Genomic DNA, 57,224 nt, shown 5'->3' with positions numbered 1-57,224 from the left:
GTGGGCGGTGCGGTAGCCGTCGGCGGCGAGGGCGTCGAGGACCTGCTGGTTGCGGCCGGCGGCGGTGATGTCGGCCGTAGCCAGGCCGCGCTTGTGCAGTTCCGGCAGCAGCAGGCGGCCGAGGGCGCCGGTCGCGCCGATGACGAGGACGGACATGCAGGGTCTCCGTTCAGGCGTGTGGAGTCAGGGTGCAGCTGTTCGGCGACGTCGTCGCCGGCGCCGATCACGAGGGGCGGGCTGCCGGTCGCCGGTGGAGGCAGGGGACCGGCAGCCCGGTGGGCGCGTCGCCGGTCAGAAGCTCCAGGGGCCGAATCGGCCCCAGGCCACGAATGCGGCCAGCAGGAACAGCGCGGCGTTGACCGCGATGCCGGACGGCTCCTTGCGGCGGATGTGGGTGATGGCCGCCAGCGCCATGACGACCGCCAGGCAGGTCGCGGCGATCGGGGTGAGCACCGGGGCGATGCCGGTGGCCGCGGGCAGGATCAGGCCGAGGCCGCCGAGCAGCTCGGCGACACCGATGAGCCGTACGGTGCTGAGGGAGAAGTCCTCCACCCACGGCAGGTTGGGCGTGAGCTTCTCCTTCGGCTGCGTCGCCTTCATCACGCCGGCCAGGACGAACGCGGCGGCCAGGACGATTTGCACGATCCACAGGAACACGTTCATGAGCGGGGGTCTCCGAGGGGTGTGGTGATCAGGCGAGGGTGATGGCGATCTTGCCGCGGGTGCCGGCGGCAAACTCGCCGAACGCCGTGGGCACCTCGGTCAGGGTGAAGGTGCGCTCGATCGGCACGCTCAGGCGACCGGCGGCGAGGTCAACGGCGAGCCGTTCCAGGGTGGCCGGGGTCGGGTTGGCCATGACGAAGGTGGCCGCCGGGTGCTGGTCGGCGCCGTAACCGACGGTGCTGGCGATCCGGCCCTTCTCGGTCAGCAGCTCGGCCAGGACGGCGCCGTCGCCGGCCAGGTGCACGATCACGTCGACGCCCTCCGGGGCGGCTGCGTGGACCTGCGCGGGCAGGTCAGCGGTGTGGTCGACGACCTCGTGGGCGCCCAGACCGCGGACGAAGTCGGCTTCCTCGCCGGGCTTCGCGGTGGCGATGACCGTGGCGCCGGCCGCGGCGGCGTACTGGATGGCGATCGCGCCGACGCCGCCGGTCGCGCCGCTGATCAGTACCGTCTCGCCCGTCTGCGGGGCGGCCGCGTCGAGCGCGTTGATCGCGGCGGTGCCGGCCAAACCGACGGCGCCGGCGGCGGCCATGTCGACACCCTCGGGCAGCTTGGCGATGCCGACCGCCTCGGGAACGGTCACGTACTCACCGAAACCGCCGTCACCCAGGTACGCCTTGGTGACCACGCCGAAGACCTTGTCGCCTACGGCGAAGCGGGTGACACCCTCGCCGAGCGCCTCCACGGTCCCGGCGAAGTCCTTGCCCAGCACGACCGGGAATCGGTGCTCCATCATCCCGACGACGTAGCCGTTGGCGACCGACAGGTCGAAGCCGTTGATCGACGACGCCTGCACCTTGACCAGCACCTCACCGGCGGCCGGCTGCGGGGTCGGCACCTCGGCAACCTCGGGCTTCGCACCCTGTTCGGTAGTCACAACAGCCTTCATGTTCATCTCCTCCAGGGAAGTGGAAGCTTTCCTCCACTACGCCTACCGACCGTAGCATAGAAGTGGACGATGCCTTCCACTTGCCCGTATGGTGATCCGTATGACCTCGCCACCCGCACCCCGGACCCAAGGCGGCGCTGGCCTGCGTGTCGACGCCGAGCGCAACCGGCGGCGCATCGTCACCGCCGCCCGCGAGGTCTTCGCCGAGCTGGGCCTCGAGGTGCCGATGGAGGACATCGCCAAGCGGGCCGGAGTCGGCGTCGGCACCCTCTACCGCCGCTACCCGACCCGGGCGGACCTGATCGCCGCGGCCTTCGAGACCAAGATGACCGCGTACGCCGACGCCGCCCGCCAGGCATTGGCCGATCCGGACCCGTGGCAGGGATTCTGCGGCTACGTCGAGAAGATCTGCGCCATGCAGGCCGGCGACCGCGGCTTCACCACGGTGCTCACCATGACCTTCCCCACCGCAAAGCAGTTCGAGGCCGACCGCGCCCGCGCCTTCGCCGACTTCACCACCCTGATCAACAGAGCCAAGGCCGCGGGGAAACTGCGTGCCGACTTCGTCACCGAGGACGTGCCGATGTTCCTCATGGCCAACGCCGGCGTGCTCACCGCAACCGCGGACGCCGCCCCCGACACCTGGCGCCGGCTCGTCGGCTACCTCATCCAGGCCTGCGCCGCCCAGGCCGCGCAGCCGCTACCCGATCCGCCCGCACCCCGGCAGATGTACAAGGCCATGCTGCGCGCCACCCGCCACCAACGCGAACGGCCACGAACCAAGGAGCACCCCGCATGACACTCGAGCTCGGCGTCTACTCCTTCGGCAACACCCCGCCCACCGCAGGCGGCAACACCGCTCAGGCGATCCGCAACGTGCTCGAAGCCGTGCACGTCGCCGAACAGGCCGGTCTCGACTTCTTCGGCTTCGGCGAACACCACACCCCCTCGATGCCCCTGTCGTCCCCGACCTCACTGGTCAACGCCGCAGCAGCCTCCACCCCGCGCATCGGGCTCGGCACCACCGTCACGGTGCTGTCCACCGACGACCCGCTACGGGTCTTCCAGCAACTGGCCACCGCCGCAGCGATCGCCCCCGGACGCATCGAGGTAGTCGCCGGCCGCGGATCCTCCGACATCACCTTCCCGCTGTTCGACCTCGACGTCCGCAACTACGACATGCTCTACCGCTCCAAGCTTGACCTACTGATCGCCGCCAACGAGCACCACCGCGTCACCTGGAAAGGCCCCCACCGGCAGCGGCCCCTCAACGACGCGCTGATCGTGCCCCGCCCGGAACAGCCACTCAAGATCTGGCTCGGCACCGGCGGCAGCCCCGAGTCGGTACTGCGGGCCGTCGAGCTGGGCCTACCGATGTTCCTCGGCATCCTCGGCGGCACCGCAGAGCACTGGGCGCAGTACGGCACCGCCTACCGGAAAGCCTGGGCCGAAGTCGGGCATCCCGCCGAGACCGCCGACATCGCCGTCGCCGTGCACGGATTCGTCGCCACCGACAACCGGCAAGCGAAGGCCACCTACCTCGAGCACGAGCTGCGCATGTTCACCACCGGCGCCGCCGAACTCGGCCGCCCCGCGATGACACCCACCGGCAGGGGCAACAACTACGAGCCCGGCGGCATGGTCTTCGCCGGCGGACCCAACGAGATCGCCGACCGCATCCTGCACCTGCACCAGCTACTCGGACACAGCCGCCACATCCTGCAGATGGACGTCGGCGGCATGCCCCACGACACCTTCCTCAAGAGCATCGAGCTACTCGGCACCGAGGTCCTGCCACAGGTCCGCAAGGAACTCCGATAGCAACGACTGCCAGGGGCAAAGTGGCCGCCCCGGACGCCGCGAGTCACTCTTGCAGCTCGTCCCTCGCGTAGCCGAGCGGGCGCGGTCCAGGCTTGATCAGGTGCGCACATCTGCCGCTGGTCGCGCTGTCGCTGTCGAAGCGCGGACGGAAGCAGGTTTATGGTGGCCGGATGCTTGACCTGAGCAGGCTAGACCTGGAGGAGATCGCCACCGCGCTCGAGGACCAGACCGATTACGAGCACCGATGGCTGATCAACCCGCAGACCGGCAAGATCATGGTCTGGACGACGGACGGCGGCCTCGACGGACAAACGCCCGTCGACCTTGAGGACCTTGACCTGGTCGGCATCGACCCGCTGCCGTCCTACGTCTGGTATCAGGACATGGTCGACTTCGCCGAGGGGATCAGTGACGCGGTGGCCGGCCGCAGACTGGCGCGGGCTATCCAGGGCAAGGGTGCCTTCCGCCGGTTCAAGAACGAGTTGCACGAGGAGTATCCGCACCTGCTGCCGGCGTGGTACGCCTTCCGCGACGTGCGCGCAAGGCGGCGGGCGGTTGAATGGCTGGTCGACAACTCGCTGGTCGACGACGAAACGGGCGAGCGTTTCGTGGCCGAGCACCCGGATCCCGACCTTCCCTGAGCTGACGCCCGCGTCGCGCGACTTCCCGGACGACGAACGCACGCATCTGCCGCTGACAGTGTGGGGGTCAGACAGCGCTGCTGCCGGTGGGGCCAAGGTTGTGTGCGCCTAGACTTGGCGGCCGTAGGTGACGGTTTCTCGGACGAGCCGAGGCGCCTTCTCAGCAAGCTGTGGGTCGGGCCGCGCTTCCCAGCGCATCGTTGATAGTGGAGAAGGCCAGACGGAACGCCATCCAGGTCGTCGCCTCGAAGATCTCCTGGTCGTTGAGGCCCGCGTCGCGTAAACGGTTTACGTGGGCCTCGGTTTTGGCATTCGGATCCTGGATGACTTGGCGGGGCCAACCGGCGAGTGTGGCCTCCCGCTCGGGCACGTCACTATCAACGCCTTGCAGCACGCTTGCGGCGGTCGCCTCGTCACTGAGTTCGGCCAGCCTAGATCCCCACGCCGGCGCACAGTAGGCGTCGCCGCGGGCGGCGGCGGTGGCGGCAACCATCACGGCTACTTCCCTCGGCGACAGGCCTGACCCGGCCAGGAGTTCAGCGCGCAGGGCCTGGAAGGACGCCAGCACGTCAGGACGCCAGCACCAGACCCGAGTGAGGTTGTTGACGTAGCCATCGGACGTGACATCGGCTTTGTAGGCGGCAGCCACTGCCGGGCTCTTCGGTGGGTCAGCGAGGAACGCAGCCGGGCGGTCCATGGAGTTAGCGTGCTGCACCCAGCGACCATCCGAGGACCGATCAACGACAGTTCGGAAGCCGCCTTCTTGTCCCGCGAGTCGTGGGTCTCCTGCCGGCCAACGTCGCCGCCATCCGCGCGGCTGCATCGGCGAACACCGGTTGCCTCCGCGACCTGCTCGACCTGACGACCGCCTGGTCCTGGCCGGCGCTGTCGCCCCGACGCCCTCCACCGGCTGATTCCCTTCCCCGGCCCAGCCGCTCCGGTCGCCCAGGGCTCGACAGTGGTGGCGGTGACCGGCACGCCCGACCACCTGCGGACAACGGTGAAAGCCGACGACCTGCTGGCCCGGCTCAACGCCGGATGAGGCGACGAGCCGGCGATTCACGAGCAGGCGCCTCCAACAAATAGCCCTTCCGGGCGGTGCCTGCGTACCGCACGGCGCTGAAGCCGTCGGTAGTCGGGGAAGGTCAGGCCGAAATGCCCCCGAAGCAACGCCTGCCAGGACCAGGTGGCTGCCCGGCGAAACATCTATTGCGCACCCCCGCGCGTGCACTCTTGCCGGCGCTCGCGCTCAACGGCGACACGGTGTCATCGATGTACGCGACTACCTTGGCCGATCTTCACGGAAGGGCCCCCACCTCTTTACAAAGATGCCTGTCAATGGACATCATCCTTGGAGAAGGTCGATGCCCAACGACGGTCTCCCGGAGGCCCGCATGCCAGTACGACCGCTGTCCAGCAGAACCGCAGTAGTGCGGCGGTGGGCCGCGGCGACAGTCGCGGCCGTCGTCGCCACCGGCGCCCTGGTCGCCGTACATGCGGCGCCAGCGCTGGCCACACCGCCCGGCATCCCTTCCAAATCGACCGCCCAGTCGCAGCTCAACGCCCTCACCGTCAAGAGCGAGGGCTCGTTGACTGGATATTCCCGCGACCTGTTCCCTCACTGGATCACGATCAGCGGCACCTGCAACACCCGGGAGACCGTCCTCAAGCGCGACGGCACCTCGGTTGTCACCGACAGCAGCTGCGCCGCGGTGTCGGGTCGCTGGTACAGCCCGTACGACGGCGCCACCTGGCCGGCCGCCTCCGACGTCGACATCGACCACGTTGTGCCCCTCGCCGAGGCGTGGCGTTCCGGCGCCAGCAGCTGGACCACGAGCCGGCGGCAGAGCTTCGCCAATGATCTCAGCCACCCGCAGCTGATCGCCGTCACGGACAACGTCAACCAGGCAAAGGGCGACCAGGACCCGTCCACCTGGCAGCCGCCACTGTCGTCGTATCGGTGCACCTACAGTAAGATGTGGATCACGGTGAAGTACGGCTGGGGTCTGAGCCTGCAGCCGACGGAAAAGTCGGCCCTGCAGAGCATGCTGAACACCTGCGCCTCCTGACCCTGTCGCGGCTGATCGAGCAGCCGTGGCGGCGACGTGGCGCGGGGCGGCCAGGCCCGGTGCGAGAGCCTGGCCGCCCCGGACGTCGTCAGCGGAGATATCGGGCGCGAGCGCTCGCCCGTCTGTGACCGCTGGTCACGGTGGCGGAAGGACGTTGCCGTCGCGTGCCCACGTCTGGCTGCCGTCGGGCCAGACGACCGCCGGCTCGTCCTCGCCGTGCAACTGGCCCTGGCCGTTAACCCGCAGGAACGTGGGGTGTTCGCTCATGACCGCGACGTCGGCGAATGGCCACCAGGGCCCTGCCGCCAGCGCCACCTCCCTGCACCCTTCCCAGGCGGGATCAGGGGTGGTTCCGAGCAGCTCTCGGTAGGTGTCGATGGTGGCGAGGAGGAGCCAGTCGGGATAGAAGTTCCAGGCTGGTTCGAAGAACCGGTCGCGCGGGTTCAGGCAGTAGCGGACGACGGCGTTTCCCTCGTCGTCCTGGTCCACGATGCTGCTCCCGGTGTCCCAGAACCTGGCGGGCACCAGGGTGTAGCTGGCGGTGATGTTGCGGTCGACGCTCGCCCAGATCGGGGCATGCACCAGGTCGTACACCTTCCGCACCGCGTGCAGCACCGGTGTGAGAGCGGCGCCTTCGGGTTCGGTGACCGGGTTGCAGCGGTAGGGGTACTCCATGAGGTCGTAGCGGGCTTCGACGCCGTCGTAGCGCTGTTCGCCGTAGTAGCCCGTCCACTCCATGAACTGGTGGAAGTCCCCGTGGGCGGTGAAGCGGTCGAGCTTGCTGGTCTGCTCCCAGATCGGCGCCCGCGCGGCGGCGAGGGAGCGGTTGAGGTTGTCGCGCCGAACTGACGTGACGAGCGAGGTGTGCCCGTCGTCGATGACGCGATAGAGCTGTTCCATCGCGGCGGGGGGAGAGGGGCACCAGAGGAATCGGGAGGGTTCGGGGTGCCCTGCCGCTTGGTAGGCCAGACGGACGGCGGCCTCGGCACGCGCGTGGTCGGCGGGTTCGCAGGCGAGGGCCTGGCCGAGTGGTGGGTCGACGCGCTGCTGGAGCGTCGGCGGGAGCTGGCTGGCGCTCGTCCTGGGACGGATCATCCTGAAGCCGGCGACCCGCGCCGGGCAGGTGCAGCACGATGTTTACTGGCTCGAGTCCGACAGGTCTTCGGAGTCCTGGGCGTCGCCTCGTACGGCGGTCAGTCAATGCTGACCCGGACCGGTTCGCCATCTGAGGCCTGGACGGTCAGAGTGGCCCGACCGTCGGCCAGGCTCACCTCACCCCGGTCCGCGCGTACCGGCCGGTCGGTGGCGAAGACCGCGACATCCTCGGTCTGGGTCGGCCGGAGCAGCACCTCCGAGCCGCTCCGGGCTACCAGTTCGCAACTGCTCTCCAGCAGCGTGGCCGGTCCGACGCGGATTCCGGCGGGCAGCATCAGCCCGGCGCGTGCGCTGATGCGCAGGCGCCGGCCGGCCAGTACCGGCTTGTCCCGGTGCCACAGGCCGAACTCGATCGCCGACGGCGCGACGTTGACCAGGTGAAGCAGCCGCTGGCCGGACCGGTCCACGGTCGAGGTGAGCAGCAGCCCGGGGTCGCCTGCGTCGTGTCGGAGCCGGGGCCGCACCCCGAGCCGGTCCAGCGCTGCTCGCCAGAAGTCCAGGTGGCACGGGTAGTCGGTGGCGATCACCACGGCTCGGCCGGCGCCCGCGGTCACCTCGGCGCCGCACGGCCGGCCGGAGCCGACCTCGGTGAGCAGGCGTTCACCAGCCCCGGCCAGCAATTGGGCGTAACCGACCCGGACCTCGGCGGGGCCGGCCGCCCACTCGTGGCCCACCACCGACGGAAAGTAGTGTGGCCCGCCCTCCAGCCAGCCGTCCGGCCGTAGCCCGAGTGCGTCGGCCAGCAGGGTGCACGGCGTGCCGTCGTGGTCGCGGCTGGGTAGCGGTCCGTGCAGCAGCAGCCGGCCCCCGGCCCGCAGATGGTCGACCAGCCGCTGCTGGACGTCCGAACCGAGGGTGGGGGCGGTGGCCAGCACCAGCACCGGCGGCGTGCCGCCCGGCGCCTGTACTGCGCCGCCTGGGGCCTGCAGGTCCGCTGCGGGGAACGAGTAGCCGGCGAGCAGCAGCGCTCGCGCCAGCACGTCCCGCGCGCCCATGCCGCGGAACCGTTCCAGCTCGGCGACCTGCTTCGCCCGTTTGGTGGACGCCGGGTGGCGGTACTCGGTCAGGTAGTGGTCGGGAACGAATCCGAGGGCGAACCCATCGTGTTCCTCGTCGCCGTCGGCGAGCAGGTCGGCCACCCCACGTACGGCGTGCAGTGCCCGCCTTGCCGCGGCGTACGTCGGGTTGAGCCGCCCCTGCGGGCCGACCGGAGCGGCGAAGCCGTGCCGCTCGCCGGTGAACGCGATCCGGTCGTTGCCGTCGCCGACCGGCTCGGCCAAAGGCGGGTTGTGGCCGCCGGCGAAGAGGTAGAGGTTGAGCAGCCGGTTGCCCTGCGCTACACAGAGCCGGGTCTTCAGGTCGATCCCCTCCGGCGGGTAGAGCGTCGACAGGTCCTCGTCGTAGTCGCCGTTGCCGGCCTCGAACTCCAGGCAGGTGAGCGGCTGGTCGCGGTCGTTTGCGGCGGCCAGGAAGGCGTTGGACACGTACAGGTCGGCGACGTTGCCGACGGTCAGGTCGCCGAGGTAGTAGTCCGAGCCGGAGGTGAGCTGCGGCTGCCCCCGGTACGCCTCGAACAGTTGGCTGATCCCGATCGGGAAGGTGCGGCCCCGTCGTTCAGCGGTGCCGTGCACGTTGACCAGGAACGGCACGCCGGTCACCCCGTGCCGCTCGGCGCTGTGCCGCAGCGCCGCCACGTACCGGCGGTAGCGGTCGCGCATGTAGCGACCCAGGTCGTCGTGCAGCGCCAGCGACCGCTCCTCTGCCGGGGTGCGCAGGGCCCTAGACCACGCCGTCGGATCGGCCGGATCGGCACCGATCCGCGCCGCGGCGGTGTCCTTGCCGTACCGCTGGACGGTCCAGCGGGCCAGGTCGCCGCAGACGCCGTCGGTGAGGTCGGGGGAGTTGGTCACCCACGACAGCATCCCGATCTCGTTGTCGAGTTGGACCGCCACCACCGGTCCGCCGCGCGGCGCGAGCCGCTGCGCGATCAGTGGCATCACCTGGGCGTACCAGCCGTCGGCTGCGGCGAGGAACTCGGGCGCAAGGTAGTCGATCGTGCGCGTGCTGATCGTCGCGCCGTCCCAGGTGGTGGGGAGCAGATGCGGGTGCTCGTCGTACACGCGGTAGGGGATGCCCTCGTTCTTCAGCTCGGCCATGACGAACGGGCCGGGGCGGACCACGGCCCGCAGCCCGCGCTGGTGCGCGAGGTCGAGGAAGCCGGCCAGGTCGCGCTGCTCGTGGGTACGCCCGGTCAGGTCGACCGAGCCGTCCGGCAGTTCGTGCCATAGCCACGGCACGTAGGTGGCGACGGTGTTGCCGCCGCAGTCCTGGAGCTGGTCGAGCCGGTCTGCCCAGTCGGCCCGGGCGAGGCGGAAGTAGTGCACCTCACCGGCGAGCAGCAGCTCGGGCCGACCGTCGACGAGGATCCGGCGATCCCGGAGTAGTACTTCTGACATGTGGGGCAGAGCTTCCTACGCAGGAGATTGTGGACCCGAGGGTTGTGAAGTTCGTCCCGGCTGCCTATGGTCGCCTGAAACCGGTTTCTGTGATGCACGTTACGGATCGAGGAAGCGATGGGCAACAGCCGCATGAACGTTCGCGAGATCGCCAAGCTCGCCGGCGTCTCCGTGGCCACCGTCTCCCGGGTCTCCAACGGCACCGGACAGGTCTCCGAGGAGATGCGCCGCCGGGTGCTGGAGGCGATCGAGAAGCACGGATACCGGCCCGACCACCTCGGGCGGGCCCTGGCCGCCGGCCGGCACGGCGCCCTCGGCCTGGTCTTCCCCGGCCTGTCCGGCCCCTACTTCACCGAGCTGATCCAGGGCTTCGAGTCCGAGGCGGTGCCCTCCCGGGCCAGCGTGCACATCCTCTGCACGCACCTGCGCTCCGACTCCGACGACCAGGTGCTGGAGATGGGCCGCCGGGTGGACGGCGTCGCCGTCATGGGCGGCACCATCTCCGACCAGGCGCTGCTCCAACTCGCCAGGATGGTCCCCGTGGTGGTGGTCGCCGGCGAGGGACCCGGCGACATCCTCTCGGTACGCGCCGATAACGCCGGCAGCATGCTGGCACTCACCCGACACCTGCTCGCCGACCACGACCTACGCGAACTGGTCTTCGTCGGCAACCCGGCAGGCTCGCCCGACGTCAGCGAACGCTGGACCGCCTTCCGGCGGGCGCACCACGACCTCGGCGTCGAACCGCCCGCCGAGCCGGTTGCGGTCAGCATGCAGCAGGCCGACGGGGTGCTCGCCGCCGACCAGTTGCTGGCCGGCGACACGCCCCGGCACGCCGGGCTGGTCTGCGCCAACGACGAGATCGCCCTCGGCGTGCTGGTCGGCGCGCTCGGCCGGGGCCTGCGAGTGCCGCAGGACCTGGTCATCACCGGCTTCGACGATATGCCGGCCGCCGCCCTCGTCACCCCCTCCCTCACCACGGTCCGGCAACCCGTGCGCGAGCTCGCCGCCGAGGCGGCCAGGCTGATCCTGCATGCCGCCGACCAGGCCGGCAACGCCTCCGTGGGCGGTCTCGTGCTGCCCACCGAACTCGTCCTGCGCCGCAGTTGCGGCTGCCCGGTGCCCCCTACTGGAGGTACCGGCAGGTGAACCAGGTCCACCACCAACCCCTGGAGGTACGACATGAGAAGTAGGCGGTTAGCCGCCGCGGCCGCGGTCGCCTTGGCCGTTTCGGTCGCGCTGGCCGGTTGCGGCCGTGACTCGGGCGGCAGCCAGGAAGAGGCGAAGTCCGTCGGCGCAGGCAAGGCGAGCGGGGACATCACCGTCTGGGCGATGGGCACCGAAGGCGAGAAGCTCGCCGAGTTCGCCAAGGAGTTCTCCACCGAGAACCCCGACGCCAAGGTCTCCGTGACGGCGGTGCCCTGGGACGCGGCGCACCAGAAGATCGCAAGCGCGATCGCCGCGAAGCAGACGCCGGACGTGTCGATGATCGGTACCACCTGGCAGGGCGAGTTCGCCAAGTCCGGTGCGCTCGACCCGACCCCGCCGGAGCTGATCAAGAAAGACGACTTCTTCCCCGGCGCCTGGGACACCACGATCGTCGACAGCACCTCGTACGGCGTCCCGTGGTACGTCGAGACCCGGCTGATCTACTACCGCAAGGACATGGCCGCCAAGGCCGGGTTCCCGGACGGCCCGAAGACGTGGGACGACCTCAAGGCCATGGCCAAGGGCATGAAGGACAAGGCCGGCGCCAAGTGGGGCCTCAACCTCCAGCCCGGCAAGACCGGCAGTTGGCAGTCGGTCATGCCGTTCGCCTGGTCCAACGGCGCGGACGTGGCCAGCGCAGACAAGCTGAACTTCGACTCCCCGGAGATGACCGAGGCGCTCAGCTACTACCAGTCCTTCTTCAAGGAGGGCCTGTCCCCGACGGCGCTGCCGGATGGCGCGCTCGAGCCCGGCTTCGTCAAGGGTGAGATCGGCGCGTTCATCTCCGGACCGTGGCACATGGGCATCGTCGAGGAGCAGGGCGGCGCCGGCTTCAAGGACAAGTACGCGGTTGCGCAGATGCCGATGAAGAAGTCGTCGACCTCGTTCATCGGCGGCAGCAATCTCGCGGTCTTCAAGGACGCCAAGAACCGTGACGGCGCCTGGAAGTTCGTGCAGTGGCTGAGCAAGCCCGAGGTGCAGGTCAAGTGGTACCAGGCGGTCAAGGACCTGCCCGCGGTGCAGTCGGCCTGGAATGACTCGACGCTCTCCGGCGACACCTTCCTGGCCACGTTCGGCCAGCAGCTCAAGAGTGCCAAGGCGCCGCCGGCGATCACGACCTGGGAGCAGATCGCGGCCGCGTTCGACCTCGAGGTCGAGAAGCTGTGCAAGCAGAACGCGGACCCGGCCGCGACCGCCAAGGCGATCCAGGAGAAGGCGAGCGCCATCGGGACCGGGAGCTGACATGGCCGACGCCTCCGCGGCGACGGCACCGGCGCGACCGGTCGGGGCGACCAGCCCCGACCGGCCCGCCGGGTCGGTCCGGCGGCGGCAGCGCCTGCGGCGGGCGCTGACCGGCTGGGCCTTCTCCGCGCCGTTCACCGTGCTGTTCACCGTGTTCATGGCGCTGCCGGTGGTGGTCTCGCTTGCCATGAGCTTCACCGACCTGCGCTCCACCGACCTGCGTAACCCGCTGGCCGTCAACGTCGTCGGCATCGACAACTACACGCGCCTGTTCTCCGATCAGCTGTTCCTGCGGTCGTCGGTCAACACGCTCGTGTTCGTCGTCGTCGGGGTGCCGCTGACGATGGTGCTGGCCCTGGCCGCCGCGACGACGCTCAACTCTGGGCTCGTACGCTTCCGCGCGCTGTTCCGGGTCGGTTTCTACCTGCCGGTCGTGGCCAGCATCGTGGCGCTCTCAGTGGTCTGGCGCTTTCTGCTCGACCCGGAGGTCGGGCTCGTCAACAACCTGTTGCGACTGGTCGGGATCGACGGGCCGAACTGGCTGTACGACAGCAAGCTCGCGCTGCCGTCGCTGATCGTCATGGCGGCGTGGCGCAACTTCGGCTTCCTGATGGTGATCTTCCTGGCCGGACTCCAGGCGGTGCCGGCCGACCTCTACGAGGCGGCGACGCTCGACGGCGCGACGCGGTGGCAGCAGTTCCGCAACGTCACCCTGCCGATGCTGCGGCCGACGCTGCTCTTCGGCGGGGTGGTCACCGGCATCGGCTATCTCCAGTTCTTCGAGGAACCGCTTGTCATGACGCAGGGCGGCCCGCTCTCCTCGACGCTGTCGGTGTCGTTCCACATCTACAACCAGTTCGGCTTCGGCAACTACGGCTACGCGGCCGCCGGCAGCTACGTGCTTTTCCTTGCGATCGTGGCGCTGTCGGTCGTGCAGTTCCGCCTGCTGGGGGAGAGGAACTGACGATGGCCACGAAGGACACCGCCCTGCGTACCCGAGACCGGGTCGCGAAGACCGTGCTTTACGTCGTCCTGCTTCTCGGGCTGCTCGCCGTGGCCGGACCATTCGTCTGGATGGCCCTCTCGTCGCTCAAGCCGGAGCGGGAGATCCGCGACGTGCCGCCGACCTGGTGGCCCGAGACGGTCACGCTCGACAACTTCCGTGGGCTGTTCTCCCGGCTCGACTTCCCGCTCTACTTCTTCAACTCGGCACTGGTCGCGACCCTGGTCATGGTCGGCAACCTGCTGTTCTGCTCGCTCGTCGGGTACGCGTTGGCCAAGCTGCGATACCCCGGCAAGCGGGCGCTCTTCTTGGCCGTGCTCGGCATGCTCATGGTGCCCGGCATGGTGACCTTCGTCCCGCAGTTCGTGCTGGTCAGCAACATGGGCCTGACCAACACGTACGCCGGCCTGATCCTGCCGTTCCTCGTCGGACCGTTCGGCGTGTTCCTCATGCGGCAGTTTCTCCAGTCGATCCCCGACGAGCTCATCGAGGCGGCCCGGGTCGACGGCGCCGGCGAGTTCCGAATCTTCTGGCGGGTGGTGCTGCCACTGTGCAGGCCGGCACTTGCCACCCTCGGGATCCTCACGTTCCTCGCGTCCTGGAACAACTTCCTGTGGCCCCTCGTGGTCGCCACGACGGAGGACAAGTACACGTTGCCGGTCGCCCTCGCGCTCTACAGCGTCGGCGAGAACGAACGCAACTACGGCCTGCTCCTCGCCGGCGCGGTCGTCGTCGTGCTCCCGGTGCTTCTCGTGTTCCTGGTCCTCCAGCGGCACTTCCTGCGCGGCATCGCGACCACCGGAATCAAGTGATCCATCCCCCCAACCAGACAAGGAGAGCCATGCGACGCCTTCTCGCACCGCTCCTCGCGCTGGCGCTCGTCCTGACAGGCGGCTCGGCCGCCGGCGCGGCACCCGACGAGCGCGACCCCGACACCACCCTGCTCCGCTACGCCACAGACACGTGGCGGTCGATGGCCGCCATGACCGACCCCGGCACCGGCCTCATCGCCGACAACATCACCGGCGACCTCGCCGCCGACGGCCGCGCCACCTACACGTCCCCCACCAACATCGGCGGCTACATGTGGTCCGCGGTGGTCGCCAGCAGGCTCGGCATCATCTCGCGTCCGGAAGCCCGCGAACGGATCGCCAAGACCCTCGACACGCTCGCCCGGCTCAAGCACCACACCCCGTCGGGCATGTACTACAACTGGTACGACCCGCGGAACGGCTCAGTCGTCACGGTCTGGCCCGACAACGGCGACACCGTCTACCCGTTCCTGTCCAGCGTGGACAACGGCTGGCTCGCCGCCGCCCTCAACGTGGTCAAGGGCGCCGTGCCGGAACTGCGCGGCAAGGCCGACGCGATCCTGCGGAAGATGAACTTCGGCTTCTACTACAACCCGACGGCGACGACCCCGTTCGGGGCCAGCGGGCTGATCGCCGGCGGCTTCTGGGACGCGCCACCCCCGGGATGCTCGCGGCCGCGCGACGGCGTGTGGTTCACCTGCAACCACTACGACATCACGGTCACCGAACCGCGCATAGCGACGTACCTCGGCATCGCGATGGGCCAGATCCCGCCGAAGGCCTACTACAACACCATGCGCACCCTGCCAGCCACCTGCGACTGGAGCTGGCACGAGATGCAGCCCGTCGGCTTCGACACCACCTACGAAGGCGTTGCGGTGTACGAGGGCGCGTACCGGTACCGCGGCATCCAGTTCGTACCCAGCTGGGGTGGCGACATGTTCGAGGCCCTGATGCCCGACCTGTTCGTGCCCGAAGCGAGGTGGGCGCCCAACAGTTGGGGCCGCAACCATCCCGCGACGGTCGCCGGCCAGATCGAGCACGGGATGAATGACGCCAGGTACGGCTACTGGGGCTTCTCCCCGGCCAGCGACCCGGCCGGCGGTTACATGGCCTGGGGCGTCGACGCGATGGGCATGGACACCGACGGCTACCCGTCCGACGCCCAGCGCTCGAAGTACGACGCGGGATTCGGCGACTGCCGCCCGGCCGGCCCGGACCCCAACTACGGCGACGGCGTGGTGACCCCGCACGCGGCGTTCCTCGCTCTCCCGTACGCCAAGGCAGCGGTCGTCGACAACCTCGCCAGGCTCAAGGCCAACTTCGACTCGTACGGCCCCGGCGGTTTCTACGACGCCATCGCGGTCGGCAGCGGCACTGTGGCCAAGCGCCACCTGTCGCTCGACCAGGCCATGATCATGGGTGCGCTCGGCAACGAACTCGCCAACGACCTCGTCCACCGCGCGTTCGTCTCGCCGGAGTTCGAACGCCGGATCCGTCCACTGATCGCGAAGGAGACGTTCAACGTGCCGGCCAACCAGAACCTTCCGCAGCTGCGCGAAGCCGCTTCATGACATGAGCGACATCGCGACGCAGGCGCCCGCCCATTGACCCGGCGGCGCCGCCGGAGCTGGTCCATCCCGTTGATCAGGGAAGTAGAGCCCTCGGCCGCCCGCCGAGGGCCCTACTTCCCTGATCGAGCACGATCTTGTGCCGTGGTGCGAGCCTGCGGAACCGCGCGGCCGCAGACACATCCCGGCGTCGCTGGGACGGCGCCGGCCGGGGAAGACCCGCCTCAGGCCCCGCAGACCTGCACCAGCACCGCCCCGGGCTGCGGCACGTCCAGCTCGATCACCGCGGCCCCGGCCTCGGCAGCCGGCTGCACCTTCTCCACCGGCAGTTGGTCGACGGCACGCAACGCGACCCACTGCTCGTCCGTCGGCCACTCGGCAACCCCCAGCCGATCGGCGAGAGTGGTGATGTCACCATGCTCCCGGTCAAGCCGGGAAACCAGGGCGGGCCGGCCGGCCGCGCCCTCGATCACCAACCGAATCCGCCGGGCCAGCGCCGGGTCCCCGTCCCGCTTGTCCTGGTCGAGGGTGGCCACCCAGACCAGGATCGCCAGGCTGCCGTCGGCGCGCCGGCTGGCCCAGGTCTGCACCAAGCCGTCGGCACCGTCGCCGGCGGCCCGTACCGGCAGTTCGACCTCGCCGAGCTGGGCGAGCATCCGCAGGGCGTGGTAGCGCGGCTTGGCGATGCCGCCGACGGTGAGCAGGCCGAACCCGCCGTGCAGCAGCCTCGGCGGCCGGCCGAGTTCCTCGAAGTGGTCGCTGGCTACCCAGTAGGACAGCGCGTCCACCCTGCCGGCGGCCGACCGCATGCCGGTGAGCAGGAAGGTGCCGGCCGAAATGCCGTCGTTGACCGGGTGGAAGTGGGTGGGGGTGACGCCCCACTCGGTCCACAGGATCCGCGCATCGGGGAAGCCGAGGCGGGCCAGGGTGGGCCGCAGGTCCAGCGGCGGGCTGCCGTACGTGTGGGTGGAGACAAAGTCCACCGGTGCCCCGGACCGCACGGCATACTCCAGCAGCGCGTCCACCCAGCCGGCGGCCGCCGACGAGGGTCCACCCACCGGGATCCGCGGGTCGACGTCCTTGACCGCGCAGGCGGTCACGTCGTACAGCCGCATCCATTCTACGCGGCTACCGGTCCAGAAGACCTCCAGATTGGCCTCGTTCCACACCTCGAAGTCCCAACCGAGCACCTGCTCGCCGTACCGGTCAAGCAGGTGGGCCACCAGCGCCCGAACCAGCCCGGACCACCGGTCCCAGTCGCGCGGCGGGGAGATGATGCCGCGGTAAGTGAAGACGGTGCGGTCCGGGTCGCTGGCCAAGTCGCGGGGCATGAACCCGATCTCCACCACCGGCGTCATTCCGATGCCCAGGAGCAGGTCGTAGATCTGATCCACCCGGCTGAAGTCGTACACCGGCTCGCCGTCGACCTCGCGATAGACGCCGAGGTCGTCGTGCAGGATCGAGTGCGCCCGCACGGTGCTCACGCCGATCTCCTCGCGTACCCGGCGCAGCGCGGCCAGCAGTTCGGTGCCGATCTCCCGGCCGCCGGAGTATTCCTGGCAGAGCAGTTGGGACAGTCGCTCACTGCCGATCATCAGCTGCCAGGGCCGGTGCAGGGTGGTGCCCGCGGCGTCCGCGTCGAGGCGCAGCGTGACGGTGGGCGGTTCAGCGGCGGCCGGCAGCGCAGCCGCCGGGACTGGATCGCTCAGCGCGCCGGTCACGGTCACCTCAGGTACGGCGGCCACCGCGTACGCGTACCGCTCACCCGGGGTGCCGGTGGTGTCGACGTACCAGGTGTCGGGAACGGAGAGCACGTCTCCGCCGAGGTGATCCACCGGGGTGAACGGCCCGGACACCCGGTCGCCGTCCAGCGTCGCACGATGCACCAGGTAGCCGACCGCGCCGTCGACGGGCTCCCAGGAGAGGCGGACGTGTCCGTGGCCGGGGGTGACGGTGAGCCCGGCCGGCGGTGGCAGGTCGGGTAGAGCGGCCGTGCCGCCCTCATCGCTGCGCCGAGCGAGCCGGGCTTCCCAATCGGTCCGGGCGTCGGACGGCTCGGGTCCGCTGGCGTTCGTCACCGGGTACCTCCTGACGGTCGTGATTGAGCCGGTTCGAGGACTGTAACCGGTTACCGTCGGTCGTGCGATCCGCTGTCGGCGGCGGCTGACTCGCGCTGCGCACCCCGTAGCTGACAGGAAACGCCACCCGGGACTCGGTCCCTCGCAGCCGCTCGACTCGGCGGGCTGGAGCGCCAGCGAGACGTTGCGAGAGGCCGACGTTAAGAGCGGCCGGCAACAAGGGCCGCCGATCGAAGAGCATCAGGTGCTCGGTCAGATCCAGACGGCGACCCGGGATCGGGGCCGGTGCCCTGTTGAGGCTCGGCGCGATCCACACCGCGACCATGGACAGAGCCGCAGCATGCGCCATCGGGCGATGTGGCGCGGTGGCGTCCGGTAGCTGACTCCGAAATGCAGACGATTAACCCATCGGTGCTGCCGCCGAGCCGGAGGGCGATGAGTCTCTCCTCGGAGACGGCATCACGCTGCCGCCCAGGCCGTGCTGGCCAGGTTCGGACATCGCCTCGATCACAGATCGGGTCCAAGCCTAATCGCCGTGACGGCTGCGGGAGGACGATGCCGAGGCTTACCAGCTGCACCCGGGGTGCCCACATCGGCGCGTGTACCGCAAGCAACCCGCCGAGCGGCGCGCCGCCGGCGGTGCCAATACCGGCTGCGTCGCTCTGTCGCAGTTAGACGGTGTTGGTGTGAACCCGGAGTTCGAGACGCGCGGCCTTGACGGAAGGTCAGGTCCCTGTCCTCGGTGTGCTCCTGCAGGTTGTCAGCTGGTCGTGCCGTCCAGGAGACGGCGTAGCGCCTGCTCGGCGGTGGGGAACGCGAGTCGCAGTGTGTGGCTGGTGAGCCGGACTGCCCAGCAGGTGAGGGCGACGAGGTATCCGACGATGAGTGCGCCGTTGGTGTCGTTGGTGAAGACGATGGCGTAGCCGATTCCCAGGCCGGGTGCGGTGACGACGCGGATGGTGCGGCTTCGGCTGGTGGTCAGGGCGGTGGCGACGCCGAGGAGCGCGGCTCCGGCGCTGCCGATGAGGCCGGGCATGCCGGTCAGGTCGACGGGTGGGGTGATCGTGAGTGCTGCCCGCATGAGGTAGATGCCGGTGGTGGCGATGGTGGCGTGCAGGATCGCCGGCCGGGTGCGCCCGAGCCAGGCGGGAAGGTCGTTGGCGGGGATCCGGGGTGCGGTCGCGGCGATGACGGCGGCGCATACGGCGAGAGGCAGCGCCGAGGTGAGGGTCCATTTCAGGTACGGGCTGTAGTCGTATCGGACGGAAGTGCCGGTGGCCAGGCCGTAGAGGCCGGCGGCGACTGCGCCGCCGACGGCGGCGGCGAGGTATCCGCGCCGGATGAGGCCACCGGTCGCGGGCTCGGGCGCCGACGTGCTGTGTGATCCGGCGAGCCAGGTGGTGGGGGCGAGGTGTGCCACGGCGAATGCCATGAGCATGGCGAGGGCGCCGGCGGTGCCCAGTTGCGGTAGGGAGGTGCGGACACCGACGACCCGCAGGAACGTGGTGGTGATGTCCGCGGTGAAGATCGCTTGAAGGAGCAGGGTGAGTGAGCAGGCGCCGAGCAGGAGCGCGCTGGTCAAATCCCGGACGCGGAGGCGGACCCGCGGTAGGTGGGTGTTGGCGGCGGTGGGTGTGTGCTGCTGTGGTGCCGTGAGCGTCAGGGCGCCCTCGGCGAGGGCGTGGAACTGGTCGGCCAAGACTGCTGGTGTGAGGCCGGTGGCTGTGGTGAGCCGGTCTTGCAGGCCGGGCACTGCTTCGGCTTGGCGCAGGATGACGCCGCTGAGGTGTTGGCTGTCGATGTCGGCCGCGTCGAGGGTGTCCCGGACCGCGTCGTGAACCCTGTCGAGGAGGGGTTGCGCCGCGATGGCGACGTCGTCGTGGGTGATGACCGCGGGCTTGCGGGGTGCGGGGAGCAGCACCGGCGCGCGATCCTGCGTCATCAGGAGCTGTCTGGCCCGGCGGACGGATTCCAGCAGCGCCGCGCCGTCCTGGTGCTGCGTCTGCTGAGCGATCTCACCTCGCAGCGGGTCGTCGACCTCGGTGGCCGCGTCGACGATTCGCTGGGCGAGAACCTGGTTGAGGTCGCGGGGTAGGTCGATCGATCGTGTTGCCAGCTCGCGGTATCCGTCGGGGCTGATCTGAAGGATGGTCAGGGTGACCGGATGGCGGTCGGCCTGGCAGATCAGCAGGCAGGAGCCCTCAGGTGCGGTGAGCCCGTGGGCTCTCGTGTAGGCGGCGAGGGCTGCTGGTGCGGTGACCATGGCAGGGGCGGGCAGGTGAGCGCGGGCTGCCGCGTCGGCGAGTTGGGTCCGGCGGCGTGGTCCCCAGTTTGGTGGGATGGTGACGGTGAGGGCGGTGATCGGCTCACCGGCCTGACGGGCGGCCCGGTCGGCGACATGCCACAGCTGGGCGGCGAGCAGCTGCACGCCGTCGATCGGTTCGTCTGCTGCTGGTCTGCCGAGCAGCAGCTCCAGCGGGTCGCTGACGAATTGCTGGTTCGCCGGCGGTTGGGACGCTGCGGGCACTCCGACGTGGATGTGGCCGGTGGGGTCGAGGGCGACGCCGTGGGGCATGACGAGGCGGCCGTCGAGCATGACGGGGATCCGGGCGCCGGCCCGGTCGACGGTTGCGGCGATGGCCGACGAGTTGAGATCAATGGATAGTCGGCTGCCCCCGTTTGGCATGTGCGGCAGTCTCTCCCGGCGGGGGAGTGGATCGTCAACCTCGGTCCCGCGCAGTGATCTCTTGTGCGCGTATGGTGAGAACCCTTCTCCGCGAGGTGGCGATCGACAGCCATCCTCATGTATGCGGGAGGAAGGTCAGCATCGACGCGGATGGAGGCATAGTGCCGCAGGAGTCGGGGGACAAGGGCAATCGGCTAGCCGAGTATGCGCGTCCCACGGTCTACGCGCCGCACGAGTCGTCATCGCCTCGGCCCCCCGGACGGCGGTCGGCGGCCGCGGGCCGCGCAGTTCGCGCCGGCGCGGGGACCCTGGTCTTCCTGGTCGGCGTGCCAGCGCTGCTGTGGACCGTCGGCGGCGACCCTGGGCGACGGCTGCCGACGTGGCCGCAGGTCACCGCCTGGTTCAGCCAGCCGAGCGAACGGTTCAGCCCGCACGTGCTTACTGGCGCGGCCGTCTGGGTGCTGTGGCTGCTGTGGGCTGTGTTCGCGCTGCTTCTGCTCGCCGAGCTGTTCGCAGTGGTGACCCGGTGGCGGATCCCGGCGCTGCGGCTTCCGGCGCCGCTGCACCGGCTCGTGTTCGGCCTAGCCGGCACCGCCGCGATCGCCGTCACCTCCGTCGGATCCCTCAACACGGGGAAGGACGTTGACAGGTCTGCGGCCGTCGTCGCCTCCGCTGAAGGCGGCGGTGTGATTCCTCGGCAGGCCGCAGCGCGAGGTCCCGCGCTGATCCGGGTCGCAGACACCCGCTACCTCTACACCGTCGAGCGACACGACACCCTGTCCACAATCGCCAAGCAGTGGCTCGGCGACGCGGACAGATGGCCGGAGATCTGCAGCCTGAACAAGCACCGCCACTTCCCTCGAATCGGCGGCACCCTCCGCCACTGCGACCTCATCTACCCCGGCTGGGAGCTGCGGCTCCCCGCCGACGCCCGCCCACCGCAGACCGCCACACCGGCGACACCACCCGCTGCGCCGGCGCCGCCCTCACACTCGCCCGAGACCCTGTCGCCATCGCCCAGTGCCGCCGCAGACTCGCCGAATCCCACCGTGCCACCCGCCACTGCCGATCAGGAAGCAGCACCGATCCCCAGCAGCACGGCAACCCCGAGCGCCCTACAGTCCACCTCGCCTGCCCCGGCAGCGACCGCCGCCGCTACCGCGTCGGCGTCGCCTTCCGCCTCGCCAACTGTCGGTGACACGCAACGCCCGACCACGGCAACCGACGACCAGGGCGTGCAGCTATCACCGTCCAACTGGCTGCCCTGGTCACTAGCTGCCGCGATCAGCGCCACCGCCGCCCTGGTCTGGTCGCAACGCCGCCGTCGGTACACCGGTGAGCCCGAAGCCGACCCACCCACGCAACTGCCACCACCAGTGCTCCACCTGCGCCGCGCCGTGGCCCGCAACCCCGAACTTCCGCATCCGGACGACCACCACACCGAGCCGCCCGCACTCGTCCCCGACCTCGTGCCCATGCAACCCGGCGGAACCGGCATCGTCGGCGACGGCGCGCACGCCGCAGCCCGCGCCACCCTGGTCGCAGTCCTGGCATCCGGCGGCCCACACGAGACCGACGCCCGCGGCGAGGTCATCATCGACGCCGCCACCCTGCAAACACTGCTCGGCCCCGACACGGCCGCCCTCGACCCGTGGCCACGACTGCACGTCGCCAGCAGCACCGATGACGTGCTCACCGTGATCGAAGCCAAGCTCCTGCACCGCAGCCGCATCCTCGACGAACACGCCCTCACGGATCTGGACACCCCGCGCCAGCAGACCCCAGACGAGGAACCGCTGCCACCGATCATGCTCATCACCCAAACCCCGCCCGCAGGTGCCCACATGCGCGCCAAGACCGCACTCACCCTCGGCGCCGACCTGCACGTTTCCGCCCTGCTGCTCGGCGAATGGACCCACGGCCCTACCGTCGAGGTGGACCCGGAGGGCCACGCGACGCTCGTATCTGGTGAGGCGGCCGAGCCGATACCACCGCGCCTGCCCGTACTCGACCACAACATGGCGATCCAGATCCTCACGACCCTGCGCGAGGCGCAGACCGGCGAACCGCCAGCTGTTGCGTCACCCGCTATACCGCTCACGGCCGTCCCACTGCACGCCCACCGAACCCACACCAAGCCCGACCAGCCTGCCCCGGTCACCGCGCCCTCCGCCGAGATCATCACCCGCAAAGCACAGCTCCGGGTGCTCGGCGAGCCGCGGATCGACAACATCACCCAGCCCGGCCGGCCACTGCGCGCCAAGGCCCTCGAGCTCGCCGTGTTCCTCGCCTGCCACCCCGACGGAGTCACCACCCGCGAGATCGGCGAATACCTCGAACCCGACGCCCGCCTCAGCCAGGCCGACCAACGCGTACACACCAACGTCAGCAACCTGCGGCACGTCCTGGGCCGCGCCGGCACCGCGGACACGAAAAGCGCCTACGTCATCAAGACCGCTGGACGCTATCGAATCGACCCGGCCACCGTCGACGTCGACGTCTGGACGCTGCGCGACCTCCTGCGGACCGCGGCCATCGCCAGCGGCCCCCGCCGCCGCGACCTGCTCATCGCCGCCTGTGACCTCTACGCGGCGCCGCTGGCCGACGGTCAGGACTATGAATGGCTCCAGCCGCACCGCGAAGCCGTACGGCGCTGGGGAACCGAAGCCCACCTCCTGCTCGCCGACGACCTCATCGGCAGCGACCCGCAGGCCGCATCCGACCTGCTCGACAAGGCCATCGGCCTGGACCGCTACAACGAAGCCCTCTACACCCGCGCCATGCACGCCCGCCACGCCCTCGGCGACGCCGACGGCATCCGCACCCTGCTACGCGCCCTGAGCAAAGCCCTCGCCGATCTCGACGCCGAGCCCCAGGATGAGACCAGCGCCCTGGCCACCCAGCTTGGTGGCAGCTACCCGCAGCTGCCGCCGAACCAGCTTCACAACATGTGACGGGAGGGCGAAAGCGACAACCGAGCCGCCCTCGTGCCGACGAGCGTGCGCTCTGCCGCGGGCGAAGCAGCCTGGCGGTGATCGACCCGAGCCGTGAAACTCGCGGCATGGGATCCCAAGAGCCAGCGGCTCAACAGGAGCAGCTCAAGTTGCTCTACGCGGCGTTCAACCGCCGGGACATTCCTGCCGTGCTGGCAGCGCTCGCGCCTGACGTGTCGTGGCCGAACGGGTGGGAGGGTGGCATCGTACGAGGCCATGGCCAGGTCCGCGCCTATTGGAGGCGCCAGTGGGCGGAGATCGACCCCGTCGTGGTGCCCACAGCATTCCATACCGGGGACGACGGTCGTGTCACCGTCACCGTGCACCAGGTGGTGCGTACCCTGCACGGCTGTGTTCTCGCCGACCACGTGGTGAAGCATGTCTACCGGTTCGCTGACGGCCTCGTCGTGGATATGGAGATCCAGGATTGACGACCACACAATGGCGGGCTGTTCTGCCGCCGACCGGGCGCGGCCTGCTGATCGGTTTGTCAGTATCCGTGGCCGCCGATTGCGGCGCTGCCGAATCTTTCGTTGAGAATCCGGTGTCCTTGCGACCCCGGCCACGATCCGCCCGGGACGTCTAGGATGGCCTCGATGACCACTCCCGAAACGCAACCCGACGACGTCCCAACCGACGGAGCCCGGATCGAAGAGGCCCTGCGGCTGCTCTCCGGCGTGCCGGTCGGACTCGATGTCGCCGTCAAGCGGCTCAGCCGTGGCAGCGGTGTCTACGCCTGGTGGGCTGGTCCTTCGATCTTTCCCGACCTCCCCGGGCCGCCGAATGAAAGCACCCCGTCGCTACGGATGCTGTATCTGGGACGGGCGACCAGCCTGCGGGGCCGGATCCTGCGCAACCATCTGAGACGTTCGGGCAGCTCGACTCTGCGCCGTACATTGGCCGGGCTTCTTGCGTCCGAGGGATACCGAACGACCTGGACCGATCGGGTTGTCCTGGTCCCTGAGGATGAGGCACGGCTGACCGCGTGGATGTACGCGCACCTGCGCTTGACCTGGGCGGAGGACGCGGAGCCGGCGACCATCGAGGCCGAACTTGTCCGGCGTGAGCACCCGCCGCTCAACGTACACGGCGTCAACCCCGAGTACATCCAGGCGGCCGTGGTCGCCGCCAAGAACTCATACAACGCCAGCAGCCGCCCGGTCGAGCCCTCGCGAACGCTGTAACCGTTGCCCGGCACCCGTACGGGTACCGATGCGCGCTCATGCCGCCGACCGTGCGCTACGCACCGTCACGGCAAGCGGATCGAGCCGGCGCCCGGCCGTTCCGAAAGTAGGGCGTCGGTCGCGAGCCGAGGATCATAGGGTCCGATACCACGAAGATCATCGCAACCCGCCAGCCGTTCCCGCTGCACCTCACCGGCTGTAAGCTGCCGTCGTCGTCACGGACGTCCGAGACAGTGCTCGTCACCTCGCAGCGGTAGGAGATCTCCGGCAGATGACGTCGGGCAACGGTTGGCGCTGGTGGCTGAGCGTAGCCGGCGTTGGGTTGGGATCATTGCCGCTGTGGCAAGGTACGCCCCTGCTCGCTGTAGTGGCGGCGATCTGCGGCCTGACCATCGTCGGTGGGTGGGCATGGGGCACCCGTGCTGGACGTGCGACCGGCGTGACCCTTGGTGCCGGTTGGATCGCCGCACTGATCACCACGTTCGCCACCTCGCAATGGCCCCACAACCTGATTGCCGCACCATGGCTCGACTGGTCCGTCGTGTGGTTGCTGATCGGCGGTGTGTGCCTGGCCGCGTTGGTCATCGACCGGAGCGTGCACGCTCCCTCGGCTCGTCACCGAATCGAACACACTCCGCCAGCGGCCCACGCGCGGTGGATCGCCTCTGTGGCACCGCTCGCCAGCATGGTGCTTCTGTGCGGCTGCGGGCTCGGCCTGGTCCAAACCGACGGCGATGGTTCACTGCGGATCGCCGCCCGAAACGACGAGGTCCTTCCGTTACCGGCGTCGCTGCGCCTGGTATCAGCCGACACCTGCGCCGATGGCGGCAGCAGCGGCAACTGCACGGCCGAGTTCGTGGTGACGGCCGCCGACGGTGCCGGCCGGGCAACGACGGTGACCCGGCTCGTCGAGCACCTTCGCAACCGCGGTTGGCCACTCGAGCCAAAACGTGGCCTCTATACCGGCGACCGCGAGACCGGCGGCATCCTGAACTGGACACCGCACCATGCGTGGCTGTACGCCGACGCCGAGCCGACATCCATGATGCGATCGGCGCCACCGCCCGACGCGGTGGTCGTCTACCTCGACAACCTCTGACACAGCCGCGACCCTTGCGGTGCACGCCAGCGGCGCACTACTCACGGCATTCGCTCATTGCCGCGATCAGGGCGCCGGCTCACCGGTCGCTGAACGACCGGATCTGCCGAATTGAGTGTGCGGAGCCGCGCTCGTCGGGCAGGTCATAGCCCCCGCGGCGCGCCGACCGGCGTCAGTCCATTCGCTCGGCGCCGTACCCGTGGCGCATCCGGAACTTCATCGGATCGGTCCCGGTCGCCGTCACGTGCGCGATCAGCACAGACCTCAACGGTTCGGGAATGTCGGCGCGCCGCGAACCAATCCACTCAAGGGACGTGAACAGCTCCGCGGCACCGTCGAGCTGGCTTGGCGTCAACGATGCCGACGTCAACGCGTTGAAGACCGACTCGGTTGGCTCGGTCAGCAGCATGCGCTCGGGCGCCAGCTCGTACCACGGCGCGCCACCCACCGTGGTCGTATGGCGAGGCGGAAACCCAGCCCACGCCACCAGCGTTCGGATGCGCTCGATGGCATCGGGGTATCGCCGGGCTACCAGGTCGGCCAGCCTTTCCTCCGCGCCGGTTTCTCGGCGCGACGCCGCTTCGGCGGCCTCGGCGAGGGCCGGCGGCGCGGCCTTCACCCACTGGAGGCGACGCGCCTCGTCCTCAGCCGCTTGACGGCCCAACATCTGCTGGACCTCGCGCGATCCGGTTAAGCCATGTTCAGCCAACCAGTCGGTCAGGCCAGGGCCATCACGGAGGTCCGCATCGCAACGTCCGAGGCCTCCAATACCGGTCCGATGATGCAGGGTCCAGCGGGCGATCTCGCGGCCGGCGGCATCCGACACAAGGATCGTCGGCCAGCCCAGGCACCGACAGTGATCTCCGGTGCCGCCGTCCACGACAGCCAGCAACCGGGTCAGCTCAGCAATCTCCTTGCCCGACACCACAATCCGAGCCGCGTCGGGCCGGTCGAGCTCGTCAACGGACCCCTCAATGATCAGCACCTCCGCAGCCTCGGCCAGCACACGTTCCACCAGTGCGGTACTGGGAGCCTCGTCACCGCTGTCGATTGGTGGCGCGTCAGTCACAGCGGCGAGCGTACCGGCCGTTCGACAGCCACGATCGCCCAGCGAGTTTGCGGCGGCTCAGGGCAAGTCCTGCGCCGATCGGCCAAACCTCACTGCGACGCCCTAATCTGCCGCTGACCGCGCGCCCGGTCAGCGTCCTGGTGACACATACCGACAAGACGACTGTCATCAATCTCGCGGGAGCAAGCCGTGCCCGTTCCCCGAGTGCCCGCTCACTGCGCAGACTCTTCCTGTCGGCGGTCTCGTCGGGCACGTGTCTGGTGCCGGCGATCTCGGGTCGTCGGCGCACCTGGTCCCCACCGGGCCACCGCCCTGTCCGTTCGACCTTGAGAGGTCCGGCATGAGTTCCGCGGGGCCCGGTGGTCCCAGGGCACGTATGACTGGCGACAGGGCTTCCGTGTCCTGAGACCACTGGGTGCCCACCTGCTGCTGCAACAGCAAGGAGGACACTATGAGGTCGGACAGCACCCCTCGGTCGGTATGGGCAGAGCGCTTTCCTCGTTGGGAGGTCGGCTTTTCGACGTGGTGGAGACCGAGGATGGCCTGCACCATTGCGGTCGCTCTGGGAGGGGCTCCAGCGCAGCTTCGTCAGGATCTTGTAGTACGGCTTCTTATCGTGCACGCGGTCGATCGAGGTCAGCGTTGCGTCGAGGATGACGCCGGCCAGCAGCCGGATCCTGGTCATCGTCAGGTGCAGGTCGTCGGCGGTCGCGGCGAGCAAGGTGATCGCCTCGCGGATACAGCGCCAGGCGGTGGCAACCCCCACCTGGAAACCGGCGGCCAGGCGGGTGAAGGTGTCGCCGCGGTCACCTCGACCAGGTTCGGCCGAGCTGGAGTCGTACCGCCACCAGATAAGTAGCCGCCGAGGGCGCTCGTCAACGATGGCTCGCCGGCGGACCCCGGATTGTCGTCGCCTGACCGCGGACATGAGCACAGCCGGCTAAGCGCCGCAAGCGGTCCAGCCCATGGCCCGCAGTGCCTGCTCGATCACCTCGCCAAGGTGCTCCGCCGTCGGCGGTTCTCACGTGGTGGCCTTGGCCGATCGGCGGTTACGCGCGACTGGCTGCACGGTCCCTCTGGCAGCTTCAGCTGAGCTGTTCGGCCAGACCGACAATGATGCCCTCGGGGCCGCGGACGTAGCAGAGCCGATAGCTGTCCTCGTACTGCGCCAGCTCGCCGACGAGTTCGGCGCCGTGGGTACGCAGGCGGGCAACCACGTCCTCGATGTCGTCCACGGCGAACATGATGCGACGAATGCCCAGCGTGTTCGCCGGTGCATCCTTCGGCTCGGTGCTGATCGCCTTCGGCTGGTGGAACATCGCCAGCTCGATGCGGCCGTGGCCGTCCGGGGTCCGCAGCATCGCGATGTCCTGTCGGACGTCGTCGATCCCGATGACACGCTCGACCCAACGTCCCTCGATCGGCCCCTTGCCCTCCAACTCCATGCCGAGTTCGACGAAGAACGCAATGACCGTGTCGAGATCGTCGACAACGATCAGGACGTTGTCCATCCGCTGGATCGTCATGCGGGGTCCCCTCAGCCTTGTGCGGCCACGGTGGCCGCATCCACTCCTGAGACGGAGCCGCCACGCCGTTCTCGACAGACTGTGCACCTATCTTCTGCAGGAAGTCTCGTGACGAGGCGGTGCCATCACGGGTCAGCCGTACCGCTTCGGACATCAACGGCGTAGGCCAGTCGGACCAGGAAGCCTTCACGTACGCGATCCTCGGTGGGTATTCCTCCGCCGCTCCGAGCGAACCGAGTTTATGCCCGGTGATGACGCACGACGATCGACGGCTGCCTATCTTGCTTCCGCTTTCGGTGCCGTACCGGCCAGGCAGCTCTTCCTGCGCACCGCGGTGCCCGCCTTTCTTGGGCCGTTCACCTGCGCTCGATCGCCTCGGAACGGCAGGGAATGCAGCGGCCAGCCGGCTGACCAATATGCCCAGGCCGCTGGCACCCGCCGCCGGCGCTTGGCGCGGCCGCGCGCCGCCGGTCGGTCCCGGCTGGCACCGGGGCCCGCCGACTCGTCGGCAAAAGACGCCGCCACCCCGGAGTGCTGACGGGCACGTCGCCCTTCAATTGGTCTTCACTACTTCGGGTGACATCCTGGCTGTCACCCCCCGGCGGGCGAATTGTCACCCCCACCGGTTGTTCTGTCGCCCCCGCAGCGGCTGTGGTCCGTCGATTCGCGTGCACCAGTCGATAAACGCGGGTGGCGATGCCGGCGACCTTCGACACGACGAGGCGACCCAGTTGCACGAGCTTGGCCAGGCATCGTTGCACTGTGCGCTCGGAGCAGCCGACGTACTCGGCGAGGGTGGCCACGGATGGCCAGGCGTTGCCCTCGTGGTTGGCGTGGGCGGCGATGGCGATGGCTACCGCTCGCTCGTTTTTCCCAAGGTCTTTCGTGGTGAGCAGGGCAGCCTTGACGGCTTGACTCATGGCTTGCGGATCTCCGTCCGTCAGGGGCCGGGCGCCTGTCGTGGCGCCCCGGGCCAATCTCTGGGTGCAAACCGCCGGCACTTCTCGTGCGGGCGGTGCGTTACGTAGGCGAACGTCCGTTGCTGCGGCGCACGACCTGGCCACCTGGCGACGATCGGCGTGGGGGCCGGGTCTTGGCAGCCGCCGGGGCGGGCATGCCGGAGCGCCTGAGGATGGTGGTGAAGGCGGATCGTGCGATGGCTCACGGCAGGGATCTATGGCGGAGCTTGTAGGCCCCAGGCAGGGCTGGCCATCGCTTGCGCCTCTTCGTCAGCAGGCCCTGTCGGGCGGTGGGGTGATGTTGCGGACTGTCGCCGACGGATCAGCCACCGGCGGACCTGATCCACGCTCAATCCGTCGCCCGGGTCAAGCCACGTCAGCCGGGATCGCCGGCGGACGGTGTCGGCGCCGCAGGTCAGATGCTGAGCAGGCCAGTTGGTGCCGCGCTCGATCAGCCCTCACCCGACGGAGCAGCGATGCGACGAAGCGCTGCGATCTGGTTGATCCAACTGCTCAGCCGAGTGATCCGGACGACGTCGCCGGTCTTCGGGGCTTGGATGACAAGTCCTTCGCCGAGGTACATGCCGACGTGGCGTGGGCTGGCCATGGTGCCTTGGCTGCCCGGGATGAGGACGAGGTCACCCGGGAGCAGGAGCGCCGGGTCGGTCACCGGCTTACCGGCGTTGGCCTGGTCGGTGGTGACGCGGGGGATGGAGATGCCGGCCGCTCGGTACGCCGCCTGCATCAGCGATGAGCAGTCGCACTGTTTATCGGGGTTGTCGGAGTGCGGGTCGGTGCATGATCCGCCGAAGTGGTACGGGGTGCCGAGTTGGTTTACGGCCCAGAAGATGGCGGTCGTGACGGCGGGCGGGGTGTTGGTGGGAAGCGTGAACCCCTCCGGCAGGGCGGCGGGCGCATCGGTGGCGCAGTCCGTCAGGGTGTTGGTCAGCTGCTCCACCAGGTGCACAGCGTCGTCGGTCCACTTGGCGTACGTGTCGGGGAAGGCCGAGGCCTGGACCGCCTGCGCGGCCTGGGCGAGGGGCATCGACTCCCAGCCGGGAACGGTCAGGAGCTTGTCGAAGAATCTGCCTGCCTGGTAGGCGGGCTTGGACAATTGCGCGGCGGTGCCCCAGCCCTGGCTCGGGCGCTGCTGGAACACTCCGATGGAGTCGTGGTCGTTGTTGTCGCCGAGGTGCGGCAGGTTGCGCAGGCCCGATTCCTGCATGGCGGTGGCGACGGCGATGACCCAACCCCAGCGGGGTACGTCTTTGGCGACGCCGACGTCGATGATGGTCGCGGCGGTCTCCAACTGTTCGGTGTCCCACCTATCGGCGCCGGACGGCTGCGCCGAGGGGCGCACGGCGGGCGGGGCGGTGATGCCGCATCCGCTGGAGCCGCCGCCCGTGACGGCCGACAGCAGCAGCATGGGCAGTCCGAAGCAAGCCACGACGACGACGGTGACGACTCCGATAACCATCTTGATCATGTTTCTTCCCCTGAAACGAAAAAGGCCGGTCTCCGCGCGGACGCGCGGCCGGGAACGCTGGTGCGAGAAGGCGGACCGCAAATGTGGATGCGCGGAAGCCTCGGCGCGGGTGCTGCAGAGGAAATCGACGATCAGGCCGGCCGTCTCCCACCGCAGGTGGCTGGTGTCGACCGGGGTCGCGTAGCGCCGGACTTCGCGACCAGCCCCGGCCGGGCAGGTACCGGCGAGGAGCTGAGTGAGGCAGTGATGGTGCGGGCGCAGTGGGACTCGTGGTAGGCGGTGCGCGGCAGGTGACGGTGCGCGAGGCGACGGCAGTCGCAGACCCTGCGCCCGGTTGCGTGTATGCCATGAGGTCTCAGCGCAGGGCCGTGTACGCCTCGGTCGCCGCCGGCGGCAGGCAGCGCCCGAGGCGTACGCGGCGGGATCGATGGCGTCAGGTCGTCATTCAGGTTGGCGGCATGATGGACGCCCGGCCCGGCCCCAAGAGCATGTCGTCCTGGATCCGGCGGGTTTCCTCGGCGGTGAGCAGGTAGGCGGGTAGCCGCGGTACGTGCTCGCGCCAGGCGCGGTGGAGGCGGTGTATGCCGTCGATCAGTAGCGCGCTGGGTGGGTGCCCGGTGACGTCGAGTTGGGCGACGATCAGGGGTTTGGTCAGGTCGGTGGTCATGGCGTAGTAGCGGTTGAGGCCGGTGGTGGTCGGGCCGATCAGGTTGACCCGGTGCGGGTCGTCGAGCCGGGTCAGGCCGTAGGCGGTAGCCCAGGTCATGACGTCGAGGGAGTGGATGTCGCGGGGTGTGGTGGCGATCAGCGCGTCGGCGGCGTCGATGGAGACCATCCAAGGTCCGAAGTGGAACCACTGGTGTTGTCGAGGGCCGGTCAATGGGCGCCTCCGGCCCTGGTGAGGCGGGCGTAGACGGCGATGCAGCGAAGGATCAGCTCGTGTGACGGCAGGGTCAGCAGCCGCTGCCGCTTGTCGTCGGCGAGCCGGTCCCAGATCAGGACCGTGACGCTGGCGGACCACACGTCGACGAGCACTCCGTCGATCTTGGCGTACTGGCGATCGGCGACGATGCGCCGCAGCGTGTCGATGAGGGTGGCGTCGCCTGGCGGGTGATTGGCGTCGTCGGGCCGTTGAGCTTCCGGAAGCAGGCTGTAGCAGTCTTCGCAGGTGTAGTCGATGCGCGGCGGGTCCTCGATCTCCCACTTGTGAACGTCGGCGGCGGGCAGGCCGCACACCGACTGCCGCAGGTCACGAGGGTGGCGGACGTGGTAACTCATCGGCTGGCCACCCGGTCTGCTCCCCACTTCCTCGGTGTGGGCTGTGCCATGGGGTGTCCCTTTCGTTGATGGACCGGGGCGGCGGGTGACCGCCGCCCCGGTGGGGTGAGGAAGGGGGCGGTCAGACCTTGAGCAAGTCGAAGGCGGCCACCTTCAGGTCGCCGACGTTGCCGGTGAGGACCCGGTTGGCGCGGACGATGGCGTTCTTGGCAGGCTGGTAGTGGTCGAGGTACTCGGTGATCGCCTGGTATCCGGCCCATCGGCTGCCGGTGATGGCCTTCTGGGTGTCGGCCTCGCGGATCAGGTACTTGAGCGTGCCGAGGCGTTGTTTGGCGTTGTTGCGGGTCTGCTCGGAGGCGTTGTCCTTGACCGGCCACACCTGCGCCACCACGTTCTCGAACTCGCGCATGGTCAGTTCGGTCTGCAGCATCCGCTCGGCGGCCTTCTCGAAGGTTTCCATGTACTTCCACATCAGACCCAGGGCCTCACGAGCCTGGCTGATCTGGGAGTTGACGTTGGAGGTGTGCCGGAACGTGTAGTGCCCGACCGAATTGGCGAAGGCGGCGCGTTGGGTATTTGCACAGACCACTCTGATGGGACTGGCGTCCACCCGCAGCGCGGCGGTCCCGTCGTGGGAGGTGGTGCCGATCAGGTAGATGTCCAGGCGGTCCACCCCGGCGATCTCCATCGCGTCGGGCAGCTTCATGGTCACGAACACGCTCTTGCCGCGGCGCAGACTGCCGGCGGTCTCGAAGTGGGCGCCACCCACCTGATCGACGAGGCGATCCAGCATCTCGGCGCACTGCTCGTTCTGGACAACCGTGTAGTCGGTGCCGACAATGCCCAGGTACTCGGTGACGCCGGTGACCGGATTGCGGCGCACGGTCATCCGCTTGTCGTCGGCCGGGATCTGCACCTCAACCCCATCGACGATGTCGATGCCGACGGTGCGGATGGTGCGCACACCCCAGTCGCCGAGCCGGGCGGCGGCCATGATCTCCTCGGCCTTCATCGTGTCCTGGGTGACGGTGCCGAGCTGGTGCCAGGCCGATAGGCGGGCGCTGGCGAAGGCGGTCGTTCCGTCCGCGAACGTCTCCAGTTCGTGCGGCACGGGCTTCTCCTGTTCATAGGGGTTGCGGGGGCCGAGCGCACGGCTCGGCCCCCGCGATGGACTGGTGAGTCAGGACTGCTTGGCGCCGGTGGCCTGCGTCGGGTAGGCGAAAGTCAGCGGCGTGTCCGAGACCAGGAGGATGCGGCCGGCAGCGGCGGCCTTGGTGCAGTTGTTGCGCACCGCCCCGGAGCTGACCGTGCGGCCGAGTTGCCCGCCGATGGCGGTGGCGATGTCCTGCGGGGTCATCGCCGTGCCGGGGGTGGCGGCAAGGACGTCGAGGGTGAGCTTCTCCAGCTCGCCCCGGCCGAACGGTTGGCTGCCGTCGGCGTTGACGGTCACGTCGCTGCGCCGGCCCACGGCGCCCGGTGTACGGGGGCCTGGGCGGGTGGGCAGAGCCACGACGTGGGTCTCGCCGTCCGGGCCGACGACATGCAGGGTGCCGTCCGGCCGGATCAGCGGCAGCACCGTGGCCGTGGCGCTCGGCGTGTTCGCCACCCCACGGATGACGTGAAGGCAGAGCGGGCAGCGGGGCGGTTCCGGGTTCGGGTCGACCTCGCTTGCCTTGGTCGGACCCGGGATCCACCGCTCGGGCAGGTCGGGCCGCCGTCGGGCGGCGTCGGCCTGCTCCATCACGGTGAGCAGGCGGGCGGCGGTGACGTGACCGATGCCGCTCTCTGCCACGATCACGTCGAGGGTCGCGCCGCCGTCGCCGTAGTCGGCCAGTACGCCTTTGATCGCCATGACCTTGCGGTCACCGGGACGCGTCGGCTGCACAACGGTGACTGTTCGGGCCTCGCCGCCCTTGTTGCCGTTGTCGGCGTCGTGCGAGACCTCGTCGCTGGCGTCGATTCGGTCGGTCTCGTTCGCCGCTTCGTCGGTCTCCTGGTGGGCGTCGTCGCCGTCGGTGTCGTTGCCCGGGTGGTCGGTCGGTTCGGTGTCGCCGGTGGCCGGCTCGTCGGCCGCGTCGACGGTGTCCGGGTCGGCGGGCTGCTCGGTCTCGTCCGCGCCGGCCGTGTGTCGGTCGCCGCGGTCGGCGACGTCGCCGGGCACGGCGTCGGTGGCCGGGGTCGCGAGGGTCCACTGGGTCGGCGTGCCTTCCGCGGAGTCGGCGTCGCTGTCCACTGCGACGATCATCCCGGCGTCGGCCAGCGTTTTGATCGCCTTGTCGGTGGTCGAGCGGGCCTTGCCCGACTTGTCGGCCAGTTCGTGGACGTTGCCCTGGCCGAGAGCTGTCAGGGCATCGAGGACGGCCCGCGTGGCAGGTGTCAGGGACAGGTTTTCCATCGGGTTCCCTCCTTGGGAACGTGGGGTTGGGGATGCCCGGCGCGGTGTTGTGCCGGGCGGTGGTGCGCCGGGTCGCGGGGCAGCGGTCAGCGGCAGGCGCCCACAGCGGTGTGCTGCCGTGCTGCGTGCTGGTGGGTTGCGGCCCGGTGGTCTCGGAGCAGTGGGGGTGCGGCGAAGCGGCCGGAGTCGGTGGGCTTGGCGGCCGCCGGCTGCAGGATGTAGGGCCTGCCTTGGTGGGGTGGCGGTAAGTCCCGGCGTCAACCTGGGGCAGGCGCAGCTGTCCGTACCGACCTCCAGGTCGGACGACGTACGCGGCTGGTCGACGGCGAGCTGATGCTTGCAGCGGGAGTCGGTGTGGCCGGGACGACCCGGCGCGTGTCCCGGGGTTGCCATCGTGCCGCCGCCCGCGGCCCGGGGACGGGGTGCCGCGGCCGGGATGGGGCGGCGGAGTGCTGGTTGAGGGCGCGACCCGGTTGTCAGCGCGACCCGGTGACCGATCGCGTTGTGGTGCAGTGCTAAGTGGCGAGGTGGGCGAGTTCGGCCGGGGTGAGCTGGGCGGGGGTGCGGCTGTGCCAGGCGTCGGAGTGGCGCAGGTGCCACCAGCGCAGCAGCGACCGGCAGGCCGAGGCGAGCTCGTCACACATCGGCAGCGGATACGCCATGCCGGCCTTGATGTGCAGATGCTGCGGGTCGGTGTACGCGGTCGGCGCCCACCCCTGGTCGGTCTCGGTGACCTCGCCGACGACCCGATCCGGGTAGGGGATGTCAAAGGCGCTGGCGGCCTCGGCGTCGGGCACCACCAGCCAGGTGTGCGGATCTTTGAGCCGCAGCGTCGCCACGCCACCTGACGGGTCGCTGCGCTGCAGGAGCAGGTGCCGCTGGCCGCCGTCGCCGATGGGCCGGTGGTTGCGCCAGGCGCGGTAGGCGATGACGAGTCCGGCCCCGAGGACGGTGTGCCGCTCGCGGGCGGTGAGCGCGTCGGTGAGGGCTTGGTGGTAGCCGGCCATGTGCAGGTCGGCGCGGGCGGCCAGTTGTTGCCGGGCCGTGTCGGCGAGCACACCCACGCGGGTGAGGGCCTGGTCGAGGCTGGTGGTGTTGTCGGTGAACTCGCGGGCGGTCTTGTGCAGGACGCGGGCGAGGTCGCCGATCGGTTCGAGGTTCGCGGTGTCGTGGCGCCACAGCTGCTCGGGTAGGACGTCGTTGGTGTCGGCGGCGATGCGTCGAAGCGCAGGATCGGTCAGGAACATCGGGAGTCTCCTTTGCGGGCCTCAGGGTTGCGGGCATGCCGAGGACCGGTCGCAGCGGGGCTGCGACCGGTCCTCCGTGCATTCAGGCGATAGAGGTTCAGCCGATGGCGACGGCGCACAGTCGTGCGTCGGAGCGCAGGCTGCGCAGGTAGGCGCATGCTTCGTTGAGGAAGCGGAACCGGTCGGCGACCGAGGCGCTGGCCGCGATGAGTAGCCGGCCGTCGGTGGTGATCAGCGCGTCGCCGATCAGCGCGATGCGCCAGTAGAGCCCGACGTAGGTGCCTTCACCGGCTTGGTAGACGGGCAGCTCGTAGGGGTCGAACGAGTGGGCGAGCATCGCCAGGACTCGGGGTTGCTGCTCGAAGCGGCGGCGGGCCTCGTTCAGCGTGACCTTGGCCGGGTCGGCGAGGTGCTGGGAGAGGTAGTCCTCCCACGGGCGGGCGGGCCTGGTGGTGGCGCCGATGTGCGCGTTCCAGGCGCGCCATCGTCGGGCGGCGCCGTGGGCGGCTTTCGCGGCGGTGCCGGTCAGGTCGAGGCGGCTCTTGCGGCCTCCGGCGGCCATGGTGACCGCGCCGAATCGGCGGGCGGCGTCGAGCAGGTGGTAGCCGAAGAAGCGGGTCAGCCAGCCGATGAGCCGGCGGTGACGGACGTGGTAGCGGCGGACGGGGGTGCCGTGAGCGTGCAGATGATCGTGGACTTTCTCCGAGGCGGCGAACCAGTCGGCGTCTTCGCCGGCGGTGAAGCAGACGGTGACGACCTGAACGGTGAGCGGCCTGGGGGTGGGCATGACACAGTGCTCCCTTCGTAAAGGAACGGGCATGAATGGGCGCGCGGTGGTGTCGCCGGATCGCGGCGTCTGAGCCGGGGAAGCTGCCGTGAAAGTGGCTGCGGGGCGGGGATCGCGAGCCGACCACACAAGGGTGGGCTGTCGGTGATCCCGCGGCGCGGGCAGATCCGGGGAGGACAGACGGGCGGCGGTGCGAGCAATAGAGAAGTGAGCCTGCACCGTAGCTTCGTGACCTGACAGCACAAGCCCGGTCCGACATCACGGCCATGCCGGTGACCTGCGCTGACAGGAACAGCCGCGCCGCTGTCAGGGTCTGTCAGAGCACGAAGACGCCGTCGTCGTAGTTCGGGTTGTCCGCTACGGGCTGCCCGTGGTCGCTGGGCAGGTCGGTGAGCCGGACTCTGCTGGTGGCGCCGACCGGGAGCCAGACCGCTTCGGCGGGATCGCCGTCGCCGGTGGCGGTCGCGGCCGGCACGTCGTCGCCTCGGGTGTGCAGGAGCTGGTGGAGGTGTTCTTCGCGTTGCTCACTGCCGAGCCAGAACAACACCGGGTAGCGGGGGCCGCCGCGCCCGGTAAGCTGCGCGTACCGGCCGAGCTTGGCCACCACCCGACCCAAGGGTTCGGTGCCGGTGTCGGCTTCCAGGAAGAACCCCACCGTGGTGTCGGCGACGCTCCACAGGCCGTGCCCGTCGGCGGTGATCGTCCGGAACTGTCTTGTGGTGGTCGTCTCCGACCACCACCGGTCCAGCCGCTCCTCGGGGCGCCGGCGGGCGTGCGCGGTGAGGCGGACGAAGAACTCGTTGGCGGTGAGCAGGTGGGTCAGGTGCGGGTTGGCCGACAGCCGGTGCGTGATCTGCCGGCTCGCCCGCAGGGTGGGCTCGGGCCGCTGGTGGGCGGCGGCTTGGAAGCGGTGCCCCTGGTGGCCGAGCGTCCAGTGCCATGGCTGGCTGCCGCCTCCGGCGCGGGCGAACCGGAACCGGTCCAGCAGACCCAGGGCGGCCAGTTCGCCGAGGCGGATCTGGCAGGTCCGGCGGGCGTGGAACAGCATGCGGTGGATCTGGTCGGTGGTGAGGACCTGGTGGTCGTCGAGGAGTTGGAGCAGTTGACGGTCACGGGTGGTGATGTGCGGGTAGATGGCCAGCAGGCCGGCAGAGCGCGATTGCGGCATAGATGGTTCACCCCGGTGGAGAGAGAATCCCGTAGGGAGTCTGGATACTTTGGCCTTGCGTCCGGGCCTGTTCCCGGAAAGGTTTCGGCAGCTCAGGCACATGACAGGCTGGCTTGAGAGGGCTCGCATGGGGACTCGTGTCGCGGACACCCCCAAACGAGCCCCCGATGCCGCACCCAACCGAGGCACCAACCGCGCCAGCCCGGATGTCAGCGCTCGCGATCGGTCATCCGTCGCTTCATTGCCGTGCGGGCGAGCTGCTGCATCGGCGGCTCACCGGCCGCGCGGCGGTGAGCGCTGGCGCACGCCTGCCGGATCGCGGTTGCCTCACCCACCACCGGCGGCGGCGGGTTCGTCACGAAAGTGAACCCGGGCAGCTCCCGGTTGCCGACCAGCAGCCGGGCGGCGGCGGTGTAGACGTCGAGGTGGGCCAGATCGTGCTCGTCCAGCTCGGGTTTGGTGTGCCGGGACAGCTCGCGCGCGTCAGCCGGGTCGACGGTGAAGAACAGCTTCGACCGGGCGTTGGCCGACAGCGCCGCCGCCACGTCTTTCGGTAGCTGTGCCAGGTCCTGGTGGGCCAGCACCAGCCCGAGCCGGAACCCGCGCGCCTCGGCCAGCATGTCCCCGACGCTGCCCGGCAACGTCAGGAAATTCTGACACTCATCCAGGTAGAGGCAGGCGTCTTTCCGCTGGTCCTCGGGGACGGTGGCGCGGGCGATGGCGGCCTGCCACACCCGAGCGACGATCAGCGAGCCGAGGATGCGGCTGGTCTCCTCGCCGAGGATGCCCTTGGGTAGCCGGCACAGCAGCACCCCGCCGTCGAGGATCGCGCCCATGTCGAAGGAACTGTGGGCGTTGCCGATGACGCTCTTGACGAAATCCCGCAGAAGAAACGCTCTCAGCCTGGCGAGGACGGGGGCGATGACCTGGCCGCGGAACTGCTCATTGATGCCGTCGTACCAGAGCCAGAACCCGCCGAGCCCGTCCGGGTCGTCCAGGCCGTGGGTGAACCTGGCCCGGAACTGGCGGTCCTGCAACAGCGACGGCACCAGGCTCAGGGTCGGTTTCGCGTGCCGCATCAGCGTCAGGCACGCCACTCGCATCGTGTCGTCCATCCGCGGACCCCACTGACCCTGGAAGATCTTCGCGAAGATCCCCACCAGGTTGTCCACCGCCAAATGCCGATCACCGCCGTCGTCGAGGGGGTTGAAGCAGGCCGGGTTCTCCTGGTCCGGGTCGATGAGCGCGATCTTCTTCGCATACGACTCGGGAAGCCGGTCGAGAATGTCGGTGATCAGGTCCCCCCGCGGGTCGATGACCACCGTCCCACGGCCGGCATGAATGTCGGCGAGGATCATGTTCAGCAGCAACGTGGACTTGCCGACGCCGGTCTTGCCGACCAGGTGCACGTGCTGCCGGGCATCAGTCACCCGCAGGCCGACGCTGTGGTGGCCGATCTGCGAGCGGCCGAGCACCTTCACGCCCCGGCCGCCGGAGGGCACCTGCACAGGCGCCGGCACGGCCTTGGCCCGCGCCCGATCGAGGCCCGGCACGGCGAGGTCCTGCGGCAGCGCGGCGAGAGCAGCCAACTCCGGCACGGTGGCCAGGAACCCGCGCCGCAGCCTGCGCCCGGCGAGGGTGGCCACCGGCCGCGGCATTCTCATGCCCCGCAGCCGGTTCGGGCCGGTGTAGGTGGCGGCGGCCGAGGCGACGGTGTGCCGCAGGCCGAGCAGACGCGAGCGGATCTGCGCGGCCCGCTGCGTGCCCGATGGTGTCTTGTCCGCCTCGGCCGCCACGGCGAACCGCACCGCGACCTCGAAGTGCGGCACCCGCACGGCCTTGTCCACGACCGTGCGGGCGTCGGCGCCGGCCACCGGGTCCCGCTCGACCGCCCGGCCCTGTGCCGGGGTGCGCGGTCGGGGCGAGCCGGGCGTGAACACGTCCAGCAGCCACAGCAGGGGCTCGACGGCCAGCCGGGCTGCACCGGCAACAGCGCGGGCGGCCACGTCGGGCCGCCCGTGGGGATGGCTGCTGGTGGCCGCCGCCGCCCGACGGGCGGCGCGCACGCGGCGGGGAGGTGCCGGGCGGGCCAGGATCTGCACACACGCGTGCTCACGGTGGCGGACCTGCGCGCCGGCGGCGAGCAACGCCCGCAGTGGGTCGGCGTCGTGGTCGCTGCGCAGCGGCAGCACGTCGGTGCGCTGCGGCCAGTGCGCCCCACCCACCTGCTCACCCACCGCCGGTGGGATCGGGGCGGCGGCGTCGGCGACGGTCAGGGTGGCGGCGGGCCACGCCGCGCGGACCGCGGCCTCGACCGCGCCGGTCGCCACCATGCCGGGCACCCAGACCCGGATGGTCAGGGCACGGCCGCTCCAGGTGTACTCCCACCCGACGTGCGGGATGCCGAACAGGCGCTGCCGCCACACCGGCGGCGTCAGCACGCCGGTGAGGGTGGTCCAGAACGCGGCGGCGGCCTCGGCGGTGACCTCGGGCGGGGCGGCGATGGTCAGCCACCGCGCGCCGGCGGTGAACCGTCGGTGCCGCCAGGCGAGGACCTGATCGTGGGCGACGACCGTGCCGAGGACCGCGGCGGCGGCGAGGACGCCGAGCCACGGCCGGGCGACGATCCAGTGCCAGAGTTCGGCGGGCCAGGTCGCAGGGGTCGTCATGCCTGCTCCCCGAGGCCGGTCACGGCGATTCTGTGCTCGGCGGCCGACCCGAGAGCGCGGAACGGAATCCGGCTGCGGCCAGCGACGAGCAGGCCCTCCCCGCGCGGCGCCGACAGCAGCAGCCGCGACTCCCCGGCGGTCAGATTGAACGCCTCGGCAACGGTGTCGATGGATTGCGTGCTCTGGCGCATCAGCACCTGGGTCGCGGCGTTGGACACCACAGCGAGGCCGAGGTCGGTCGACAACACGTCGGCCGCGTCCTGGGTTATGACGCACAGCCCAGCGGACCGCTTGCGGGCGGCCTTGGCCATCCGGAACAGGAACCGTGCGCCTTCCCCGTCGCGCATCAGCAACCATGCCTCGTCCACCACCACGAGCTGCCGCCGGCGGGTGGTGGGAGTGTCGATGCCCGACCAGATCGAATCCAGGGCCAGCAGCGTGCCCACGGTGCGCAGCTCATCGGGCAGGTGCCGCAGCGACCACACCACCAGGTGCCCGCGCGGCGCGGTGGTGGTCGGCCCGTCGAACAGGCTGGCGAAGTTCCCGACCGTCCACGGGGCGAGCCGCGCGGCGAGCTGCCCGGCGGCCGGGTCATCGTCAGCGGCCAGTACCTCGGCCAGGTCCCGCAACAGCGGCGCCGGTTTCGTCCAGGTGGTCGGGTCGCCGTTGATCCCGGCCCGGTTGTAGGTGGCGGTGATGGCCCGATCGAGGGCGGCTCGTTCGGCCGGCGGCGGGGTCGCCCCGAGCATGACCGAGATCAGGGTGTGCAGGTACAGCCCGCGGCGGGTCAGCGTGTCGGGCCGGTTGTCGGCGGGCAGGTCGAGGGGGTTGATGCGCACGCCCGGTTGGCCGAGCTGCACGACGGTGCCCCCGACGTGCTCGGCGAGGGGCGCGTACTCGTCCTCGGGGTCGATCACGCTGACGGTTGTGCCCTGGTAGAGGTTGCGCAGGACTTCCAGCTTGACGAAGTACGACTTTCCGGCACCGGAGCGGGCCAGGACGACGCTGTTGTGGTTGTCCTGCGCCCACCGGTTCCAGACGAGCACGCCGTTGCTGGTGGTGTTGACTCCGTAGAGCACGCCCTCGGGCGGGGCGAGCGTGCCGGGCGAGGGGGCGGCGAGGTCGGCCGAGGCGAGGGGGAACGCCGCGGCGAGGGCGGTGGTGTCGAGGATGCGGCGCATCCGTAGCGGGTCCACGCCGACCGGCAGGGTGGAGATCCAGCCCTGCTGCTGGCGGAAGGTCGCCGGCTGCAGGTCCAGGAGCACTGATGCGGCGGCGGACTTCACGCCGGCGGTGACGGTGGCAAGTTCGTCGAGGGTGCGGGCGTGGATGGTGACGTAGATGCCGACCTCAAACAGCTTCGCCGCCCCTCGGGCGACGCGTTCGGCGAGGTCGGCGGCATCCGCCGCTGCCGCCTCCACCATAGGGTCGCCCAGGCGGCCCTGGTCGGCGTCGAGGCGGCGGGAGGATTCGAGGCGGGCGCGTTGGCGCTTGAGCATCGGCGCGGCCAGTTGCGGTGGCACCGGGTCCAGGTGCACGGCGACGTCGACCCGTCCGGGGTAGGACAGCAGCGGGTCGAGCCAGGCGGGGCCGACCTCGGCGGGGTAGCCGCAGACGGCGTAGGTGGCGGCGTATCCGTCGCCGACCTGCACGTGTGACGGGGTGACCGACAGAGCGGCGGGGGAGGGCATGCCGTCCCCGGCCGCGACGCTCCTTTTGGGCTTCAACAGGTTCACGAGGTGCTCCGGAGGGTGATCGGGGCGCCGGGCACCGCGCGGGGGCCAGGCGGCGGGGCAGAGAACGGATCGACTGCGGTCGCGAGCGCCGCAGCGACGGCGGGCCCGTCCAGCGCGGTGGCTTCAACACCGAGCCCGGACAGGGCGCGTACGGCGCCCTCGGCGGCGCGGGTGCCGGTGACGACGGCCAGTACCTGGCGGCGCAGCGGGTCCCGCTGGTTGTCGACGTCGAGCAGGAAGTCGGCGTAGTCGGTGGCGGCCGCCTGCAGCGCCGGGTGGGGCAGGCGCGGCGCGTGGTCCACGGTTGCCTGCGCGTAGGCGCTCAGGTCGTGCCGCTGCGCGGCAACGACGATCTGCGCCGGCCCCGTCAGGCTGTTGAGGAAACGGCCGAGCCCGTCCAGCAGCGCACCCTGCTCACTACCGGTGCGCAGGTGGATATTCGTGGTGCCGCAGGCGATCAGCACCCTGTCGCTGCCCTCGCTGGTGAGGACTCCGGTCGGGCTGACCTTCGTGACCGGAGAGCGCAGCGGCGCCGGGACCCTCGGCTTGCCGGCCACGACGCCGACCGAGCTGGCTCGCGCCGTGCCCGGGGTGAGCGTGCGCGGGCTACGGGACAGGGCGAACCCGTGCCGTAGCCACACGTCCAGGGGCAGGCCGTCACGGCGACCGAGCGCCACCACGATCGCGACCGCGAACACGATGACCGCGGCGACGACCCACGCCGCCGGCGGCAGCAGGGGACCGAAGGCGCGGTAGAGACCGAACCCGGCGAGACCGACACCACCGATGATGCCGAGCTGCCGGAAGGTGAGCCCGAACGCGATGCGGTCGGCCTCGTTGACGTTGGCCGAGACGACGGCCCGCGGCGTGGTGTCCTCGTGGGTCATCGCCCACCTCGCATGGCGGTACGCCCGATCCGGCCGATCGGCATGTAGCGGGTGACGCCCTGGATGAACACCGCGCGCAGCAGAACCCCGCCCGCGTTCGGCGACCCCGCCCGGGTCGCGTAACGCCGCACCATCCCCGGGATCTTGATCGTGACCCAGAGCACGACGATGACGAGCATGAGGTTCAGCGCGTCTGAGCCGGGCAGGCCGAGCACGATCGGCAGGTTCGACTTCGGGTCGATCAGCAGGCCGATGCCGGCGGAGAACGCGACCGCCTGCAGGGCTGGTGTGGCCAGGCAGCCGAGGAGGGCGCGCCACCACAGCTGCGCGGCGCCTTGTGTCCACGGGGTGGCGTAGCACGCGAGGGCCACCGGCGCGATTCCGGCCAGGACGACCAGCACCCCGATGCGCATCAGCCAGGTGCCGACGAGCATGAACATCAACACGACGATGAGCAGCCCGATGATGGTCATCAGCAGGGCGGAACTTTGATCGGTCATCGCCGAGGCCAGGCGCGCCCGCACGAAGGTGACGGCCTCGGTGGTCGGCGCGGAGGTACCGGTCAACGACACCGTCATCGCGTTGGCGATGTCGATGAGCACGCCGGTCAGCGGGACCGCGAACGCGGACAGGACGAACCCGACGACGAGCCGGGGGAGTAACTCCTTGATGCCGTAGCGCACCTCGACCGAGTCGCCGACCATCGCGGCGACGCCCACGGCGATGATCGCGAGAATGAAGCAGGCGCCGACCACCAGGGCGCTCTTGTCGGCGATCGAGGTCACCTGAGGCAGGACGGTGACATCCGGCGACACAAAAATGGAGGAGGCCAGGAAGGCCAGCAGGCCGCCGAGAAGGTCGACGACCTTTTCGGCGAGCCAGCTGACCAGGCCGTTCATCATCCAGTCGACCATGACCGCCGCCTCAGCCGCCGAGGATGCCCTGCAGCACCTGCAGGATCACCGGGGCCAGCACCGCCAGGGCGTAGCCGATCAGCGCGGACTTGACGTTGCCCTTCGCCTGCTCGACCTGGGCCGGGTCACCGCCGGCGGCGATGTAGCGCAGGCCGCCGATGACCAGGAACATCGTCGCGACCAACGCGATGATCCCCATGACCCAGCCGGTGATACCGGCGATGACGTCGTTGATGCTCTTCGGCGCCGCTACCGGCGGTGCGGTGGCGGCGAGGTCGAAAAGAACCGAAACGGTCTTGTGCATTGCGGCGCTCCACGTAAGTGTGGGGCCGCCGCGGTGGGGATCGCGGCAGAGACCAGTGGCGGCCGGTGGGGGCGCTCCTCCCTTGCAGGTGACGAAGGGGGTGTCAGTACGCCGAGCCAGTCATGCCGGACCGATGGCCTTGCCGGGTGGATCCCCACCGGGCGGACATGCCGTGGATGACATGCACCGCTCAGATCTCGGCTGTCAGGTCTGATGAACTCGGCGGCCGGCTGTCACACCCTGACCGGATCGGTCAGCGAGGCAAGGCGCGGACGCCCGAGAAGGGCGCTGTCTCACAACTCCACCGAGTTATGAAACAGGCCGTAGGCATGGTTGGCGGCCACCCACAAACACCACCCCGGGGACCGGGGGTGGGAACGGTCGCGCAGCGGCACGTCGGGGATGCTCATGGAACATGCGCTGAGCCTCTTCTGGCGCGAACCGCAGCCCTGCAGTACGTAGGCCGGCCAACCCTGGCCGGCAATTGATGCCGGAGCCACGGGTCAGTCCTCAGGGGAGCCGCACGCCTGCTTCAGGCTGAGGGTGACGGTGCCGGCCACTCGGTCAGTCGTGCCCTTCGAAGGCTCGTGGTTCAGATTCAAGTGGTCGGATGACTCCGCGACGCTCCATGAGCAGGACACCGAGCAGGTTGGCGCCGACCCCGTCGCAGACGCCCCAGTCGTCGTCGCCCCAGTCGTTCGACTCGAGCAGCGTCGCCGTTCCGGTGGCCAGCAGCACGGAGCCGGGATGGTTGTCGGGCAGGAACTTCGCGGCCAGAGCGCGCCGCATCACCGTTACGCGGGTGGTGTCCCAGTCGGGCCGGCGTTGCACAGTTCGAGCCCGTTGCTTCGACTCGTCGGGAGTCGCCGCAGCCCGGATCCAGGCCCAATCATCCTCGGTCGTGGCCTTGGCGCTTTGGTAATAGTGCTCGGAGCTTGCGTAGGTGGTGCCGTCGACGACGATCGGCCAGACGTAGTAGTTCGACAAGGGCCACCACTGTCCGGTGAAACCATCGATGGCGTTGACCAACCGCAGCGGCGCGGTCACGACGTCGACCTCAGCCGTCCGGTGACGAGGGCGATGTCGCCTGGGTCCGGCATGAGCATTTCCCAGTCGTTGTGCAGCCTTTCCTCTATGTCGCACAGCCGCTCGGCGAGTAGGCGCCGCCGTTTGTCAAGGTCGAGGTCGTTGTAGGGGGCGAGTTCGTGCTGGAACCGGGTGCTCTCGAGCTCAAGCAGCCGCTGATACCGCCGGTACAGCGCCCACCGTTCGTGCGGCCGATCAAGCTCCAAGCTGACGGACGCCCAGATCATGACCAGCGCGATTGCGAGGGTGGTCAACTTGAGCCACACCGGCGTGTCCGCGAGGCCCACGATCGCGGGGATTGTCGACGTGGCAGCCGCGGTCAGGTATGAGAACAGCCTTGCTCGGCGCTTGTTCCGCTGCGCCTTCGCGGACACCGACCGTAGGAACGCCTGGGCGTCGATGACGACATCGTTGGCCGATCCCAACTGGTGCGTCGTCGCATCGGCGGACTGGGCCCGCCTCGGCCGCAGTCTCATGCCCTCAACAACTCCTTGCCGTCGGCGCCGCAGTGCTCCAACACGGCCGCGTAGCACAGATGCTTCGCCCGCTGCCGCTGCCGCACCAGCGAAGACAGCCACGTCTGGTCGTAGTAGGTGCGAGACAGCGGCAGCCCTGCCCCCGCATTGTCCATCACATAGTGCATGACGCCCACCGTGCAGTCGGCGCCGAATGACGGCAGCATGAAGGCGGACTCCGTCTCAACGACGTCCGCCTCGGCGTCGCTCGGCGTGAGCATCGACCGCGGGATCGACTCCAGCCGGCCCTCCGAGATGTCAATGCCCAGCCGTCTGGCGGAGTCGGCGAGCACGTTCTCGATCGATCTGAACGGCACACCCGCCGCTACGACCTCCCGCGCGCAGAACACCGACTCCACGGCGGGACCAGAAGAACACGCTCCTGCCCCGCCGACGACCAGCATGCTGCTCCCAAGAGGGCCGACGGTCTCAGCGAGCGCACGCGAGATCGCCTTCCCCCACGGAAGGTTGACCACCAGCAGATCGAGATCGCGCACCAGGGCCATCCGCACGAATCCGTCGGAGACCAGTTCTTCAACGCCAGCCGTGTCCGGCGGATCGAGTCGGAACCGTGCGGCAAGACGCTTCGATTCGAAGGAGGCCAGCACCGAGGTGACGTCATCGGCCGTCCCCGTGCGCCGCGCGATCAACGCCAAAGCGTGCTTGACGATGACGAAGCTGTCCAGCCTGGCGTACAGCACGGTAGCCGGCCTTCTCCTCAGCTTCGCCAGGCCACCGCTCACGGCGTTCCGCAGTTGCGTCAGCGCCGCGTGGGAGTCGTCGGCGACGGTGTTGAGCTGGCCGTAGTCGAGCCGCGTCCACGCCTGCTGCACCTGGTCCCGCACATCCGGGCCGGCGACGTAACACACCAGCTCATCGCCTTGGCGGACGTACGAGGGCTTGTACTCGTGCTGGTTGACGGGGTTGGCGATAGGCAGCGTTCCGGTCACCTCATGGGGGTTGAGGCATCCCACCCAACGGACATGCTCGATGTCGCGAACCATCGCCGGCTCGGGCACCAGCGACCTTGCGTGGCCGGCGTCCGACTTATCAAGGTCCATGGCTTGATGATGCAGCCGCAGCGCAAGGGGCCTGGCGACAGAACCGGCCAGCACAAGTGCGACGAGGCGCGTGCGTTGCCTGCCGTCGACAGTGCCAGCGGGTGACTCGCAGGCTCTTGGCTATCCGGCGTAGGCGGTCGTGGCCAGGCGAATTCGGAGCGCAGACGAGGCCCGATCGCCGACCGGTGGTCGGCGATCACCTCGTCCACCTACGGGCCCCGGCCGGTGTGCCGACCGAGCGGCACCTCAGGCCGCGACGGCGGCATCCAGGCGGCCCGGCGAGCGGATCGGGCCGGACAGGTCGCCTCGCGTGACGGCTGCGGCCACGACCCGCTCGGCTCTCCTCCTACGCATGCGAAGGACAGCCGCGCTCAACCCCTTCTCGCCGGCAATCTGCTCGATCAACGCGTCACCAAACCGGGTCGCGCTGATCAGCTCGGCGGCTTCGGCCGAGATCAGGCCAGCCGCGGCCGCTCGGCCGAGCAGCAGGTCCGGGTGCCCGTAGGGCATTTTCGGCGAGCGCGATCCGCTGGACAGGTCCAGGGGCAGCTGCTCACCGTCGTCCCTCTTGGCCACCGCGGCTCCGGCGCGCCAGGCCGCCCAGCACAGCCGCAGCCAAACCCGCGGCGGGGTCAGGGCCGCCGTGCGTAGTGCCTGGAGGAACCCGGCCAAAACTTCGGAGTCCACGTCGTCGGCGTGACGGGGGTTGCCGCGGCTGATCTTGGCCGCGAGGTGCGTCAGCGCGGGCAGCGCCACGCCGATCGCGCCGACAACCCAGGCCGGTCCCCGTTCGCGGGCGTGGTGGGCCAGCTGCCGCCACAGCTCGTCAGTGGTGTCGCTGTCGTGGCGCTCGTACACCAGCAGCTTGCGCAGCTCGTCCAGCGGCATCGTCGTGTCCGGCAGACCCGGCACCGGGCGGGCGTCGAACACCAGCGGCTCGGGTTCGCAGGTCAGCAGCTCGAATGCCTTCTCGGCGGTGGTCAGCGCCGTGACGGCCGTCCTCGTGCGGGTGGTCGTTGCCATGGTGATGTCCCCTTCGACGCAAGCGCCTCGCCCTGTGCGAAGGCCGAGACCTCAATTGGGGCAGCCCGACCTGACACCACGAGCGCTTGTCAGACCGGGACAGGGCGTGTCGGGTGGTGTCAGGTTCGCCGCCGTGAGCGCCCGCGCGAGGTTTGTCAGGCGGCCGGGATGACCGGTTCTGTCGGGTCGGGGGCGGGTTCGATCTGCCTGTCAGCGGCGCACTGGGAGCGTCAGTACGCCCGCCGGTCCGGGGGCCACCGCGCCCATGACCGACAGAAATCCACGCCGTGCACCGGTCCCCGTGGGGGACGTGGTGCCCGGCGACCCGCCCGTGCCGATCACCGTCTGGCCGGTCCCCGCCCCGCAGCCCGGCGAGACCATGTCCAACGCGATGGGCGTGCGACTCGTCCACAACCTCACCCACCCATCCGATCTCGTCGTTGATTTGGCCGACGGGCCGCAACTGGCCCACGCGGTCATCGCTACGCACCGCCGCAGCCACCTGCACGCGCCCCGACAGGTCGGCTGGGGTCGGGAGGCCGCGACGCTGATCGTCACCGGCTGGCCGCTCGACGACACCACCACGCCGGTCGAGTTCTTCGCCCGCTGCCGGGCCAGCCTCGTGGCCGGCGGCTGCGTGGCGGTGCTACTGCCGCACGGCGACGTCGTCGCACCCGTCGACGTCGTCATCGCCGCCAAGCGGGCCGGGCTGGCGTACCTGCAGCACGTCGTGGCGGCCGACCGGCCGCCTCGGCGTGGCCAGCAGGCGCAGCTGGACATTCACACCGACGTACTCATCCTGACCCGCAGCGCGACGCAGAACGGGGGCACCGATGGCTGACCCCATGCCGGTCACCTCGGTGTGGCTGACCTGCCAACAGCCCGCCCGTGACCAGCGGCGAGGCCGCTACGTCCCGCAGACCTCCAGCCATCCGGGGAAGATGCTGCCCCACCTGGCCGCGCACGCGATCCGCTCGTACACCGCGCCAGGCGATCTGGTGTTCGACCCGATGTGCGGGTCCGGCACCACGCTGGTCGAGGCTATGCACCTCGGCCGGCAGGGGATCGGGATCGACATCGAACCCCGGTTCACCGCGCTGGCCGCCGCCAACGTCGCTCTCGCTGCGTCGCAGGGCGCCGCCGGCGTGGCGCAGGTGCTCACCGGCGACGCCACCGGACTGCTCGATCTGGTGCCCGCGTCCGCAGTGGGGCGGGTGAGCCTCGTGCTCACCTCACCGCCCTACGGGCGCGGGACCCACGGCCTCGTGCAGACGACGAGCAGCGGGGTACGCAAACGCAATCACCACTACGGGGACCGTGAGAACGGCAACCTCGCCTACGCGGGATGGTCCCGCCTGCTCGACGGGTTCGCCGCGATCCTCGCCGCCAGCTACCAACTACTGCGCCCCGGCGGAACCGTGGTGATCACCTGCCGGCCGGTACGCCGCCACCGCGACGACCTGATCGACCTGCCCGGCGAGTTCCTCGCTGTCGCCCGGTCGGTGGGGCTGATTCCGGTGCAGCGGTGCGCGGCGATGCTCGCCGCCGTCCGCGACGGGCAGATCGTCCACCGTGCCAACATGTTCGGGCTCCTAGCCGTTCGCCGAGCCAGGGACGAAGGCATCCCCGTGCACCTGGTGGCGCACGAGGACGTGCTGGTCCTGGCTCGCTACTAGAAGTCCGCGAGTTCGGCTGAACCCAAGTGTTCGCATGGCGAAGCCGAGTGTCCTGAGGGGCTGAACGAGCTGGGCTGTCAGGTCCTGCCAGAGCGGCGGACCTGACAGCCGCAGCCCCACCAGCAGCGACACGGCTAGCCTGAGGGCTCTTCTTCTTCTACCTCTGTGCCTGATCTGATCCGTCCCGCGACGGCATTGCGCCCACCTTCCTGGTCGGCCGCCGCTCGCCACGCTCGGATCCGGCACCCACCGCCCCGGCCCTCCTCTGTCTGCCGTCGAGGGCACCCCCATCCGTTCAGGCGGCCACCACACGGTGGCCGCCTCTTTTCATGCCCGAAGGAGAGCTGATGCTTCCCCCCACCCCGACTTCCACAGCCGGCGAGACGACGACCGGCGGCAGGGTCCTCGACCAGGTCCGGGCCCTGCAGGCCGAAACGATCACCGCCATCGAAAAGCGGCAGACACTCGCCGCCGACGCCCGTCGTGCGCTCATCGCCTCGCTGCGCAACCGGCTGATCTGCCGGCCCGGCTGTGAGGACGCACTCGCCGCATGGGGCCTGCCGCCGCTGCCGCAACGCTGGACCGTCTCCGCCGACGCCCAGCTGTCCTACACCCAGGCGCACACCAACCTCGAGCAGGCGCGCGAACAGGCCCGCTGGGACGTGCCGGAGGAACTGCGCCAACTGCAGCCGGCAATGGTCGTCTACCCGCGGCACGTCATTGAGGTGACCGCCGTACCGTGCGGCAACGACCAGCCCGCACCGCAGCGGTTCTCCATCACCGTGCAGGTGACGCTGCAGACCTGGGCCACCGCCACCCGGCAGGCCGACGTGCAGGAAACGGCACGCACGCTCGTGGAAGGCCACCTGCCGGCGCTGGCCGGCGCCGGGATCAGCGTGACCGCGCTCACCTGGCGGGCCGCCGACAACCCCGACGACGTCGCCCTCGACCACGCCGACACCGAAACCCAAGCCACCACTGGGGCACAGCCAGCCGACATCAACGACCTCACCGCCGCGACCGCGGCGCGTGACGCCGCCGTGCGGGCCCTCGCCGACCTGCGGCACGCCATCCGGACCCGGGCGATCCGCGCCCTGGTCGACGACGAGATCGGCGGCATCTACCAACACACCGCCCAGCGGGTCAACCAGTTCCTGACCAACCTCGGCCTCGACCCGCTGCCGCGCGCACATCACGTCACGGTGGTCGCCGACCTGACACTGCCCGTCGCCGCCGGCACCGCCCGGCAGGCCTGCGACGCGGCCCGAGAAACCATGCGCCCAGCCACCACCAGCTGGCCGGATGCGGCCCGGCCCTGGACCGCATACGGCTGGACCGACCCCGAAGAAGCCGTGCCCGACGGCGACGGCTGGCGGGTTGCGTGGCGGCACGAGTACGAGATGTGGCTACGCGGCCACACCACCTCCGCCACGGCCACCACCAGCGCCGAAGCACTCGCCCGCGGCGACCTGCGCCGGACCCTGACCGGCGTCGGCTACCACCTGGTCGCGGTCAGCGTCACCGTCGAGGACGCCGGCGTCGACCTCTACCTGGACCCCGACAACGACTGAACCCTGCGCCGCCCGCGGTCTTCGCTCCCGAGCAGGCGCCACCTCACCCACCGTCCCGCCCTGCGGATGGCGCCTGCCCCCGCAGCGCAGCAGGCGGCACAGACACGGGCCAACCACTTCCAGCCCGGGCGCCCGCCGTCCACTTCCTGCCCCTCTCACCTGGAGATCACCATGTCCTTCGCAGAGAACAAACTGACCGTCCGATCCTCAGCCGACCTGGCGGCCGCAGTGCCATACCTGCTCGGCTTCCACCCCAGCGACGGCAGCATCGTCGTGATCGCCTCCCGCAACCGGCGCGTCGTGTTCGCCGCCCGCGGCGACCTGCCCACCCCCGCACACCTGCTGCACGAGTTCACCGCCCACCTGGTCCCGGTCGTGCGGCGGCAGCAGCCGATCACCGACCTGGTCCTCGTCGGCTACGGAACCCCCGAACACCTCGACCCAGCACTGCGCATCGTCGGCGACGCGTTCACCACCGCCGGCCTGACCGTGCGGGAGATGCTGCGCGTCACCGAAGCGCGAATCTTCAGCCTCACCTGCAACGACCCGACCTGCTGTCCGGCGGACGGAACCCCGTTCGACCCGACCGCGTCACTGGTCGCCGTCCACGCAACCGTCGCCGGGCTCGTCGCACAACCGGACCGGGCCGCGGTAGCCCGCCGCTTCACCGCCGGCGACAGCGCCTGCGACAGCATCCGCGGCGCCACCGACTCAGCGACCGCCCGCATGGAGGCGGTGGCCGCCGACGGCAGCGTCGCCGTATTCGAGGCCGGCGTGCTCGCGGTCCGCGACGCGCTGCGCCAGCACGACAACGGCACCCGGCTCACCGACGACGAGGTGGCCTGGCTGAGTGTGCTGCTGACCGACAGGCCAGTGCGAGACCTCGCCGTCGACCTCACCCAACCCCACGACCAGCACATCACCTTCTGGGCCGAGATCACCCGCCGCGCCGACACACCACTCGCGGCGGCACCAGCGACGGTGCTCGCCCTGACCGCATGGCGGTGCGGGGACGGGGCCCTGGCCGTCATGGCCGCCGAACACGCCCTGCAGATCGACCCCGACTACCAGCTCGCCCACCTGATCCTGCACGCCCTGCAGGCCGGGCTGCCACCCACCGCCATCGAGGAGGCCATCACCCGCACCCACCGCACCTCGACCAGCAACTCGGACACCGCCGACGAACAGGAGTAACCCCTGATGGACCCGATCCGCGCCATCCTGCTGTCCCTGGCCCGCAACGCTGAGGAAGCCCGGCTGCGTTGGCACGCCGAACGCGCCGCCGTGCGAGCCCGCGGCGAAACGCCCACCCGCACCGACGCCTTCGCCCACAACGTTCAGGCCAACCTGTGCCTGATCACCGCGATCGGCGCCGCCGACCTGCCCGCGAACTTCCGCCTCTACGACACCACCCTGTCCCGCGACCCGCTCACCGCGGCCGCCCAGCTTCGCGAGGTCACCTCCGCCTACCACCCAAGCGGGGCGATCGAGGCCGAACACGAGGCCGCCCGGCTGGCCTACAAGGCCGCCCTCGCCGCACCGCTCACCGCCCAGGAACAGCACTATGTCGACCTGCTCGCTGACCTTCCGCCCGCCCGACGCGACAAGATCATCGAAGCCGCTGAGGAACGCGCCCAACACCGACCGGCATAGACGGGACCGGCTTCGCGCCCAGGCGCTTCGCCCCGCCGCCGCAACGCCGACCGTCCTGCGCCATCAACGCACTGGACGCTCCCGGACGGTTGATGGGGGAGCACCTGCGGCGCCCACTCGATGCCCCCGCCAGGTCGGGCAGCGCCCCAAACACCGCGGGTAGCAGCCCAGCTCTTAACGGCCGGCGAACCGCACGCTGCGGCTGCCTCACCCGAGCCCGACGGCAGCCATGCCACGAAAGGAATGCATGAGTCTCTACCCCCTCACACCCAGACCCGGGTTCGAGCGGTACACCGTTCAGGTCGGCTGGAACCCGCACCGCACCTACGTCGCCACCGTCGTCGACTTCACCTGGGATCCGGTCACCGCACCTGACCGCCAACCCGACACCATCCACCTCGGCCGGGTCGAGACGATTCTCGACCCGGCGGAGGTGCTGGCGGCCGTCGAACCCTACGCCGACGTACCAGCCGGGCTGCCCGCCAGGCTCCGCGCTGATCAAGCCGCGTATCCACTGCGCCGCTGAGATCCACCAGCCGCGCCCTGCACCGATGAGGCGGCAACGGTGGCGAACGGCTCCGGAGTACGCCGACGAGCGGCCCGCTGACGCCGCCGCCCCGACAACGCCTCCCCACTTGGAAGCCACCACCGGTGCCGTGAACCCCAGCGGCACGAACCAAACCGGCCCGCCAATGGCGGGCCGTCGTCGTATCCGGACCCGGGACGCGCCGCCTCAGAAACGACCGCGTCCCGGGTTCTCCAGAAGGAGGAACCCCCAGTGTCCCTACCACTGACCATGATCGCCACCAGCCTGGTGGCGTTCACCCTCGGCACCCTCACCACCTGGCCGATCATCCACCGGCTGCGCACCCAGCTCGCCGGCGCGACCTGGGCGACGCTCCACGACCCGCTCACCGGGATGCTCAACCGCGCCGGCCTGCACGCCGCCCTCACCGACAGCATCCCTGCCCAGCCCGTCATCGTCGCCCTGGTCGACCTCGACAACTTCAAACGCGTCAACGACACCCACGGCCACGACGTCGGCGACCAACTCCTCATCACCATCGGCGAGCGCATCACCGACCTCGCCGCACTCCACGGCGGCACCGCCGGCCGGCTCGCCGGCGACGAATACGCAGCCCTCCTACCGGCCCGCACCGACGACCTCGAGCGCGTCGCCGACACCTTCGCCACGGTCATCGCCCAACCCGTCACCTTCGGGGCAGGCGACGACGCCGTCACGCTCACCGTCACCGCCAGTGTCGGCCTCGTCCTCGCCGACACCACCGACTGCCTCACCCAGGTGGGCCTGCACCGGGCCGACGTCGCGATGTACCACGCCAAACGCCACGGCCACAGCCGCCACGCGGTCTACCGCCCGGGCATGACCATGCCACCCGCCCAGCACCGCCGCGGACCCCGCCTGCGCGACCGGCGCCAGAGCACCGGCGAGGTGACGGCATGAGCGCCGGCCAGGAGGAGATGGCCTGCCAGGTCTGCCTCGCCCCACTGAACACCCTCGGCATGCCGCCCACCTACGTACACCCCGCCCACCTGGCCACCGACGGCCACGACCCCGCCCCGGTACCAGTCGCCCGGCTCCACACCGTCCGCCGCAGCTGCGACTTCTGCGGCGACCCCTACCCGACCTGGACCCTGCACGGCGGCGAGGTCACCGCCCTCGCCGTCGGCCCCACCGCAGGACTCATCCAGAACTTCGGCCACGCCTGGGCAGCCTGCGCCACCTGCCACACCCACATCGACGACGGCCGCCACGACAAGCTAGCCGACCACGCCGCCCGCACACTCGGCCTCAGCGACCACCCGCAGGCGCGACAACGCGTTGAAGAACTGCACCGGGCGTTCCTTGACGCCCGACTGCCCGGCCGCACCCTCATCACCACCACCGCGTGGCCGGCGACCACCATCACCGCCGCGGAGGTGCCCAAGGTCCGTGACCGGCTCACCCGCTTCTACCGGGGCAACGACCAACTGCCCGCCGCGCTCGGAATCACCAGCACGCGCGCGGAAATCGCCACTGGCCTGGACCGGTCGCACCTGTACTGGATCGACAACGACTTCACCGAACTGGCCGACCACGCCGCAGCCCAACTCCCGGACACCCCCATCAGCCGCGACGCCCTGCCCTCGACCGACGGGCTGCTCATCTGGGCGCGGCCACTCACACCCCGCCAGCTCACCGCCGCATCCTGGACCGCCACCAACAACGGCCTGCGCCTCGTCCTCTACCGCACGATCGGCGCCGGCCTGAAACCCAGGCCCCTGCAGCGGCTCCGCGAACAGGTCGGCTGGCTCGCGCCGATGAACGCCACTCGCCTCGGCGAGCGGGAGCCGATAGGCAGTGACCATCCGGCCGCTGGCCTACTCGCGACATGGCTTCTCATCAACCAGAAGGCCGCAGACGTCTCCACGGCCAGGCCAGACAAGGGCCTGGCCAAGGCCTACGCGCGCATGAACCGGCCCACACCCGAGGTACGCGTCGTACGCATCCGAGGACGGCACCTGCCATCAGCCGACGGGCCGTCAGCGCCGAAGGACGCGCAGCGTTCTCAGAGCAGCCGGTTCTGGGTATCCGGCCACTGGCGCAACCAAGCCCACGGGCCACGCCGGTCACTGCGCCGCCCCGTCTACATCCACCCGTTTCTCAAAGGCCCCGACGACGCACCAATCAGCCTGAGCACCACCGTGCGCATGCTCAGCAGCGGCCAGACCGAACCACAGGAACGCGAGTAGCGACAGGTATGGGGCGGCGGGCGCCCGCCCCTACCACCTTCCGGCGGGGGCGCTCCGGCTTCAGGATGGCCGGGGCGCCGCCGTCGGGTCGGTCCGTTGGGCGGTTGCGCTGGGCCATCCCATCCCGCCTGCCATCCGCGGTCAGCTCGACCGCCTCCAAACCGTGGTCGGCGTACCGAACATCCGTTTTGGCATTCTGCCGCTCGGTCTACAACTCGCCACCACCCCCGCACAGCTTCTTTCAGACGTACGGCGGCCCGCAGACTCTTAGAGTTCCTAACAGAATGATCTCTAGATCTGTTGTCCCTTGTGGAGTCTGATCTAGGATGTCGGGCCGTGAGGCGTGGTGAGCAGCCGCCGTGGATCGTGCCGGACGGGCTGTGGCAGCGCATCGAGCCGTTGCTGCCCAAACCTGTGCGCAACCCGCGGCACCCGGGGCGTAAGCGGATCCCGGACCGGCAGGTGCTGTGCGGGATCTTGTTCGTGCTGCACACGGGCATCCAGTGGGAGTTCCTGCCCCAGGAGCTGGGGTTCGGCTCCGGGATGACCTGCTGGCGGCGGCTGGAGGAGTGGAACCGGGCCGGGGTGTGGCAGCGGCTGCACGAGCTGCTGCTGGCCGAGCTTCAGGCGGCCGGGAAGCTGGACTGGTCCCGCGCCGTGATCGACTCCTCGCATGTGCGGGCCGCCCGACGTGGCCCAAAAGCGGGCCGAGCCCGGTCGACCGCGCCCGCCCGGGCTCGAAGCACCACGTCCTGACCGAGGGCGCCGGCATTCCCCTGGCCGTGTCGCTGACCGGAGGCAACCGCCACGACGTCACCGAACTACTCCCGCTGATCGACAAGATCCCGCCCGTACGAGGCCGCCGCGGCCGGCCCCGCCAGCGCCCTGACCAGCTGTTCGCCGACCGCGCCTACGACCACGACAAGTACCGCAAGGCGGTACGCGCCAACGGCATCCGCCCGCGCATCGCCCGCCGCGGCCAGCCCCACGGCTCCGGTCTGGGAACGGTCCGGTGGGTCATCGAGCGCACGATCGCCTGGTACCACGGCATGAAACGGCTACGCATCCGCTGGGAACGCCGCGACGACATCCACGACGCCTTCCTCGCCCTCGCCACCTGCATCATCACGTACCGACACGTCGCACGACTTTGTTAGGACCTCTTAATCCGCGGGTTCGGGGTTCGAGTCCCTGGCGGCGCACCAACGATCAAGGCTCTGACCTGGTGGTTCACACCGGGTCGGGGCCTTTTTCGTGTACGCGGGCGGTGGGTGGTGGCTCGGTGGGTGCTCGGGAGCCGTTGGACCCGGCTGGCATTGCTCGGACATGTCGTTGTTCCGTGGACGCCTGGGCTCATCGTCATTTCTGAGGTGGCCAGCCCGCGTCGGGCCTTCGGGTCATTGGCGCATCCGCCCGCCCGGGCGTCGACGCGCTTCCTTCGAGCATCCACGCGGGGCCGATCATTGGCGATTACGCTGGCGGCGTGGGGGGACAGCCGCGGGTTCGTGTGCAGGGGGACCTCTATCACCCGGTGGTGCCGCCCGACGCCGTGTATGTGGGGCGGCAGGGGTTCGGGTTGCGGCGTTCTCCCTGGGCCAATCCGTTCAGCCTGCGAAAGCATGATCGGGCGGAGGCGTTACGCCTCTATCGGCAGTGGCTTGTGGGGCAGCCGGCCCTTGTTGACCGGGCGCGGCGGGAACTCACGGGGAAGCAGTTGGCGTGCTGGTGCCGCGTCGAGGATGCGTGCCACGCCGACGTGCTGGCCGACATCATCGGTTGACGTGCAACCGGTATCGAGCTGTGGGCCGTCTCGGTGCGTAGACACCGCC

51 protein-coding genes and 2 pseudogenes (2 of these 53 only partly in view) are annotated in these 57,224 nt (G+C 69.9%); 23 read left to right on the top strand and 30 right to left on the bottom strand.

The window, feature by feature from the left end; genetic code table 11:
• From AC0OLQ_RS24775 to AC0OLQ_RS24765, 3 genes are all read right to left on the bottom strand, one after another.
• Positions 1-156, bottom strand: the 5' portion of a protein-coding gene (locus AC0OLQ_RS24775; RefSeq protein WP_484528277.1) for an SDR family oxidoreductase. The gene continues 690 nt to the left of window position 1, outside the view; the window shows 156 of its 846 coding nt (coding positions 1-156); it begins with the start codon at positions 154-156; its stop codon lies beyond the left edge, outside the window.
• 135 nt (positions 157-291) lie between these two features.
• Entirely contained in the window at positions 292-663 is a 372-nt protein-coding gene (locus AC0OLQ_RS24770) for a DoxX family protein (RefSeq protein ID WP_484528276.1), read from the bottom strand.
• 28 nt (positions 664-691) lie between these two features.
• Entirely contained in the window at positions 692-1,612 is a 921-nt protein-coding gene (locus AC0OLQ_RS24765) for an NADP-dependent oxidoreductase (protein ID WP_484528275.1), read from the bottom strand.
• 100 nt (positions 1,613-1,712) lie between these two features.
• Between AC0OLQ_RS24765 and AC0OLQ_RS24760 the strand changes: the two genes are divergently transcribed.
• The 3 genes from AC0OLQ_RS24760 (at position 1,713) to AC0OLQ_RS24750 (ending at position 4,074) form a co-directional block, all read left to right on the top strand.
• Entirely contained in the window at positions 1,713-2,411 is a 699-nt protein-coding gene (locus AC0OLQ_RS24760; RefSeq protein WP_484528274.1) for a TetR/AcrR family transcriptional regulator, read from the top strand.
• A complete protein-coding gene (locus tag AC0OLQ_RS24755) occupies positions 2,408-3,433 on the top strand; it encodes an LLM class flavin-dependent oxidoreductase (protein WP_484528273.1) in 1,026 nt (341 codons plus the stop codon). The genes AC0OLQ_RS24760 and AC0OLQ_RS24755 overlap by 4 nt, the downstream gene beginning before the upstream one ends.
• Positions 3,434-3,603: 170 nt before the next feature.
• Positions 3,604-4,074 (top strand): UPF0158 family protein, encoded by a 471-nt coding sequence (locus AC0OLQ_RS24750; protein ID WP_484528272.1) that lies wholly within the window; start codon positions 3,604-3,606, stop codon positions 4,072-4,074.
• 160 nt (positions 4,075-4,234) lie between these two features.
• On the opposite strand, the gene AC0OLQ_RS24745 is transcribed toward AC0OLQ_RS24750, so the two are convergent.
• Entirely contained in the window at positions 4,235-4,771 is a 537-nt protein-coding gene (locus AC0OLQ_RS24745) for a carboxymuconolactone decarboxylase family protein (RefSeq protein WP_484528271.1), read from the bottom strand.
• A 697-nt stretch (positions 4,772-5,468) separates the two neighbouring features.
• Here AC0OLQ_RS24745 and AC0OLQ_RS24740 point away from each other — a divergent pair.
• Positions 5,469-6,143, top strand: coding sequence for a GmrSD restriction endonuclease domain-containing protein (locus AC0OLQ_RS24740; protein ID WP_484532419.1), 675 nt, complete (start codon positions 5,469-5,471; stop codon positions 6,141-6,143).
• Between the two features lie 135 nt (positions 6,144-6,278).
• On the opposite strand, the gene AC0OLQ_RS24735 is transcribed toward AC0OLQ_RS24740, so the two are convergent.
• The gene (locus AC0OLQ_RS24735; RefSeq protein ID WP_484528270.1) at positions 6,279-7,043 is read right to left on the bottom strand and encodes a DUF6745 domain-containing protein; all 765 of its coding nucleotides are present in this window, start codon (positions 7,041-7,043) and stop codon (positions 6,279-6,281) included.
• A 293-nt stretch (positions 7,044-7,336) separates the two neighbouring features.
• The gene (locus AC0OLQ_RS24730) at positions 7,337-9,754 is read right to left on the bottom strand and encodes a beta-galactosidase (protein ID WP_484528269.1); all 2,418 of its coding nucleotides are present in this window, start codon (positions 9,752-9,754) and stop codon (positions 7,337-7,339) included.
• A gap of 117 nt (positions 9,755-9,871) precedes the next feature.
• Here AC0OLQ_RS24730 and AC0OLQ_RS24725 point away from each other — a divergent pair, with 117 nt between their 5' ends.
• The 5 genes from AC0OLQ_RS24725 to AC0OLQ_RS24705 all read left to right on the top strand — a co-directional run bounded on the left by AC0OLQ_RS24725 (position 9,872) and on the right by AC0OLQ_RS24705 (position 15,594).
• Positions 9,872-10,903 (top strand): LacI family DNA-binding transcriptional regulator, encoded by a 1,032-nt coding sequence (locus tag AC0OLQ_RS24725; RefSeq protein WP_484528268.1) that lies wholly within the window; start codon positions 9,872-9,874, stop codon positions 10,901-10,903.
• Between the two features lie 183 nt (positions 10,904-11,086).
• Positions 11,087-12,205: a sugar ABC transporter substrate-binding protein gene (locus AC0OLQ_RS24720; RefSeq protein ID WP_484528267.1), complete on the top strand. Its 1,119-nt coding sequence runs from the start codon at positions 11,087-11,089 to the stop codon at positions 12,203-12,205.
• 1 nt (position 12,206) lies between these two features.
• Positions 12,207-13,169: a carbohydrate ABC transporter permease gene (locus AC0OLQ_RS24715; protein ID WP_484528266.1), complete on the top strand. Its 963-nt coding sequence runs from the start codon at positions 12,207-12,209 to the stop codon at positions 13,167-13,169.
• Between the two features lie 2 nt (positions 13,170-13,171).
• Positions 13,172-14,020: a carbohydrate ABC transporter permease gene (locus AC0OLQ_RS24710; protein ID WP_484528265.1), complete on the top strand. Its 849-nt coding sequence runs from the start codon at positions 13,172-13,174 to the stop codon at positions 14,018-14,020.
• 29 nt (positions 14,021-14,049) lie between these two features.
• Complete coding sequence (locus AC0OLQ_RS24705) at positions 14,050-15,594, top strand: glucoamylase family protein (protein WP_484528264.1); 1,545 nt, start codon at positions 14,050-14,052, stop codon at positions 15,592-15,594.
• 221 nt (positions 15,595-15,815) lie between these two features.
• Here the strand turns inward: AC0OLQ_RS24705 and AC0OLQ_RS24700 are convergent, their stop codons facing one another.
• Together AC0OLQ_RS24700 and AC0OLQ_RS24695 are read right to left on the bottom strand one after the other, a co-directional pair.
• Complete coding sequence (locus AC0OLQ_RS24700; protein ID WP_484528263.1) at positions 15,816-17,669, bottom strand: GH39 family glycosyl hydrolase; 1,854 nt, start codon at positions 17,667-17,669, stop codon at positions 15,816-15,818.
• Positions 17,670-18,429: 760 nt separating this feature from the next.
• Positions 18,430-20,355, bottom strand: a complete 1,926-nt coding sequence (locus AC0OLQ_RS24695; protein WP_484528262.1) for an Hsp70 family protein — start codon at positions 20,353-20,355, stop codon at positions 18,430-18,432.
• A gap of 326 nt (positions 20,356-20,681) precedes the next feature.
• On the opposite strand from AC0OLQ_RS24695, the gene AC0OLQ_RS24690 reads away from it, so the two are divergent.
• The 4 genes from AC0OLQ_RS24690 (at position 20,682) to AC0OLQ_RS24675 (ending at position 25,631) form a co-directional block, all read left to right on the top strand.
• Positions 20,682-23,309 carry a transcriptional regulator gene (locus AC0OLQ_RS24690; RefSeq protein ID WP_484528261.1) on the top strand — a complete coding sequence of 876 codons (2,628 nt, stop codon included), beginning with the start codon at positions 20,682-20,684 and terminating at the stop codon, positions 23,307-23,309.
• A gap of 77 nt (positions 23,310-23,386) precedes the next feature.
• The gene (locus tag AC0OLQ_RS24685) at positions 23,387-23,779 is read left to right on the top strand and encodes a nuclear transport factor 2 family protein (RefSeq protein ID WP_484528260.1); all 393 of its coding nucleotides are present in this window, start codon (positions 23,387-23,389) and stop codon (positions 23,777-23,779) included.
• 165 nt (positions 23,780-23,944) lie between these two features.
• On the top strand, positions 23,945-24,532 hold the full coding sequence (locus AC0OLQ_RS24680; protein ID WP_484528259.1) for a GIY-YIG nuclease family protein: 588 nt from the start codon (positions 23,945-23,947) through the stop codon (positions 24,530-24,532).
• 271 nt (positions 24,533-24,803) lie between these two features.
• Positions 24,804-25,631 (top strand): hypothetical protein, encoded by an 828-nt coding sequence (locus tag AC0OLQ_RS24675; RefSeq protein WP_484528258.1) that lies wholly within the window; start codon positions 24,804-24,806, stop codon positions 25,629-25,631.
• A 172-nt stretch (positions 25,632-25,803) separates the two neighbouring features.
• Here the strand turns inward: AC0OLQ_RS24675 and AC0OLQ_RS24670 are convergent, their stop codons facing one another.
• The 21 genes and pseudogenes from AC0OLQ_RS24670 to AC0OLQ_RS24570 form a co-directional block, all read right to left on the bottom strand.
• Positions 25,804-26,700, bottom strand: a complete 897-nt coding sequence (locus AC0OLQ_RS24670; RefSeq protein ID WP_484528257.1) for a hypothetical protein — start codon at positions 26,698-26,700, stop codon at positions 25,804-25,806.
• Positions 26,701-27,298: 598 nt separating this feature from the next.
• Positions 27,299-27,502, bottom strand: a pseudogene (locus AC0OLQ_RS24665) (helix-turn-helix domain-containing protein); the annotation flags it as partial.
• Positions 27,503-27,785: 283 nt separating this feature from the next.
• Positions 27,786-28,226, bottom strand: coding sequence for a VOC family protein (locus AC0OLQ_RS24660; protein WP_484528256.1), 441 nt, complete (start codon positions 28,224-28,226; stop codon positions 27,786-27,788).
• A 356-nt stretch (positions 28,227-28,582) separates the two neighbouring features.
• Positions 28,583-29,146, bottom strand: a complete 564-nt coding sequence (locus AC0OLQ_RS24655) for a helix-turn-helix domain-containing protein (RefSeq protein WP_484528255.1) — start codon at positions 29,144-29,146, stop codon at positions 28,583-28,585.
• Between the two features lie 490 nt (positions 29,147-29,636).
• Positions 29,637-30,671, bottom strand: coding sequence for an NlpC/P60 family protein (locus AC0OLQ_RS24650; protein ID WP_484532418.1), 1,035 nt, complete (start codon positions 30,669-30,671; stop codon positions 29,637-29,639).
• A 445-nt stretch (positions 30,672-31,116) separates the two neighbouring features.
• Positions 31,117-31,506: a hypothetical protein gene (locus AC0OLQ_RS24645; protein ID WP_484528254.1), complete on the bottom strand. Its 390-nt coding sequence runs from the start codon at positions 31,504-31,506 to the stop codon at positions 31,117-31,119.
• A 41-nt stretch (positions 31,507-31,547) separates the two neighbouring features.
• On the bottom strand, positions 31,548-31,949 hold the full coding sequence (locus tag AC0OLQ_RS24640; protein WP_484528253.1) for a hypothetical protein: 402 nt from the start codon (positions 31,947-31,949) through the stop codon (positions 31,548-31,550).
• A 121-nt stretch (positions 31,950-32,070) separates the two neighbouring features.
• The gene (locus tag AC0OLQ_RS24635; protein WP_484528252.1) at positions 32,071-33,060 is read right to left on the bottom strand and encodes a DUF932 domain-containing protein; all 990 of its coding nucleotides are present in this window, start codon (positions 33,058-33,060) and stop codon (positions 32,071-32,073) included.
• Between the two features lie 69 nt (positions 33,061-33,129).
• A complete protein-coding gene (locus AC0OLQ_RS24630; protein ID WP_484528251.1) occupies positions 33,130-34,344 on the bottom strand; it encodes a MarR family transcriptional regulator in 1,215 nt (404 codons plus the stop codon).
• A gap of 515 nt (positions 34,345-34,859) precedes the next feature.
• Positions 34,860-35,591, bottom strand: a complete 732-nt coding sequence (locus tag AC0OLQ_RS24625; RefSeq protein WP_484528250.1) for a hypothetical protein — start codon at positions 35,589-35,591, stop codon at positions 34,860-34,862.
• 97 nt (positions 35,592-35,688) lie between these two features.
• A complete protein-coding gene (locus AC0OLQ_RS24620) occupies positions 35,689-36,378 on the bottom strand; it encodes a hypothetical protein (protein ID WP_484528249.1) in 690 nt (229 codons plus the stop codon).
• A 316-nt stretch (positions 36,379-36,694) separates the two neighbouring features.
• Positions 36,695-37,546 (bottom strand): replication-relaxation family protein, encoded by an 852-nt coding sequence (locus AC0OLQ_RS24615; RefSeq protein ID WP_484528248.1) that lies wholly within the window; start codon positions 37,544-37,546, stop codon positions 36,695-36,697.
• Between the two features lie 209 nt (positions 37,547-37,755).
• Entirely contained in the window at positions 37,756-40,215 is a 2,460-nt protein-coding gene (locus AC0OLQ_RS24610) for a type IV secretion system DNA-binding domain-containing protein (RefSeq protein ID WP_484528247.1), read from the bottom strand.
• Complete coding sequence (locus AC0OLQ_RS24605) at positions 40,212-41,906, bottom strand: VirB4 family type IV secretion system protein (RefSeq protein WP_484532417.1); 1,695 nt, start codon at positions 41,904-41,906, stop codon at positions 40,212-40,214. The genes AC0OLQ_RS24610 and AC0OLQ_RS24605 overlap by 4 nt, the downstream gene beginning before the upstream one ends.
• Positions 41,907-41,947: 41 nt before the next feature.
• Complete coding sequence (locus AC0OLQ_RS24600; RefSeq protein WP_484528246.1) at positions 41,948-42,838, bottom strand: PrgI family protein; 891 nt, start codon at positions 42,836-42,838, stop codon at positions 41,948-41,950.
• Positions 42,835-43,752, bottom strand: a complete 918-nt coding sequence (locus AC0OLQ_RS24595; RefSeq protein WP_484528245.1) for a conjugal transfer protein TrbL family protein — start codon at positions 43,750-43,752, stop codon at positions 42,835-42,837. Before AC0OLQ_RS24595 ends, AC0OLQ_RS24600 begins: the two co-directional genes overlap by 4 nt.
• Before the next feature lie 10 nt (positions 43,753-43,762).
• A complete protein-coding gene (locus AC0OLQ_RS24590; protein ID WP_484528244.1) occupies positions 43,763-44,056 on the bottom strand; it encodes a pilin in 294 nt (97 codons plus the stop codon).
• Between the two features lie 564 nt (positions 44,057-44,620).
• Positions 44,621-45,103, bottom strand: coding sequence for a riboflavin biosynthesis intermediates N-glycosidase (ybiA, locus tag AC0OLQ_RS24585; protein WP_484528243.1), 483 nt, complete (start codon positions 45,101-45,103; stop codon positions 44,621-44,623).
• Positions 45,100-45,618, bottom strand: a complete 519-nt coding sequence (locus AC0OLQ_RS24580; RefSeq protein ID WP_484528242.1) for a DUF4231 domain-containing protein — start codon at positions 45,616-45,618, stop codon at positions 45,100-45,102. Before AC0OLQ_RS24580 ends, ybiA begins: the two co-directional genes overlap by 4 nt.
• Positions 45,615-46,718, bottom strand: a complete 1,104-nt coding sequence (locus AC0OLQ_RS24575) for a hypothetical protein (protein ID WP_484528241.1) — start codon at positions 46,716-46,718, stop codon at positions 45,615-45,617. The genes AC0OLQ_RS24580 and AC0OLQ_RS24575 overlap by 4 nt, the downstream gene beginning before the upstream one ends.
• A gap of 246 nt (positions 46,719-46,964) precedes the next feature.
• Complete coding sequence (locus tag AC0OLQ_RS24570) at positions 46,965-47,741, bottom strand: hypothetical protein (RefSeq protein WP_484528240.1); 777 nt, start codon at positions 47,739-47,741, stop codon at positions 46,965-46,967.
• A gap of 301 nt (positions 47,742-48,042) precedes the next feature.
• Between AC0OLQ_RS24570 and AC0OLQ_RS24565 the strand changes: the two genes are divergently transcribed.
• The 10 genes and pseudogenes from AC0OLQ_RS24565 (at position 48,043) to AC0OLQ_RS24520 (ending at position 57,175) form a co-directional block, all read left to right on the top strand.
• A complete protein-coding gene (locus AC0OLQ_RS24565; protein ID WP_484528239.1) occupies positions 48,043-48,582 on the top strand; it encodes a hypothetical protein in 540 nt (179 codons plus the stop codon).
• Positions 48,575-49,417, top strand: coding sequence for a TRM11 family SAM-dependent methyltransferase (locus AC0OLQ_RS24560; RefSeq protein ID WP_484528238.1), 843 nt, complete (start codon positions 48,575-48,577; stop codon positions 49,415-49,417). Before AC0OLQ_RS24565 ends, AC0OLQ_RS24560 begins: the two co-directional genes overlap by 8 nt.
• A gap of 347 nt (positions 49,418-49,764) precedes the next feature.
• On the top strand, positions 49,765-50,988 hold the full coding sequence (locus AC0OLQ_RS24555; protein ID WP_484528237.1) for a hypothetical protein: 1,224 nt from the start codon (positions 49,765-49,767) through the stop codon (positions 50,986-50,988).
• Between the two features lie 171 nt (positions 50,989-51,159).
• Positions 51,160-52,182: a DUF4192 domain-containing protein gene (locus AC0OLQ_RS24550; protein WP_484528236.1), complete on the top strand. Its 1,023-nt coding sequence runs from the start codon at positions 51,160-51,162 to the stop codon at positions 52,180-52,182.
• A gap of 6 nt (positions 52,183-52,188) precedes the next feature.
• Positions 52,189-52,641, top strand: coding sequence for a hypothetical protein (locus AC0OLQ_RS24545; RefSeq protein ID WP_484528235.1), 453 nt, complete (start codon positions 52,189-52,191; stop codon positions 52,639-52,641).
• Between the two features lie 247 nt (positions 52,642-52,888).
• Positions 52,889-53,167 carry a hypothetical protein gene (locus AC0OLQ_RS24540; RefSeq protein ID WP_484528234.1) on the top strand — a complete coding sequence of 93 codons (279 nt, stop codon included), beginning with the start codon at positions 52,889-52,891 and terminating at the stop codon, positions 53,165-53,167.
• A gap of 252 nt (positions 53,168-53,419) precedes the next feature.
• Positions 53,420-54,106: a GGDEF domain-containing protein gene (locus AC0OLQ_RS24535; protein WP_484528233.1), complete on the top strand. Its 687-nt coding sequence runs from the start codon at positions 53,420-53,422 to the stop codon at positions 54,104-54,106.
• A complete protein-coding gene (locus tag AC0OLQ_RS24530) occupies positions 54,103-55,395 on the top strand; it encodes a hypothetical protein (RefSeq protein WP_484528232.1) in 1,293 nt (430 codons plus the stop codon). Before AC0OLQ_RS24535 ends, AC0OLQ_RS24530 begins: the two co-directional genes overlap by 4 nt.
• 309 nt (positions 55,396-55,704) lie before the next feature.
• A pseudogene (locus tag AC0OLQ_RS24525) lies at positions 55,705-56,552 on the top strand (IS5 family transposase).
• A gap of 326 nt (positions 56,553-56,878) precedes the next feature.
• A complete protein-coding gene (locus AC0OLQ_RS24520; protein WP_484528231.1) occupies positions 56,879-57,175 on the top strand; it encodes a DUF4326 domain-containing protein in 297 nt (98 codons plus the stop codon).
• Here the strand turns inward: AC0OLQ_RS24520 and AC0OLQ_RS24515 are convergent.
• Positions 57,165-57,224: the final stretch of a hypothetical protein gene (locus AC0OLQ_RS24515; protein ID WP_484532416.1), read on the bottom strand. The gene runs 831 nt beyond the window's last position; 60 of the gene's 891 nt are visible here — the last part of the coding sequence; its start codon lies off the right edge, out of view; it ends in the stop codon at positions 57,165-57,167. The two genes, AC0OLQ_RS24520 and AC0OLQ_RS24515, sit on opposite strands and share 11 nt — an antisense overlap.

The organism is Micromonospora sp. Utrum1 (assembly GCF_057197805.1).
Note: the sequence above shows the minus strand (reverse complement) of the source record. Positions and strands in the feature narration are given on the sequence as shown.

Coding starts and splice junctions, on each gene's coding strand:
- AC0OLQ_RS24600 (WP_484528246.1), bottom strand. CDS start 42,838: ATGACCCACGAGGACACCACGCCGCGGGCCGTCGTCTCGGCCAACGTC.
- AC0OLQ_RS24615 (WP_484528248.1), bottom strand. CDS start 37,546: ATGCCGCAATCGCGCTCTGCCGGCCTGCTGGCCATCTACCCGCACATC.
- AC0OLQ_RS24760 (WP_484528274.1), top strand. CDS start 1,713: ATGACCTCGCCACCCGCACCCCGGACCCAAGGCGGCGCTGGCCTGCGT.
- AC0OLQ_RS24560 (WP_484528238.1), top strand. CDS start 48,575: ATGGCTGACCCCATGCCGGTCACCTCGGTGTGGCTGACCTGCCAACAG.
- AC0OLQ_RS24545 (WP_484528235.1), top strand. CDS start 52,189: ATGGACCCGATCCGCGCCATCCTGCTGTCCCTGGCCCGCAACGCTGAG.
- AC0OLQ_RS24720 (WP_484528267.1), top strand. CDS start 11,087: ATGGGCACCGAAGGCGAGAAGCTCGCCGAGTTCGCCAAGGAGTTCTCC.
- AC0OLQ_RS24590 (WP_484528244.1), bottom strand. CDS start 44,056: ATGCACAAGACCGTTTCGGTTCTTTTCGACCTCGCCGCCACCGCACCG.
- AC0OLQ_RS24755 (WP_484528273.1), top strand. CDS start 2,408: ATGACACTCGAGCTCGGCGTCTACTCCTTCGGCAACACCCCGCCCACC.
- AC0OLQ_RS24710 (WP_484528265.1), top strand. CDS start 13,172: ATGGCCACGAAGGACACCGCCCTGCGTACCCGAGACCGGGTCGCGAAG.
- AC0OLQ_RS24715 (WP_484528266.1), top strand. CDS start 12,207: ATGGCCGACGCCTCCGCGGCGACGGCACCGGCGCGACCGGTCGGGGCG.
- AC0OLQ_RS24650 (WP_484532418.1), bottom strand. CDS start 30,671: ATGATCAAGATGGTTATCGGAGTCGTCACCGTCGTCGTCGTGGCTTGC.
- AC0OLQ_RS24605 (WP_484532417.1), bottom strand. CDS start 41,906: ATGCCCTCCCCCGCCGCTCTGTCGGTCACCCCGTCACACGTGCAGGTC.
- AC0OLQ_RS24660 (WP_484528256.1), bottom strand. CDS start 28,226: ATGACGATCCAGCGGATGGACAACGTCCTGATCGTTGTCGACGATCTC.
- AC0OLQ_RS24610 (WP_484528247.1), bottom strand. CDS start 40,215: ATGACGACCCCTGCGACCTGGCCCGCCGAACTCTGGCACTGGATCGTC.
- AC0OLQ_RS24550 (WP_484528236.1), top strand. CDS start 51,160: ATGTCCTTCGCAGAGAACAAACTGACCGTCCGATCCTCAGCCGACCTG.
- AC0OLQ_RS24770 (WP_484528276.1), bottom strand. CDS start 663: ATGAACGTGTTCCTGTGGATCGTGCAAATCGTCCTGGCCGCCGCGTTC.
- AC0OLQ_RS24580 (WP_484528242.1), bottom strand. CDS start 45,618: ATGAGACTGCGGCCGAGGCGGGCCCAGTCCGCCGATGCGACGACGCAC.
- AC0OLQ_RS24640 (WP_484528253.1), bottom strand. CDS start 31,949: ATGAGTTACCACGTCCGCCACCCTCGTGACCTGCGGCAGTCGGTGTGC.
- AC0OLQ_RS24570 (WP_484528240.1), bottom strand. CDS start 47,741: ATGGCAACGACCACCCGCACGAGGACGGCCGTCACGGCGCTGACCACC.
- AC0OLQ_RS24675 (WP_484528258.1), top strand. CDS start 24,804: ATGACGTCGGGCAACGGTTGGCGCTGGTGGCTGAGCGTAGCCGGCGTT.
- AC0OLQ_RS24695 (WP_484528262.1), bottom strand. CDS start 20,355: ATGCCAAACGGGGGCAGCCGACTATCCATTGATCTCAACTCGTCGGCC.
- AC0OLQ_RS24655 (WP_484528255.1), bottom strand. CDS start 29,146: ATGAGTCAAGCCGTCAAGGCTGCCCTGCTCACCACGAAAGACCTTGGG.
- AC0OLQ_RS24620 (WP_484528249.1), bottom strand. CDS start 36,378: ATGCCCACCCCCAGGCCGCTCACCGTTCAGGTCGTCACCGTCTGCTTC.
- AC0OLQ_RS24725 (WP_484528268.1), top strand. CDS start 9,872: ATGGGCAACAGCCGCATGAACGTTCGCGAGATCGCCAAGCTCGCCGGC.
- AC0OLQ_RS24765 (WP_484528275.1), bottom strand. CDS start 1,612: ATGAAGGCTGTTGTGACTACCGAACAGGGTGCGAAGCCCGAGGTTGCC.
- AC0OLQ_RS24540 (WP_484528234.1), top strand. CDS start 52,889: ATGAGTCTCTACCCCCTCACACCCAGACCCGGGTTCGAGCGGTACACC.
- AC0OLQ_RS24680 (WP_484528259.1), top strand. CDS start 23,945: ATGACCACTCCCGAAACGCAACCCGACGACGTCCCAACCGACGGAGCC.
- AC0OLQ_RS24625 (WP_484528250.1), bottom strand. CDS start 35,591: ATGTTCCTGACCGATCCTGCGCTTCGACGCATCGCCGCCGACACCAAC.
- AC0OLQ_RS24745 (WP_484528271.1), bottom strand. CDS start 4,771: ATGGACCGCCCGGCTGCGTTCCTCGCTGACCCACCGAAGAGCCCGGCA.
- AC0OLQ_RS24740 (WP_484532419.1), top strand. CDS start 5,469: ATGCCAGTACGACCGCTGTCCAGCAGAACCGCAGTAGTGCGGCGGTGG.
- AC0OLQ_RS24735 (WP_484528270.1), bottom strand. CDS start 7,043: ATGGAACAGCTCTATCGCGTCATCGACGACGGGCACACCTCGCTCGTC.
- AC0OLQ_RS24575 (WP_484528241.1), bottom strand. CDS start 46,718: ATGGACCTTGATAAGTCGGACGCCGGCCACGCAAGGTCGCTGGTGCCC.
- AC0OLQ_RS24645 (WP_484528254.1), bottom strand. CDS start 31,506: ATGGTCTCCATCGACGCCGCCGACGCGCTGATCGCCACCACACCCCGC.
- AC0OLQ_RS24730 (WP_484528269.1), bottom strand. CDS start 9,754: ATGTCAGAAGTACTACTCCGGGATCGCCGGATCCTCGTCGACGGTCGG.
- AC0OLQ_RS24750 (WP_484528272.1), top strand. CDS start 3,604: ATGCTTGACCTGAGCAGGCTAGACCTGGAGGAGATCGCCACCGCGCTC.
- AC0OLQ_RS24555 (WP_484528237.1), top strand. CDS start 49,765: ATGCTTCCCCCCACCCCGACTTCCACAGCCGGCGAGACGACGACCGGC.
- AC0OLQ_RS24530 (WP_484528232.1), top strand. CDS start 54,103: ATGAGCGCCGGCCAGGAGGAGATGGCCTGCCAGGTCTGCCTCGCCCCA.
- AC0OLQ_RS24705 (WP_484528264.1), top strand. CDS start 14,050: ATGCGACGCCTTCTCGCACCGCTCCTCGCGCTGGCGCTCGTCCTGACA.
- AC0OLQ_RS24630 (WP_484528251.1), bottom strand. CDS start 34,344: ATGGAAAACCTGTCCCTGACACCTGCCACGCGGGCCGTCCTCGATGCC.
- AC0OLQ_RS24595 (WP_484528245.1), bottom strand. CDS start 43,752: ATGGTCGACTGGATGATGAACGGCCTGGTCAGCTGGCTCGCCGAAAAG.